General features: G+C 72.2%; 48 protein-coding genes (1 of these 48 running past the window's edge). 26 read left to right on the top strand and 22 right to left on the bottom strand.

Annotated features, from left to right (window positions below):
* The 8 genes from FLX08_RS04585 to FLX08_RS04550 all read left to right on the top strand — a co-directional run.
* Positions 1–184: the final stretch of an LLM class oxidoreductase gene (locus tag FLX08_RS04585; RefSeq protein ID WP_142616928.1), read on the top strand. 863 nt of this gene lie to the left of the window's left edge; the window shows 184 of its 1,047 coding nt (coding positions 864–1,047); the start codon falls outside the window, past its left edge; its stop codon occupies positions 182–184.
* Positions 181–1,410: an acyl-CoA dehydrogenase family protein gene (locus tag FLX08_RS04580; RefSeq protein ID WP_142616927.1), complete on the top strand. Its 1,230-nt coding sequence runs from the start codon at positions 181–183 to the stop codon at positions 1,408–1,410. Before FLX08_RS04585 ends, FLX08_RS04580 begins: the two co-directional genes overlap by 4 nt.
* A gap of 16 nt (positions 1,411–1,426) precedes the next feature.
* The gene (locus FLX08_RS04575; RefSeq protein ID WP_142616926.1) at positions 1,427–2,479 is read left to right on the top strand and encodes an aldo/keto reductase; all 1,053 of its coding nucleotides are present in this window, start codon (positions 1,427–1,429) and stop codon (positions 2,477–2,479) included.
* Between the two features lie 50 nt (positions 2,480–2,529).
* The gene (locus FLX08_RS04570; protein ID WP_142616925.1) at positions 2,530–3,561 is read left to right on the top strand and encodes an aldo/keto reductase; all 1,032 of its coding nucleotides are present in this window, start codon (positions 2,530–2,532) and stop codon (positions 3,559–3,561) included.
* 1 nt (position 3,562) lies between these two features.
* A complete protein-coding gene (locus tag FLX08_RS04565) occupies positions 3,563–4,711 on the top strand; it encodes an LLM class flavin-dependent oxidoreductase (protein ID WP_142616924.1) in 1,149 nt (382 codons plus the stop codon).
* Entirely contained in the window at positions 4,708–6,042 is a 1,335-nt protein-coding gene (locus tag FLX08_RS04560) for an NtaA/DmoA family FMN-dependent monooxygenase (protein ID WP_142616923.1), read from the top strand. The genes FLX08_RS04565 and FLX08_RS04560 overlap by 4 nt, the downstream gene beginning before the upstream one ends.
* Complete coding sequence (locus tag FLX08_RS04555) at positions 5,972–6,220, top strand: hypothetical protein (RefSeq protein ID WP_142616922.1); 249 nt, start codon at positions 5,972–5,974, stop codon at positions 6,218–6,220. Before FLX08_RS04560 ends, FLX08_RS04555 begins: the two co-directional genes overlap by 71 nt.
* A 234-nt stretch (positions 6,221–6,454) precedes the next feature.
* Positions 6,455–8,086: a WS/DGAT/MGAT family O-acyltransferase gene (locus FLX08_RS04550; RefSeq protein WP_142616921.1), complete on the top strand. Its 1,632-nt coding sequence runs from the start codon at positions 6,455–6,457 to the stop codon at positions 8,084–8,086.
* A gap of 21 nt (positions 8,087–8,107) precedes the next feature.
* Here the strand turns inward: FLX08_RS04550 and FLX08_RS04545 are convergent, their stop codons facing one another.
* From FLX08_RS04545 to FLX08_RS04480, 14 genes are all read right to left on the bottom strand, one after another.
* Complete coding sequence (locus tag FLX08_RS04545) at positions 8,108–8,707, bottom strand: TetR/AcrR family transcriptional regulator (protein WP_142616920.1); 600 nt, start codon at positions 8,705–8,707, stop codon at positions 8,108–8,110.
* Between the two features lie 207 nt (positions 8,708–8,914).
* Positions 8,915–10,525 (bottom strand): solute symporter family protein, encoded by a 1,611-nt coding sequence (locus FLX08_RS04540; RefSeq protein ID WP_142616919.1) that lies wholly within the window; start codon positions 10,523–10,525, stop codon positions 8,915–8,917.
* Positions 10,522–10,866: a DUF485 domain-containing protein gene (locus FLX08_RS04535; RefSeq protein ID WP_208761259.1), complete on the bottom strand. Its 345-nt coding sequence runs from the start codon at positions 10,864–10,866 to the stop codon at positions 10,522–10,524. The genes FLX08_RS04540 and FLX08_RS04535 overlap by 4 nt, the downstream gene beginning before the upstream one ends.
* A 200-nt stretch (positions 10,867–11,066) precedes the next feature.
* On the bottom strand, positions 11,067–12,542 hold the full coding sequence (locus tag FLX08_RS04530; protein ID WP_244312414.1) for a sodium/solute symporter: 1,476 nt from the start codon (positions 12,540–12,542) through the stop codon (positions 11,067–11,069).
* Between the two features lie 46 nt (positions 12,543–12,588).
* Entirely contained in the window at positions 12,589–13,023 is a 435-nt protein-coding gene (locus FLX08_RS04525; protein WP_244312413.1) for a hypothetical protein, read from the bottom strand.
* An 18-nt stretch (positions 13,024–13,041) separates the two neighbouring features.
* On the bottom strand, positions 13,042–13,791 hold the full coding sequence (locus tag FLX08_RS04520; protein WP_142616917.1) for a LytR/AlgR family response regulator transcription factor: 750 nt from the start codon (positions 13,789–13,791) through the stop codon (positions 13,042–13,044).
* 236 nt (positions 13,792–14,027) lie between these two features.
* Positions 14,028–15,206, bottom strand: coding sequence for a sensor histidine kinase (locus FLX08_RS04515; protein ID WP_142616916.1), 1,179 nt, complete (start codon positions 15,204–15,206; stop codon positions 14,028–14,030).
* A gap of 122 nt (positions 15,207–15,328) precedes the next feature.
* Complete coding sequence (locus tag FLX08_RS04510; protein WP_142616915.1) at positions 15,329–16,234, bottom strand: haloalkane dehalogenase; 906 nt, start codon at positions 16,232–16,234, stop codon at positions 15,329–15,331.
* Positions 16,235–16,260: 26 nt separating this feature from the next.
* Positions 16,261–16,695 carry an HIT family protein gene (locus FLX08_RS04505; protein ID WP_341874310.1) on the bottom strand — a complete coding sequence of 145 codons (435 nt, stop codon included), beginning with the start codon at positions 16,693–16,695 and terminating at the stop codon, positions 16,261–16,263.
* Entirely contained in the window at positions 16,692–17,852 is a 1,161-nt protein-coding gene (locus FLX08_RS04500) for an acyl-CoA dehydrogenase family protein (protein WP_142616914.1), read from the bottom strand. The genes FLX08_RS04505 and FLX08_RS04500 overlap by 4 nt, the downstream gene beginning before the upstream one ends.
* The gene (locus tag FLX08_RS04495) at positions 17,852–18,370 is read right to left on the bottom strand and encodes a MaoC family dehydratase (protein ID WP_142616913.1); all 519 of its coding nucleotides are present in this window, start codon (positions 18,368–18,370) and stop codon (positions 17,852–17,854) included. Before FLX08_RS04495 ends, FLX08_RS04500 begins: the two co-directional genes overlap by 1 nt.
* Before the next feature lie 148 nt (positions 18,371–18,518).
* Positions 18,519–19,520, bottom strand: a complete 1,002-nt coding sequence (locus FLX08_RS04490; protein ID WP_142616912.1) for a YihY/virulence factor BrkB family protein — start codon at positions 19,518–19,520, stop codon at positions 18,519–18,521.
* Complete coding sequence (locus tag FLX08_RS04485) at positions 19,517–20,548, bottom strand: DUF3618 domain-containing protein (RefSeq protein ID WP_142616911.1); 1,032 nt, start codon at positions 20,546–20,548, stop codon at positions 19,517–19,519. The genes FLX08_RS04490 and FLX08_RS04485 overlap by 4 nt, the downstream gene beginning before the upstream one ends.
* Positions 20,545–20,943, bottom strand: coding sequence for a phage holin family protein (locus FLX08_RS04480; protein ID WP_142616910.1), 399 nt, complete (start codon positions 20,941–20,943; stop codon positions 20,545–20,547). The genes FLX08_RS04485 and FLX08_RS04480 overlap by 4 nt, the downstream gene beginning before the upstream one ends.
* Positions 20,944–21,369: 426 nt before the next feature.
* Between FLX08_RS04480 and FLX08_RS04475 the strand changes: the two genes are divergently transcribed.
* From FLX08_RS04475 to FLX08_RS04465, 3 genes are all read left to right on the top strand, one after another.
* The gene (locus FLX08_RS04475) at positions 21,370–23,793 is read left to right on the top strand and encodes a glycoside hydrolase family 48 protein (RefSeq protein ID WP_244312412.1); all 2,424 of its coding nucleotides are present in this window, start codon (positions 21,370–21,372) and stop codon (positions 23,791–23,793) included.
* 152 nt (positions 23,794–23,945) lie between these two features.
* The gene (locus FLX08_RS04470) at positions 23,946–26,366 is read left to right on the top strand and encodes a glycoside hydrolase family 9 protein (RefSeq protein WP_142616908.1); all 2,421 of its coding nucleotides are present in this window, start codon (positions 23,946–23,948) and stop codon (positions 26,364–26,366) included.
* Between the two features lie 100 nt (positions 26,367–26,466).
* On the top strand, positions 26,467–26,868 hold the full coding sequence (locus tag FLX08_RS04465; RefSeq protein WP_142616907.1) for a cellulose binding domain-containing protein: 402 nt from the start codon (positions 26,467–26,469) through the stop codon (positions 26,866–26,868).
* A gap of 174 nt (positions 26,869–27,042) precedes the next feature.
* Here the strand turns inward: FLX08_RS04465 and FLX08_RS04460 are convergent, their stop codons facing one another.
* The 4 genes from FLX08_RS04460 to FLX08_RS04445 form a co-directional block, all read right to left on the bottom strand.
* Positions 27,043–27,306, bottom strand: a complete 264-nt coding sequence (locus FLX08_RS04460) for a hypothetical protein (protein WP_142616906.1) — start codon at positions 27,304–27,306, stop codon at positions 27,043–27,045.
* 120 nt (positions 27,307–27,426) lie between these two features.
* A complete protein-coding gene (locus tag FLX08_RS42855; RefSeq protein WP_142616905.1) occupies positions 27,427–29,739 on the bottom strand; it encodes a bifunctional serine/threonine protein kinase/MFS transporter in 2,313 nt (770 codons plus the stop codon).
* Between the two features lie 60 nt (positions 29,740–29,799).
* Positions 29,800–31,272, bottom strand: coding sequence for a sensor histidine kinase (locus tag FLX08_RS04450; RefSeq protein WP_208761257.1), 1,473 nt, complete (start codon positions 31,270–31,272; stop codon positions 29,800–29,802).
* A 139-nt stretch (positions 31,273–31,411) separates the two neighbouring features.
* Positions 31,412–32,140, bottom strand: coding sequence for a response regulator transcription factor (locus tag FLX08_RS04445; RefSeq protein ID WP_142616903.1), 729 nt, complete (start codon positions 32,138–32,140; stop codon positions 31,412–31,414).
* 149 nt (positions 32,141–32,289) lie between these two features.
* Here FLX08_RS04445 and FLX08_RS04440 point away from each other — a divergent pair, with 149 nt between their 5' ends.
* The 4 genes from FLX08_RS04440 to FLX08_RS04425 all read left to right on the top strand — a co-directional run bounded on the left by FLX08_RS04440 (position 32,290) and on the right by FLX08_RS04425 (position 36,032).
* Positions 32,290–33,663: a ferredoxin reductase family protein gene (locus tag FLX08_RS04440; RefSeq protein ID WP_244312411.1), complete on the top strand. Its 1,374-nt coding sequence runs from the start codon at positions 32,290–32,292 to the stop codon at positions 33,661–33,663.
* A gap of 20 nt (positions 33,664–33,683) precedes the next feature.
* On the top strand, positions 33,684–34,274 hold the full coding sequence (locus tag FLX08_RS04435) for an FMN-binding protein (RefSeq protein ID WP_142616902.1): 591 nt from the start codon (positions 33,684–33,686) through the stop codon (positions 34,272–34,274).
* Positions 34,271–35,008, top strand: a complete 738-nt coding sequence (locus tag FLX08_RS04430) for an FAD:protein FMN transferase (protein ID WP_244312410.1) — start codon at positions 34,271–34,273, stop codon at positions 35,006–35,008. The genes FLX08_RS04435 and FLX08_RS04430 overlap by 4 nt, the downstream gene beginning before the upstream one ends.
* 187 nt (positions 35,009–35,195) lie before the next feature.
* On the top strand, positions 35,196–36,032 hold the full coding sequence (locus FLX08_RS04425) for a GNAT family N-acetyltransferase (protein WP_167530270.1): 837 nt from the start codon (positions 35,196–35,198) through the stop codon (positions 36,030–36,032).
* A 35-nt stretch (positions 36,033–36,067) separates the two neighbouring features.
* Here FLX08_RS04425 and FLX08_RS04420 read toward each other — a convergent pair whose 3' ends face one another.
* Complete coding sequence (locus FLX08_RS04420; RefSeq protein ID WP_142616901.1) at positions 36,068–37,219, bottom strand: FAD-dependent monooxygenase; 1,152 nt, start codon at positions 37,217–37,219, stop codon at positions 36,068–36,070.
* Between the two features lie 91 nt (positions 37,220–37,310).
* On the opposite strand from FLX08_RS04420, the gene FLX08_RS04415 reads away from it, so the two are divergent.
* The 3 genes from FLX08_RS04415 (at position 37,311) to FLX08_RS04405 (ending at position 41,993) form a co-directional block, all read left to right on the top strand.
* A complete protein-coding gene (locus tag FLX08_RS04415; protein ID WP_208761256.1) occupies positions 37,311–37,955 on the top strand; it encodes a TetR/AcrR family transcriptional regulator in 645 nt (214 codons plus the stop codon).
* A 117-nt stretch (positions 37,956–38,072) separates the two neighbouring features.
* Positions 38,073–41,108, top strand: coding sequence for a DEAD/DEAH box helicase (locus tag FLX08_RS04410; protein WP_142616899.1), 3,036 nt, complete (start codon positions 38,073–38,075; stop codon positions 41,106–41,108).
* Positions 41,109–41,993 carry an SWIM zinc finger family protein gene (locus tag FLX08_RS04405; protein WP_142616898.1) on the top strand — a complete coding sequence of 295 codons (885 nt, stop codon included), beginning with the start codon at positions 41,109–41,111 and terminating at the stop codon, positions 41,991–41,993.
* Between the two features lie 3 nt (positions 41,994–41,996).
* Here FLX08_RS04405 and FLX08_RS04400 read toward each other — a convergent pair whose 3' ends face one another.
* Both FLX08_RS04400 and FLX08_RS04395 read right to left on the bottom strand, forming a co-directional pair.
* On the bottom strand, positions 41,997–42,926 hold the full coding sequence (locus FLX08_RS04400; RefSeq protein WP_142616897.1) for a diacylglycerol/lipid kinase family protein: 930 nt from the start codon (positions 42,924–42,926) through the stop codon (positions 41,997–41,999).
* Between the two features lie 138 nt (positions 42,927–43,064).
* Positions 43,065–45,821, bottom strand: a complete 2,757-nt coding sequence (locus FLX08_RS04395; protein ID WP_142616896.1) for an immune inhibitor A domain-containing protein — start codon at positions 45,819–45,821, stop codon at positions 43,065–43,067.
* 197 nt (positions 45,822–46,018) lie between these two features.
* Here FLX08_RS04395 and FLX08_RS04390 point away from each other — a divergent pair, with 197 nt between their 5' ends.
* The 8 genes from FLX08_RS04390 (at position 46,019) to FLX08_RS04360 (ending at position 57,157) form a co-directional block, all read left to right on the top strand.
* Positions 46,019–47,359 carry an FAD-binding oxidoreductase gene (locus tag FLX08_RS04390; protein ID WP_244312409.1) on the top strand — a complete coding sequence of 447 codons (1,341 nt, stop codon included), beginning with the start codon at positions 46,019–46,021 and terminating at the stop codon, positions 47,357–47,359.
* Positions 47,360–47,409: 50 nt separating this feature from the next.
* Positions 47,410–49,347 (top strand): serine/threonine-protein kinase, encoded by a 1,938-nt coding sequence (locus FLX08_RS41190; protein ID WP_208761255.1) that lies wholly within the window; start codon positions 47,410–47,412, stop codon positions 49,345–49,347.
* A 126-nt stretch (positions 49,348–49,473) separates the two neighbouring features.
* The gene (locus FLX08_RS04380; protein ID WP_142616895.1) at positions 49,474–51,072 is read left to right on the top strand and encodes an acyl-CoA carboxylase subunit beta; all 1,599 of its coding nucleotides are present in this window, start codon (positions 49,474–49,476) and stop codon (positions 51,070–51,072) included.
* A 52-nt stretch (positions 51,073–51,124) separates the two neighbouring features.
* Positions 51,125–53,488 (top strand): ATP-binding protein, encoded by a 2,364-nt coding sequence (locus FLX08_RS04375; protein ID WP_142616894.1) that lies wholly within the window; start codon positions 51,125–51,127, stop codon positions 53,486–53,488.
* Positions 53,485–54,285: an enoyl-CoA hydratase-related protein gene (locus tag FLX08_RS04370; protein WP_208761254.1), complete on the top strand. Its 801-nt coding sequence runs from the start codon at positions 53,485–53,487 to the stop codon at positions 54,283–54,285. The genes FLX08_RS04375 and FLX08_RS04370 overlap by 4 nt, the downstream gene beginning before the upstream one ends.
* Positions 54,282–56,072, top strand: a complete 1,791-nt coding sequence (locus tag FLX08_RS04365) for an acyclic terpene utilization AtuA family protein (protein WP_142616893.1) — start codon at positions 54,282–54,284, stop codon at positions 56,070–56,072. The genes FLX08_RS04370 and FLX08_RS04365 overlap by 4 nt, the downstream gene beginning before the upstream one ends.
* 40 nt (positions 56,073–56,112) lie before the next feature.
* Positions 56,113–56,244 (top strand): hypothetical protein, encoded by a 132-nt coding sequence (locus FLX08_RS42850; RefSeq protein ID WP_280117088.1) that lies wholly within the window; start codon positions 56,113–56,115, stop codon positions 56,242–56,244.
* 67 nt (positions 56,245–56,311) lie between these two features.
* Complete coding sequence (locus FLX08_RS04360; protein ID WP_142616892.1) at positions 56,312–57,157, top strand: helix-turn-helix domain-containing protein; 846 nt, start codon at positions 56,312–56,314, stop codon at positions 57,155–57,157.
* A gap of 91 nt (positions 57,158–57,248) precedes the next feature.
* On the opposite strand, the gene FLX08_RS04355 is transcribed toward FLX08_RS04360, so the two are convergent.
* Positions 57,249–57,671 (bottom strand): ferritin-like domain-containing protein (locus FLX08_RS04355; protein ID WP_208761253.1); only part of this gene is annotated, 423 nt, incomplete at its 5' end.

Below are 57,671 nucleotides of genomic sequence, written 5' to 3'. Positions count from 1 at the left end.
GGCCCGCGAGCACCGGCTGGACGGGTTCGAGCTGGTGCCCACCGGGGGCGCCGACGCGGTGATCGCCGCGATCCGGGCGCTGACGCCCCTGCTGACGGACACCGCCGGTTCGCCTGCCTCTCCGCGCCCGCTCACGCTGCGGGCCGCGCTGAGCCTGCCCGATCCCGCGGCGGTGGCGGCGTGACCCCCGGGCCGCTCGCCGCGGGCCACGCCGCCGCAGACCACGCCGCCACCGGCTACACCGTGGACGGCATCCGCGCCGCGGTCTCCCCGATCCTGCGGCGCCTGCGCGCGGGTGCGCGCGAGCGCGAGCTCACCCGCCAGTACGCGTTCGACGACGTACGGGCGCTCGCCCGCGAGCGGATCACGCTGATCGGCGTCGCCGAGGAGGACGGCGGCGCGGGCGGGTCGGTGCGCGACGTGGCCGACCTCGTCATCGCCATCGCCCGCGCCGACTCCAACGTGGCCCAGGCGCTGCGCAGCAGCTTCCTCACCGCCAATCAGGTGGCGAGCCGGCCGGACCTGCCCAGCCGGGAGACGACCCTGCGGCGGCTGCGCGACGGCGACCTGTTCGCCGGCACCTCCAACGAGCGCACCGGCGGCGCCAGCGGGTCGGTCACCACCACCATCCGGCGTGACGGCGGCGGATACGTCATCAACGGCGAGAAGTACTACTCGACGGGCGGCCTGTACGCCTCGTGGTTCTCCGGCCTGGCCAAGGACGAGTCGGGCACCGTGCTGGGCTTCACCCTTCCGGTGGACCGCGAGGGCGTGGAGCGGCTCGACGACTTCGACGCGGTCGGCCAGCGGCTGACCGCGAGCGGCACCACCCGCCTGGTGAACGTGCGGGCGTACGAGGACGAGGTCGTGGTCCGCGACAACAGCCTGCTCGACAACCCGTGGCTGGGCGCGTTCGCCCAGCTCTACCTGGCCGCGGTCGAGGCGGGCATCGCCGCCGCGGCACTCGACGACGCGGTCTGGTTCGTCCGGGAGAAGGCCCGGCCCATCAAACACAGCACGGCGGCCAGGAGCGTCGACGACCCCTACGTGCGTCAGACCGTCGGCGAGATCGCCGCCCGGGCCCAGGCGGCCCGTTCCGCGGTGCTGTTCGCGGCCGAGGTCGTGCACGGGGTGCGCGGCCTGACCGGTTCCCGGGCGCGTGCGGCGGGCGCGGAGGCCGCCGTCACCGTGGCGCAGACCGGTGTGATCGCCATCGAGTCCGCCCTGCGGGCCGCCGAACTGCTCTTCGACGTCGCGGGCGGCTCGATCACCAACCGCGACCTCGGCTTCGACCGCCACTGGCGCAACGCCCGCACGGTCGCCAACCACAACCCCCGCCAGTGGAAGGCGGCCGTGGCGGGCGCCTACCACCTGACCGGAGAGGAACCGCCGACGAGCGGGCTCTTCTGAACACCGAGAGGACACCATGACCGACAAGGCCACCCGGACGCTCGGACGCACCGGCGTCCTGGTCAGCCCGCTCACGCTCGGCACGATGAACTTCGGCCGGTGGCAGGAGGAGGCCGAGAGCACGAGAATCATCCGGGCCGCCCTCGACGCCGGAATCACTGCCGTCGACACCGCCGACGTCTACGCCCAGGGCGTGTCGGAGGAGATCGTCGGCAAGGCCGTCAAGGGCCGCCGCGACGAGGTCTTCCTCGCCACCAAGTTCCACGGGCAGATCGGGGACGACCCCCGGCACGCGGGCAACTCGCGCCGCTGGATCGTCCGCGCGGTGGAGGACAGCCTGCGCCGGCTCGGCACCGACCACATCGACCTCTACCAGGCGCACCGGCCCGACCCGCGCACCGACCTGCTGGAGACGCTGCGCACGCTCGACGACCTGGTCCGCCAGGGCAAGATCCTCTACTACGGCACCTCGGTCTTCCCCGCGCACCGGCTCGTCGAGGCGCAGTGGCTGGCCGACCGGCACGGGCTCGTCGCCCCGCACACCGAGCAGTCGCCGTACTCGCTGCTCGTCCGCGGCGCCGAGCGCGAGGTCTTCCCCGTCGCGCGCACGTACGGCATCGGGGTTCTGACGTACGGCCCGCTGGCCGCGGGCTGGCTGTCGGGCAAGTATCGCGTCGGCGGCGAGCAGCCGGAGTCGGCGCGCGCCGGCCTCATCCCCGGCAGGTTCGACGTCACCCTCGAACGCAACCGGCGCAAGCTCGCCGCCGCCGACGCACTGGCCCGGCTCGCCGAGGACAGCGGCCTCACGCTGGTCGACCTGGCCCTGGCGTTCGCGCTCAACCACCCCGCGGTGAGCAGTGTGATCATCGGCCCACGCACGATCGAGCATCTGGACGCCTACCTCAAGGCGGCCACCGTCGAGCTGAGCGAGGACGTCCTCGACCGGATCGACGAGATCGTCGCCCCGGGCACCCACTTCGTCGAGCGCGACACCGGCGGCGACACCCCGTCTCTGCAGCCGTCCGCGCTCCGCCGCGCCCGCGCGCACGGCACCACCGGCGACCACTGAGAAACCGGCGACCGGTGGAAAACCGGCGACCACTGAGAAAGGGCATCGACTTGAGCTACGGCGCTTACGACACGACCTACGCGGCGGCCGAGGACCGCTACGAGAAGGTGGAATACCGGCGTGCCGGGAACTCCGGTCTCGACCTGCCGGCCATCTCCTTCGGCCTGTGGCAGAACTTCGGTCTCGACCGCCCGTACGAGACCCAGCGCGAGATCGTGCTGCACGCCTTCGACCTGGGCATCACCCATTTCGACAACGCCGACAGGTACGGCCCGCCGCACCGGGCCGCGCAGAAGTTCTTCGGGACGCTGCTCAGGCGGGAGCTCGCGCCGTACCGGGACGAGCTGGTCCTTTCGACCAAGGCCGGCAACCCGATCGGCCCCAGCCCCTACCTGAAGGGCGGCTCGCGCAAGTCGCTGCTCACATCGCTTGAGCACAGCCTGCGCGACCTGGGGACCGACCACGTCGACATCTTCTACAGCCACAGCCCCGACCCGGCGACGCCGCTGGAGGAGACCGTCGGCGCCCTCGTCAGCGCCGTGCAGCAGGGCAAGGCGCTCTACGTGGGCATCTCGAACTACGCCCCGGAGCGGGCTCGCGAGGCCGCCGAGCTGCTGCGCCGGGCGGGGGTGCCGCTGCTGGTCCACCAGCCGCGCTACTCGATCTTCGACCGCCGCCCCGAGCTCAACGGCCTGCTCAAGCTGGCCGCCGAGGACGGGTTCGGTCTCGTCGTCTACTCGCCCCTGGCCCAGGGGCTGCTCACGGACAAGTACCTCGCCGGCATCCCCGCGGACGCGCGAGCCGGCAACAGCGCGTTCCTGTCGCCCGACGTCATCGACGGCACCTACCGGCGGCGGGCCGCCGCGCTCGACGACATCGCCAGGAAGCGCGGTCAGTCGCTCGCGCAGCTCGCGCTGCAGTGGGTGCTGCGGCAGCCGCAGGTGACCTCGGCGCTCATCGGAGCCAGCTCGACCGCGCAGCTCGACCACAACGTCAAGGCGCTCGGCTTCCCGCCGCTCACCGAGGAGGAGCTGGCGCTGCTCGACGAGCACGGCGTGCACGGAACAGGACTGAGGCTCTGACATGGGCGACCTCACCACGACGATCGGGGCCGGCGTCGACGACGGCCGGCCCTTCCGCCTGGGCTTCCTGCTGCACCTCGACGGCGACCTGCCGCCGGGCCGGGCCTACCGTGAGGCGATCGACCTGTTCGTGGCCGCCGAGGAACTGGGCTACGACTCGGGATGGGTCATCCAGCGGCACTTCCGCCAGGGCAACGAGCACGTTTCCGCCCCCCTGGTCGTGCTCGCCGCGATCGCCGAGCACACCACGCGCATCCGGCTGGGCACCGGCGTGCTGGTGCTCCCGCTGGAGGACCCTCTCAAGACCGCCGAGGACGCGGCGACGCTCGACGAACTCAGCGGCGGCCGTCTCGAACTGGGCGTGGGTTCGGGTCCCTTCCCGGGCGCCTGGGAGGCGTTCGGGAAAGATCTGGCCGACCGGCACCGGCTCTTCGACGCCTCGGTGGCGCGGCTGCACGAGGTGCTGGAGGGAACGACGCTCAACAGCCTCGGCGAGGTGCTCCACCCGCCCGCGGCCGGACTGCGGCGGCGGCTGTGGCAGGCCACCACCGGTGATCCCGGACTGGCGCACGCGGCGGCGGCCGCCGCCGGACGCGCCGGTGACGGGCTGCAGCTCTCCCGCGCCACCGCCTGGCGCGGCGGCACCGTACGCGAGGCGCAGCGGCAGCAGGCCGAGTGGATCGCGGCCTACCGCGCGGCCCACGAGGAGGCCCAGGAGGAGGGCCAGGAGGAGGGCCACGAGGAGGCCCACGAGGAGGCATGGCCCGAGCCCGGCCGCGCGCCCCGGGTGCAGGTCTCCAGGGCCGTCTATCCCCACCCCGACCGGGCGGAGGCCGTACGCCTGGTCACGCCCGGCGTCCGGCGCTGGCAGAGCTGGCTGTCCTCCCGCCGCGAGGTCGCGGCTCTCGGCGTCGAGGAGTATCTGGAGGCCGACCACGCCCTGCTCGGCCCGCCGCAGGCGCTCGCCGCCGAGCTGGCCGCCGATCCGGCATTGCGCCGGATCACCGACCTGCTGGTGAACTTCGTCCCCGGCGTGCCCGAGTTCGGCGAACACCTCCGGCTGCTCACCTCCGCCGCGCGAGAGCTGGCGCCCCTGCTCGGCTGGCGTCCCGCGCGGCAACCCGTCACGGTCCCGGGCGGCACGCGATGAGCGGGTTCCATCTCGCCCTGTCGCTGATGACGCCCGGCCACTTCCGGCACGCCTGGCGGCTGCCGCACGCCGACCCGCTGGCCCACCTGGACATCGGCCACTTCCAGCGGCTGGCGCGGATCGCCGAGGAGGCGAAGATCGACGCGGTCTTCCTCGGCGACGCCCCCGCGCTGGGCGGCGAGATCGAGGAGGCGCCCGGCACCGGGCTCGACCCGCTCGTGCTGCTGGGCAACCTGGCGGCGATCACCACGAACCTCGGGGTGATCGCCACCAGTTCGACGACGTACAACTCGCCGTACAACCTGGCCCGGCGGTTCCAGACGCTCGACCACGTGACCAGGGGCCGCGCGGCCGTCAACGTCGTCACCACCGGCACGCCGGCCGCGGCGGCGAACTTCGGCCTGGCCGAGCATCCCGGCAAGGAGACCCGCTACCGCCGGGCGCACGAGTTCCTCGATGTGGTCACCCGGCTGTGGGACGGCTGGGAGCCGGACGCGATCGTCGCCGACAAGCAGAGCGGCCGCTACGCCGATCCCTCCCGCGTCCACCGGCTCGACCACGAGGGCGAGTTCTTCTCGGTGGCCGGGCCGCTCCCGGTCGGACCGGGGCCGCAGGGCCGTCCGGTCATCGTCCAGGCGGGCGGCTCCGAAGGCGGGCTCGCCCTGGCCGGCCGCTTCGCGGACGTCGTGTTCACCGTGGCGCAGACCCGGGCCAAGGCCGTCGCGTTCCGCGACGACATCCGCCGCCGCGCTGCCGCGGCCGGCCGCCACCCCGACGACGTGAAGGTGTCTCTCGGCGTGGTGGTGCTCGTCGGGGCGACCGAGGAGGAGGCCCGGCGCCGGGAGCGCGAACTGTACGCCACGCTGCCGGTCGAGCGGCTGACGAGGGTGCTGCTGCGGAACCTTGGCCTGCCTGAGGACGGGTGCGGTCCCGACGACCCGATCGCCGCCGGCGACCTGCCCGCCGCCGTTCCCGGCGACGCCTTCTCCGCGGGCTTCGGCGCCTCCACTCGGGCGCTGCTCGCGGAGGGCCCGCGCACACCCCGTGAGCTGGTCCAGCGCAGCGCCGGCGGATCGGGGCACCGGCTGCTCGCGGGGTCGGCCGAGCAGGTCGCCGACGACCTGCAGGCGTGGTTCGAGGCGGGTGCGGCGGACGGCTTCACGGTCATGCCGGCCGACACCGCCGTCGACCTGGAGAACTTCGCCAGGCTCGTGGTGCCGATCCTCCAGGAGCGCGGGCTGTTCCAGCGGGAGTACGGCCATGCCACGCTCCGCGGCCGCCTCGGGCTGCGCCTGCCGCACCGGCGGCGCGCCGTGGCGGCCACTGGGTGAGGGCAGGTTTGCGCGGGCGATCAGAAGAGGACTACTCGACCACCACGGCGAGCACTACCGGATCGAGGCGGGCGGGCTGGCGGAGCGGATCGCTCCGGTGCCCGGCGTCTACTTCGGCGGCGCGTCCTCCGCCGGCGAGCACGTCGTCCCCCGCCTCCGATCCCTCGTGGCGGCCTGACCCTCGCGGACTGCGGGGGCCGACCGTCTCCCACAGGTCAGGGATTCGGCTGGACATTCCCCGGCGGTACGCGGGAGACACGCGGTGGAAACACCCCGCGGCGATGATGGTCACGGTGCGCGTGCGGGCGATCATCCTGCGCCGGGGAAACCGGCTCCGGTCCCGGTGAATCCCCGGATGCCGGCGAACGGCCCCGCGGCGGCCCGGGCGGCGTGAGCGGGGAGGATGGCTGAGATGCGCCAGTTGACGGCACTCGACGCGCAGTTCCTGAGCGTGGAGTCGGCGACGACCGCGACCCACGTGGCGGGCGTCGCCATACTCGACCCGTCGACCTCGCCCTCCGGCGCTGTGACCAGGGAGGCGCTGCTCGCCCTGCTGCGCGAGCGACTGCACCTCGCCCCGCCGCTGCGGATGCGGCTGGCCGACGTGCCCTTCGGGCTCGACCGGCCGTACTGGCTGGACGACCCGCACGTGGACCTCGACGCGCACGTGCACGAGACCACGCTCCCGGCGCCCGGCGGGGAACGGGAACTGGCGGCCTATGTGGCGAGCGTGCACGCGCGGCGGCTCGACCGCCGGCGGCCGCTGTGGGAGGCGCACCTCATCCACGGCCTGGAGGGCGGCCGGTGCGCGCTCTACACGAAGGTGCACCACTGCGCGATCGACGGCGTGTCGGGCTCGGAGATCCTGACCGCGTTGCTCGACCCGTCACCGGAGCCGCGCCGGGTGGAGACGCCCCCGGCCCCGGCGCCGTCACAGGCGCCCGGGATGCTCGCGATGCTCGCCGGCGCGATCACCCGGTCGATCGTCCAGCCGGTGGAGACGCTGTGCTCGCTCGCCCGCGCCGCCGCCGACCTGGACGCGATCCCGGTGGTGGCGGCGCTGCCCGACGCCCGGCGCCTGGCCCAGGCCGCCCGCGTGATCGCCGGAGACGCGCGCCCACTGCCTCAGACGCCGCCGCTGGTCGCGCCGCGCACGCCGTTCAACGGCCCGATCTCCGGGGAGCGGGAGGTCGCCCTCGGTTCCGTGCCGCTGGCGGAGGTCAAGAAGGTGGCCAGGGCCTTCGGCATGGGCCCGAACGATGTGGTGATGACGCTGTGCGCGTCGGCGCTGCGGCGCTGGCTGCTCGCCCACGACGCGCTGCCCGACCGGCCGCTGGTGGCCGCCGTGCCGGTGGCGTTGCGCTCCCGGCGGTCGGCGGGCGCGGGCGAGCCGTCCCCGGACTCGGCGGGCGTCGGCAACCGGATCTCCGCGATGATCACGCCGCTGGCCACGGACGTCGCCTCTCCCGCGGAACGCCTGACGGCCGTGCGCTCGGCGCTGGCCGCCGCCAAGCGGCGCTTCGCCGTCTCCCACCGCACGTGGCTCGATGACGTGTGCGCGATGGTGCCGAACGCCTTCGCGGCGCTGGCCACGCCGGTGGTGTTCCGCCTCGCGGGGGTCGCGGGGGCGGGCGTCAACCTCATCGTGTCGAACGTGCCGGGGCCCCGCATGCCGTTGTATCTGTGCGGCGCCCGGATGCTCGCCTACCACCCGCTGTCGGTGGTCACCGACGCCACCGGGGGGATCAGCATCACCTGCGCGTCGTACGACGGGCGGCTGGACTTCGGCGTCGTCGCCTGCCCGGCGCGGTTGCCCGACGTCTGGAGCATGATCGGTCACCTGCGCGAGGCGATGGACGAGCTCCTGGCCCTGCTCGAGGACTCCGCCGAGGACTCCACCGGCGACTTCACCGGCGACTCCGCCGACGGCCCGGCCCCGCACGGCGACGCTCCCGCCGTACGGCCCCCGAATGAGCCGGATGAGCGGGAGGAGCCGGATGAGCGGGAGGAGCCGGATGAGCGGGAGGAGATGGTGCCCGCCTGACCTTCGGGGTTGCGTCCCTGGTCAGTGCAGGGCGCCCGCGATCAGCTCGGCGACCGCGTCGGGGTCGATGTGATGGCCGGTGAGCAGGCAGATGCTCTCCTGGTAGAGCAGGACGGCGGCGAAGGTCGCGGCGGCGGCCTCCAGCCGGGCCGCGTCACCCCGCCCGCCCGGCAGGGCGAGCTCCAGGGCGAACCTGGCCCTGCGGATGATCTCGGTGTTCAGGCGGCTCAGACGCTCCCGTACGGACAGGTGCGTGTCGGCCTCCCGGAACAGGATGCGCCGCATCGCGGGGGACGCGCGCAGCGGCAGCCTGCGGGCGAGCCGCGACAGCGCGCCGGCCGCGTCGCCGGGCACCGCCTCCACCTCCTCCTCGATCACCACGGTGCGCTCGTCCACCAGCGAGATCAGCACGTCGATCTTGCGGGGGAAGTAGTGGAAGACCAGGCCCTTGGGCACGCCGGCGAGTTCGGCGATGCGCGCGGTGGGCGTGGCCTCGTAGCCGCCGCCCGCGAACAGTTCCTCGGCGGCGTCGAGGATGCGGGTGCGGGCGTCGCCGTCGGCCGGCTGCTTCCTTCTCCGCGAGCGGGACCACGCCTTGGCGGTCTGGAGAGGGCTGTCCACGGACCGAACCTTAACCACAGTGGGTGCCCCAACACCATGACGCGAGGGACAGGGCAGGCATACGCCCGGCCGCGGGCCCCGCCCGACTGGCACAGCGCCTGCGCCGAATGGGCACAGCGCCCGCGGCCGGGCGCACCGGGGTCGCCGGCCCTCGGCGGCGGTGGGAGGCGGCGCCTGGGGCCGGCGACGTGTGGCCTCAAACCGGTGTCAGTGGCTCGTGGCCTTCTCGGAGCCGAGGCCGGTGAGCGAGCGGACCTCGATCTCGGCGTACTTCGAGCCGTTGTACTCCTTGCTCAGGATCGTGCCGAGGTAGCCGCACAGGAAGCCGATCGGGATCGAGAAGATGCCCGGGTTCGACAGCGGGATCAGGTGGAAGTCCATTTCGGGACGCATCGCCGTCGGCGAGCCGGAGACGACCGGCGAGAAGATCACCAGCACCACGGCGGAGATGAGGCCGCCGTAGATGGCCGAGACCGCGCCCGCCGTGTTGAACCTCTTCCAGAACAGGCTGTAGAGGATCGCCGGAAGGTTGCCCGACGCGGCGACCGCGAAGGCCAGCGACACGAGGAAGGCCACGTTGAGCGACTGGGCGAAGATGCTCAGCGCGATCGCGATCGCGCCGATCACGAACGCGGCGATCCTGGCGACCACGACCTCCTGACGCTCGGTGGCGTCGCCCCGCTTGAACACGTGCGCGTACAGGTCGTGGGCGAAGCTGGAGGAGGACGCGAGGGTCAGGCCCGCGACGACCGCGAGGATCGTGGCGAACGCGACCGCCGCGATGACCGCCAGCAGGACGGTGCCGCCGACGTCGCCGAAGATGTCCTGGCCCACCTTCTGAGCCAGCAGCGGGGCCGCGGTGTTGCCGGCCTTGTCGGCCTCGGCGATCGTCTTCGAGCCCACCAGGGCCGCGGCGCCGAAGCCGAGCACCAGGGTCAGCAGGTAGAACGCGCCGATGATGCCGATGCCCCACATGACCGACTTGCGGGCGTCCCTGGCGGTCGGCACGGTGTAGAAGCGGATGAGGACGTGCGGCAGGCCGGCGGTGCCGAGCACCAGGGCCAGGCCGAGGCTGATCAGGTCGATCTTGCCCCAGACGCCCTGGGCCTCGGTGCCGTACTTGAGACCGGGCTTGAGGAAGGCGTCGCCCTTGCCGCTCGCGTTGGCGGCGTCGCCGAGCAGGCCGGACAGGTTGAAGCCGAACTTGCCGAGCACCAGCAGGGTGATCAGCGCGGCGCCGACCATGAGCATGACGGCCTTGACGATCTGCACCCAGGTGGTGCCCTTCATGCCGCCGAACACGACATAGATGATCATCAGCAGGCCGACCGCGATGATCGTCCAGATCTTGCCGGCCTCGGAGTGGACCCCGAGCAGCAGGCCGACGAGCGCGCCCGCGCCGACCATCTGGGCGAGCAGGTAGAAGATGCTCACGACGATCGTGGACACGCCGGCCGCCGTACGGACCGGGCGCGGCGACATGCGGAACGCCAGCACGTCGGCCATCGTGTACTTGCCGGAGTTGCGCATCAGCTCGGCGACGAGCAGCAGCGCCACCAGCCAGGCGACGAGGAAGCCGATCGAGTAGAGGAAGCCGTCGTAGCCCGACAGCGCGATGATGCCGGCGATGCCGAGGAACGACGCGGCCGACATGTAGTCGCCGCCGATCGCCAGGCCGTTCTGCAGGCCGCTGAACGACCGGCCGCCGGCGTAGAAGTCCGCCGCGCTCTTGGTGTTGCGGCTGGCCCAGAACGTGATGGCGAGCGTGCCGGCAACGAAGATAACGAAAAGGATCGTGGACAGCGTCTCGTGACTCACTTGGCGCCCTCCCCGACCTCGTCGCGGGTCTCGGCCCCGCCGCGCAGCTCGTCGGCGATCGGGTCGAGCTTGGCCGCCGCGTGCCGCGAGTACGCCCACGCGATCAGGAACGTCGACACGAACTGCAGCACACCGAAGACGAGGGCGACGTTGATGTTGCCGAACAACTTGGCGCCCATGAAGTCCCGGGCGAAGCCCGACAGCACCACGTAGAGCAGGTACCACACCAGGAAGGCGACGGTCATGGGGAAGGCCCAGGACCGGTAGCGGCGGCGCAGCTCCTGGAACTGCTCACCCGCCTGTATACGTTCATAGACCGATGGATCGTGCTGGACGGTCACAAGATCTCCTTCGACAGTGATCTGGATCACTTCAACGTAGGAGTGCGCCCTGTGCGGCGACGAGTCCCGGGGGCCGCCGAGTCGCCCAGCCGTAGCGCCCGCTCGTTCACATGGCGCATCCGTGCGACGAATGGTCGGTTGCTCGCGCCGAGCGGTCACCCATGCGTTCCATGAAACGCGGCCGCAGTGAAACTGCCGGGCTACATGAAGCGCGGACGCCAGTCGCCCCGGTCGACGTTCAACGTCTCCGGCGTGTGCAGGCGGACCATCGTGCGCGCCACGCCGCGCGGCACCCGCGACGGCGTCAGCAGCGACACCACCACCATGACCGTGAACGACACGGGCACCGTCCAGGCCGCCGGCTCCGCGAGCAGAGACCCCTCCCAGCCGCTGTGCGGGCCGCCGATGATCGTGATCACGACCGCCGTGCAGGCCAGCCCTCCTCCGGCCAGCAGGCCGGCCATCGCCCCCGCCGTCGTCAGCCTGCGCCACCAGATGCCGAGCACCAGCAGCGGGCAGAACGACGAGGCGGCCACGGCGAACGCCAGCCCCACCACGGTCGCCACCGGCAGCGACCGGGCCACGCCCGCCAGCGCGAACGGCACGAGCACCGCGAGCACGGTCGCGACCCGGAACGCCCGCACCCCGCCGCGCAGGATGTCCTGAGCGATCACCCCCGCGACCGACACCGTCAGCCCTGACGACGTCGACAGGAACGCCGCGAACGCCCCCGCGGTCACCAGCGCGGTCAGGAACTCGCCCACCGGCCCGCCGACCAGCCGGCCCGGCAGGGCGATGACCACGGTGTCGCTCTGCGGCATGCCGTAGACGTGGCCGAGGTAGCCGTACACCGCGGGCATCAGATAGAAGGCGCCGAGCAGCGTCAGCACGACGAGCGTGGTGCGGCGGGCGGCCCGCCCGTCCGGGTTGGTGTAGAAGCGGACGAGCACGTGGGGCAGCCCCATCGTCCCGAGGAACGTCGCCAGGATCAGCGAGTACGTCTCGTAGACCGGATGCTCCTGGCCGTGCAGCGGCAGCACCCACTCGTCCCCGGGAGCGAGCCCCGGTCGTCCGTCGGACCACCAGGCCATCAGCATGAACACCAGCGGCACCGCCAGCGCGGTCAGCTTCAGCCAGTATTGGAACGCCTGGACGAACGTGATCGACCGCATGCCGCCCGACAGCACGTTCGTCGCGACCACCGCCGCCACCAGCAGGCTCCCCGTCCACGGCGGCGCCCCCGTGATCGTACGGAAGACCAGCCCGGCGCTCTGGAACTGCGGCATGAGGTAGAGCCAGCCGATCAGCACGACGAGCACGCTCGACAGCCGCCGCACCGCCATCGACTCCAGCCGCGCCTCGGCGAAGTCGGGCAGCGTGTAGGCCCCCGACCGCCGCAGCGGCGCCGACACCAGCACCAGCAGCACGAGATAGCCGCCGGTCCAGCCGACCGGCAGCCACAGCATGTCCGCGCCGAAGGTGAGGATCAGCCCCGCGACGCCGAGGAAGGAGGCCGCCGACAGATACTCCCCGCCGATAGCCGAGGCGTTCCACAGGGGCGAGACCGTGCGGGAGGCGACGTAGAAGTCCGACGTGGTGCGGGACACCCGGATGCCGAACGCGCCGATGAGCACGGTCGCCAGCATCACCAGCACGACCGCGACGATCTGGTTCACCGGCGCGCCGTTCTCGCCGGCGCTCCCCAAGGCCGGCGCACGGTCGTCATCGGCGCTCCACGAGGTCGGCGAAGTCGCGTTCGTTGCGTTCGGCCTGCCGCACGTACAACCAGGCGCCCCCGACGAGCGCCGGATAGATCAGCCCCGCGAGCACGACCCACGGCAGCGGCAGCCCGAGCAGCTCGGCCGCGCGCAGCTCCGGGGCCAGCAGGAACAGCAGCGGCAGCCCGCCCACGACGCAGGCGAGCAGGCTGCACACGAACAACGCCAGGCGAAACTGGGTGCGCACCAGGGAGCCCATGTAGACCTCGCCGAGGCGGGTCTGCTCGTCGATCTCCCGGGTGAGCGGGTGCCGTGGCCTGGGCGCCGCCGCCGTGCGCGGGCTGGTGACCACCACCCTGCGGGGCTTCCCGCTCGCCGCCGCGCCCTCGCCCTGTCCGCGCGTTCCGGTCGCCGCCGCCCTGCGTGGCTTGCCGGTCATCGTGCCCTCACCGCCCGCTCACCGGCCCTGGCCCCGGCGGGCCCGGCGGACGAGCAGGTCGCGCAGCTCACGGGTGTGGCGGCGGCTCACCGGGATCTCGGTCTCCCCCACCCGCACCACGCACTTGCCCGAGTCGATGTGCAGCTCGTCGATGTGTTTGACCGCGACGAGATGGCTGCGGTGGACGCGCAGGAACCCCGCCGACGCCCAGCGCTCCTCCAGCGTGGCCAGCGGGATGCGGACCAGGTGGCTGCCGGTCGCCGTGTGCAACCGGGCGTAGTCGCCCTGCGCCTCGACGTACCGCACCTCGGTGCTGGCCACGAACCGGGTGACGCCGCCCAGCTCGACCGGGATCGTGTCCGCCTGCGGCCCCTCCCCCGGCTCGCCCCGGCTGCCGCACACCCGGCGGATCGCCTCGGCGAGCCGCTCCGGTCGTACGGGCTTGAGCAGGTAGTCCTCGGCCTTCAGCTCGAAGGCGTCCACGGCGTGGTCCTCGTACGCCGTCACGAAAACGATCTTCGGTGGGCGGGTGAACTGGGTCAGCAGCCGGCCCAGCACCACCCCGTCGAGCCCGCGCATGCGGATGTCGAGGAAGACCGCGTCGATCGGCCTGCCGTCCGCGATGGCGCGGTCGAGCAGCCGGAGCGCGGCGGCCCCGTCGCGGGCGGTGAGCACGTCACCGATACGGGGGTCGGCGCGCAGCAGGTAGGCGACGTCCTCCAGCGCGGGCTGCTCGTCATCCACCGCCAGAACCCGCAGACCGCTCACGATCACCCCTTTCACCGACCGATCCCCTAGAGAGTGATGACCGAAACGTGTGGAAGTCAACGCCTCCCCATCACGACCGCATCACGGCTGGGATCGCGGCGGCCCAGGGTCAGCCCGGACGGCGACGCAGCAGCGCCCCGGGGGCGAGCGTCACCCGGAACGGCTCGTCGAGCGTCACCGGCTCGCCCGTCCGCACCACATGACGGCGGCAGGTCTACGAGGGGCACGACACTCTGTCAGGTCTGGACGCCGGGGTGATATTTGGGGACGCGTACGGCGACCTTGGTGCCGGCGCCCTCGCCGGTCTCCACCACGAGGCCGTACTCGTCGCCGTAGACCTGGCGCAGCCGCTCGTCCACGTTGGCCACGCCGATGCCGCCCGCGCCCGAGCGGTCCTCCCCGGCGAGCACGCGGCGCAGCCTGTCGGGGTCCATGCCGACGCCGTCGTCCTCCACGGTGATCACGCACTCCGCGCCCGCGTCCTCGGCGACGATCGTGATGCGGCCCACGCCCGGCTTGGCCTCCAGGCCGTGCCGCACGGCGTTCTCCACCAGCGGCTGCAGGCACAGGAACGGCACGGCGACGGGCAGCACCTCGGGCGCGATGCGCAAGGTGACCTGGAGCTGGTCGCCGAACCTGGCCCGTTCGAGCGTGAGGTAGCGGTCGATCGAGCGCAGTTCCTCCGCCAGGGTCGTGAAGTCGCCGTGCCGCCGGAAGGAGTAGCGGGTGAAGTCGGCGAACTCCAGCAGCAGTTCCCTGGCCCGCTCGGGGTCGGTGCGGACGAACGACGCGATGGTGGTCAGCGAGTTGTAGATGAAATGCGGCGAGATCTGCGCCCGCAGCGCCCGGACCTCGGCCTCCATCAGCATCGTGCGGGACCGGTCGAGCTCGGCCAGCTCAAGCTGGGAGTCGACCCACCGCGCGACCTCCTGCGCCGCCCGCACCAGCCCCGCCGAGGCGTGGTCGCCGTACGCCGCGAGCGAGCCGACGACCCGGTCGTCGGTGGTGAGCGGGACGACCACGGCGTGCCTGATCGGGCACTCGGGCCGCAGGCAGTCGAGCGCGAGCACCTGGGTGCGGCCGTCCTTCAGCGTCTCCGCGGCGTGCTCGAACGCCTCGGCCGCGTGGTGGTCGCCCACGCCGTCGTAGACGAGCAGTTCCTCGCCGTTGGTGACGGCGATGGCCGGCGAGCCGAGCAGCTCGCGCAGGTGCCGCGACGCCTTGAGCGCCCCCGCCTGGGTCAGCCCGGCGCGCAGCGGCGGCGCGGCCAGCGAGGCGGTGTGCAGCGTCTCGAACGTCGCCCGCTCGGCGGGGCTGCTGCCGAGGTCGCGCCGCCCGCGCAGCACCCGCCACAGCACGACCGCCGGCACGGCGACGAGGACGGCGACGACGAGCACGGTGACGACCGGTTCCACGCCGCCGCAGCCTACCCGGCATGCCCCGCCCGTCCGCTCGCGCGGCGGTGAACGGTCCCCATCGCGCGCCGGACAGCTCCGTCCGCCGCTCGCCGGGCCTCTCGCCGGGCCTCTCGCCGGGCCTACCGTGCGGCCGTCGCGTGGACGAAGGCGGCGACGGCCTCGCCCAGCTCGCGGCCCGCGTCCTCCTGCAGGAAGTGACCGGCGGCGGCGATGACGGGGTGGTCGAGCCCGGCCGCGCCGCGCATCGACTTCTTCAGGATCGGCGCCATTCCGCCGGTGATGGGGTCGCGGTCGGAGAACGCGACGAGGAACGGCAGGTCGAGGGTGACCAGGGTCTGCCAGGCGGCGCGGTTGGCGGGGGCGGCCGGGTCGCCGGGGGTGATCGGCACCAGGCCCGGCATCGCCCGCGGCCCCGCCTTGAACTCCTCGGAGGGGAACGGCGCGTCGTAGGCCCACCGTACGGGCTCGGGCAGCTCGGTGACGCACCCCGACTGGATGAACCGGGCGATGTCGAGCACGGGCGCCCTCTCGACGGCCTCCCGGAAGCGGTGCCACACCTCGGGCATCGGGATGTCACCGGTCGGCAGGCCGGTGTTGGCGGCGACGACCCGGGCGAAGCGGTCCGGGTGCTCGGCGACGAGCCGCAGCCCGATCAGCCCGCCCCAGTCCTGGCCGACCAGCGTCACACCACGCAGGTCGAGCGCGTCGAAGGCGAGCGACCGCACCCACTCCACGTGCCGGGCGTACGTGTGGTCCTCCGGCCGGGTCGGCTTGTCCGACCGGCCGAAGCCGATGAGGTCGGGGGCTACGGCCCGGCAGCCCGCCTCGGCCAGCACGGCCATCACGTGCCGGTAGAGGAACGACCAGCTCGGCTCCCCGTGCAGCAGCAGCACCGGCGGCCCGTCCGCCGGGCCCGCCTCGACGTACGCCATCCGGGCGCCGCCGGTCACCTCGGCGTAGCGGGGTTCGTAGGGGAAGCCGGGCAGGTCCGCGAAGCGTTCGCCGGGGGTGCGGAGGAAGTCCATAATGGGGGCACCTTTACGTTGTAGATTCACATATCAGGGGATTCGTCCAGCGCGGCGCGGATGCGGGCCGCGTAGTCCTCGATCTCGGCGTCGTCGTCGTATTTGACCCGGGGCCAGAAGAAGCCGCGCAGGCCGTCCTTGCGGTTGCGCGGCACAACGTGGACGTGCAGGTGGGGCACGCTCTGGCTGATCCGGTTGTTCATCGCGACGAACGTGCCGGCCGCTCCCGTGCCCGCCTCGACCGCCCGCGCGACGGCCTGGACGCGGGTGAAGAACGGCCCGACATCCTCGGCCGGAAGGTCCGCCAGGGTCTCGACGTGCTCGCGCGGCACGACGAGCACGTGCCCCTTGAACACCGGCCGGGTGTCGAGGAAGGCCACCGCGACCTCGTCGTCCAGCACCACGTGGGCGGGCCGTTCCCCCGCCACGATCTCGCAGAACACGCAGCCGTCCACGGTCACCAGCCGAGCGTGGCGTCGCCCTCGATGAGGGCCCTGGCGATGATCAGCCGCTGCACGTCGTTGGTGCCCTCCCCGATCGCCATCAGCGGCGCGTCCCGATAGAGGCGCTCGACCACGAACTCCTGCGAGTAGCCGTAGCCGCCGTGGACCCGCATCGCCTCCATCGTCGCCCTGAGCGCCACCTCGGAGGCGAAGTATTTCGCCATCGCGGCCTCACTGCGCACCGGCCCGGCCTCCGACCGCACGGCGGCCCAGTACGTCATGAGCCTGGCCGCCTGGATCTCGGTCGCCATGTCGGCCAGCTTGAGCTGGATCGCCTGGAAATCGGCGATCGGCTGCCCGAACGCGTGCCGTTCGCGGGAGTAGCCCAGGGCCGCCTCGTAGGCGCACTGCGCGACGCCGACCGCGCGGGCGGCGATGTTGAGACGGCCGAGTTCGAGCGCCGACAGCACCTGCTGCATGCCACGCCCCTCGGTGCCGCCGAGCAGCCGCGACGCCGGCACGCGCACGCCGTCGAGGACGACCTCGCACGTCTCGGTGCCCTTGTAGCCCAGCTTGGGCAGGTCGCGGCTCACGGTCAGGCCCTCGCTGCCGGCGTCCACGAGCAGCACCGACATCCCCCGATGGGCGGGCGTCTCGATCGAGGTCTTCACCAGCACGGGCAGCGGGTCGGCGTGCCGCGCGTTGGTGATCCACGTCTTGGTCCCCGTGACGACATAGTCGTCGCCGTCGCGGACCGCCCGGGTGGCGATGCCCTGCAGGTCGGTGCCCGCGCCCGGCTCGGTCAGCGCGATCCCCGTACGGCGGGCGCCACCGGCCAGGTCGGGCAGGTAGTGGCGGCGCTGCTCGTCCGTGCCGTATTCGGCGATCATCCAGGTCGACAGGGAGTGGGAGCCGAGGATCCCCGCCACGCCCATCCAGCCCCGGGCGATCTCCTCGAAGACGAGGGCGAACGACACCCGGTCGAGGTCGAGCCCGCCGTACTCCTCCGGGACGGTCATGCCGAACAGACCCAGTTGCGCGAACCGCTGGACGATCTCCTCCGGATAGCGCCCGGTGCGCTCCCACTCGGAGGCGACGGGGACGATCTCCTTGTCAACGAACTCCCGCAGCGTCCGCCGGAACAGCCGCTGCTCCTCGTTCAGCTCGAAGTCCACTACGCCTCCATCGGGCCGGTCTTGGCACGCGGGAAATACCCCTTGTCGTGAGGTGCGTCGCGCTTGTAGACCATCACCGCGCGCCGCCACGACATCACCTCGTCGCCGTCCTGGTTCAGGCCCCGGGTGCGGCAGGTGACGATGCCGGCGTACGGCCGGGACCTCGACTCGCGCTTGTCCACCACGATCGACTCGGCGTACAGGGTGTCGCCCACGAAGACCGGATGGATCAGCCGGATCTCGTCCCAGCCGAGGTTCATCATCGCCGTCTGGCTGACGTCGATGACCGACAGCCCGAGCACGATCGCCACCGAGAGCCCCGAGTTAACGATGATCTTCCCGACCGGAGCCCGGGCGGCGAAGTGCGCGTTGAAGTGGTTCTGGTTGGTGTTCATCGTCAGCAGCGTGAACCAGGTGTTGTCGGCCTCGCTGATCGTCCGGCCGAGCGGGTGCTGGTAGACGTCGCCGACCACGAAGTCCTCGTAGTAGCGCCCGATGCGGGCTTCATGGACCGTCACACCAGAATACTATTCTGGATCAGCTCAGCGCGGGGTGAGCCCGGGCCCGCGACGCCCGCCGCGACGCCGCCCGGCATGAGGAAGGCCCGGCGCCGGGCCTTTCCTTCCTGTCTTCGCCGATGCCCCCCGCCGGGGACGGAGTGCGGCCTTATGGCGCGCCGGCCCGGCGCGCTTCGCGCCGCGTCCCGGGCGCCTCGCTCAGGCCCTCCTCGGGCTCGGGGTTCTTCGGGGGGTCGCGGGGGTCGACGTACGGCTCGGCGGGGGATTCGCCCGCGGCGATCCTGCGACCACGCTGGAGCTCGGCGTCGAGCTCCGCGCCGCTGAGGATGACGATGTTCGACAGCCACAGCCAGACGAGGAAGACGACCACGGCCGCGAGCGTGCCGTACGTCTTGTTGTAGGAGCCGAACCGCGCGACGTACAGCCCGAAGCCCGCCGACACCACGACCCAGGCCACGACGGCGAACAGGCTGCCGGGGCTGAGCCACCGCACGCCGGGCTGGCGGACGTTGGGCGCGGCGTAATAGAGCAAGGTGATCATGCCCGCCACGAGCACCACGATGATCGGCCACTTCACGATGCCCCAGACGGTGACCGCGGCGGGCCCGAGACCGAGCAGGTTCCCCGCGATCTCGGCGAGGCGGCCGGTGAAGGTGACGGCGAGCACGGAGGCCGCCATCAGGATCATCAGCAGGAGTGTCAGCCCCACCCGGAGCGGGGTCACCTTCCAGAACGGACGGCCCTCGCGGATGTCGAAGATCGCGTTGCTCGCCCGGATGAACGCCCCGATGTAGCCGGAGGCCGCCCACAGCGCGAGCAGCAGACCCGTGATCGCGAACACCCCGGCCGTGCCCTGGTGCTGCCGGACGTTGGCGAGGCCGGTCTGCAGCATCTGCTGGACCGGCCCCGGCGTCAGCGACCTGATGTTCCCGAGCAGCGGGCCGGTGGCGCTCTGCCCCAGCAGGCCGAGGATCGACACCAGCACGATGAGCCCGGGGAAGATCGAGAGGACGGCGTAGTACGTCAGCGAGGCCGCCCAGTCGAGGACGTTGTCCTCCTTGAACTCCTTGGCCGTGCGCCTGACCACTCCGATCCAGTCGCGGCGCGACAGCCTCTCCAACGGCCCCCGCTCGTCCTCGGGACCGGTCATCGATGCGCGAACCTCCGCATGAGCGAGCGACGCGTCCGCGGAAACATCGGGCGACCGCCGAACATGCGGGACCGGCCGAGCATGCCGAGTATGCCCGTTCCGCCGCGCCTGCTCTTCCGGCCGAACACGCCCGCCCCGCCGAGCGTCCCCTTGCGGCCGAACATGCTCATGCCGCCGGGCGTCCTCCTCCCGCCGAACATGCTCATGCCGCCGAACGTCCTCTTCCCGCCGAGCGCGCCTTTGCCGCCGAGCGGGCCCATGCCGCCGGCCCTGCTCCCGGCGCCGAACATGCGCGCACCGCGCTTGGCGCCGAACATGCTCGTGGCGCCGGCCCTGCTCTTCGCGCCGGACACTCCGGAGCCGAACGGCCGCGCTCCGCCGCGGGCCATCCCGGTCCTGCCGGAGGCGCCGAACATCCCCCTGCCCCTGCGGGCCCCGCCGAGGCCGCGCATCCGCGGCATGCCCGCCGTGCCGGAGACGCCCGGCCTCTTCTGGAACATGCCGGACACGCCGGGCCTCGCCGTCCGACCCTGGCTCCGGGAGATCCGGCGCAGCACCAGCAGCGCGGTGGCCGCGGCTCCGGCGCCGGCGACCAGGCCGGGACGACGCTTCGCCTGCTCCCCGGCCCTGCCCGCGGCTCCGCGCAGCGGCTCCGGCGTGACCTCGCGCACGCGCCCGGTGACACCGGCCACCCTGGCCCGCGCGGCCGCGGTGGTCGCGTGCACGCGCTCCTGCGCCCGTGCCTTCACGTCGGCCTTGGCGGCCAGCGCCTCGATCGTGTCGCCGAGGTCGTCGCGGGTCCGCTCGATCTCCTGACGGACCTCGGCGATCTCGTCGTGACCCTTCCTCTCCTCGCCCGCGCCCCGGGTCTCGGTGTCCCGGGCCGCGGCGACGGGCCCGGGGCCGGGCTGCGACTGCCGTACGGCGTTCAGCGACTCCGGGTCGGTGACCGGCTCGGACACGTCCTGTCTGTGCACACCCACGGTCCCGGCCTTCGGCCGGGCCGCTTTGGGGTCGGTCTCGGTCATCTGCGCACGCTCCCCTTCATGACGTCGATGTCCACTTTGAGGCTGCGCATCGCCTCTTCGGGAGTGGGCGGCGTCGCGCGGGACACCTGCTCCTTGCCCACCAGGGCGAGCAGTCCGGCGAGCGCCAGCAACGCGGCGCCGATGATCAGGGCGCTCGCCCAGGCCGGCAGCACGAGCGCGAGGGCCAGGATCGCCGTGGCCACGAGGGCGCCTCCGCCGTAGAACGCGATGAGACCCGCGGCGCCGAGCAGGCCCGCGCCCATTCCCGCGCGTTTGCCCTTGCGAGTCATCTCCAGCCGCGCCAGGCGCAGTTCGTCGCGGATCAGCCGGGAGACGTCCTCGGACAGCCGGCGGACGAGTTCGCCGGTGGACAGCGACTCCTTCTGGATGGTCATGGCCTGCCTCCCTTCCAGGGTTGGGAAGCGCCTACCCGCAGCCGAGGGCCCTAACCACGGGCCCCGGCGGGGTGAACGGCCAGGCTGTTACAGATGAAAGTTTCAGTTATGAAATAGCGCCACATGAGCCAGAGGCTGGCAAAAGGCCAGCAAGGGGCCTCGGCTCACCGCCTGCTCGGGCCACCGCGTGAGGCGATTGCAACCCGTGATTGACATACCGGGGGCCCAATCGACAATCCTGATGTGGGAGCGCTCCCATCGTATCGGTTCAGATCCACCCTTGCCCGCATCGGTCACGAAATCCGCTACCTGGCATTTCGTCACCCGATGCTCCCACCCCCAACCCACTTTGGAGACCCTCCTCAAATGCGAACGAGAGCTCTGAGTACGGGAGCGCTCCCACGATCGCGGAGACGGATCGCCCTTGTGGCGGCCGCCGCCGTGTCCGGCGGCCTCCTCGTCGGGCTGGCGCAGACCCCTGCGTCCGCCGCCGTGTCCTGCGACGTGCAGTACGCGCTCAACTCCTGGGGTTCCGGATCGGGCGGTTTCACGGCCAGCCTCGACATCAAGAACCTGGGCGACCCGGTCAGCAACTGGACGCTGCGGTTCGACTTCCCCAACGGGCAGCGGCTGTCGAACGGCTGGTCGGCGAACTGGAGCCAGAGCGGCTCCACCGTCACGGCCACGAGCATGTCGTGGAACGGGAACCTCGGCACCGGCGCGACGACCAACATCGGGTTCCAGGGAACGTGGTCCGGCAGCAACAACAAGCCCGCCTCGTTCTCCATCAACGGTGTGACCTGCGGCGCGACCGTCAGCCCGTCCCCGTCCCCGTCCCCGTCCCCGACGCGCTCGCCCTCCCCGAGCCCGTCCCCGACGCGCTCGCCCTCCCCGAGCCCGTCGCCGACCCTCTCGCCCTCGCCCTCGCCGAGCCCGTCGACCAGCCCCACCCCGGGTACGGACAACGAGTACATCAAGAACTTCATGACGATGTACAACAAGATCCACGACCCGGCCAACGGCTACTTCTCGCCCGAAGGCGTGCCTTACCACTCGGTCGAGACGCTGCTCGTGGAGGCTCCCGACCAGGGTCACGAGACGACGTCCGAGGCGTTCAGCTACTACCTGTGGCTGGAGGCGATGTACGGCAAGATCACCGGTGACTGGACGAAGTTCAACACCGCGTGGACGACGATGGAGAAGTACATCATCCCGTCGCACGCCGACCAGCCCACCAACGACAAGTACGACGCCAGCAAGCCGGCGACGTACGCGGGTGAGTGGAACGACATCAGCCAGTACCCGTCCCGGCTCGACAGCGGCGTCAGCGTCGGCACCGACCCGATCGCGAACGAGCTGAAGAGCGCGTACGGCACCTCCGACATCTACGGCATGCACTGGCTGCTGGACGTCGACAACACCTACGGCTTCGGCCGCTGCGGCGACGGCACCACCAAGCCCGCGTACATCAACACCTACCAGCGCGGCCCCGAGGAGTCGGTCTTCGAGACCATTCCGCAGCCGTCGTGCGACACCTTCAAGTTCGGCGGTCCGAACGGGTTCCTCGACCTGTTCACGGGTGACGCGTCGTACGCGAAGCAGTGGAAGTACACCAACGCGCCGGACGCCGACGCCCGCGCCGTCCAGGCCGCCTACTGGGCGCTGACCTGGGCGACCGAGCAGGGCAAGCAGTCGCAGATCTCCACCGCGGTGTCCAACGCCGCCAAGATGGGCGACTACCTGCGCTACGCGATGTACGACAAGTACTTCAAGCAGCCGAACTGCACCAGCACCTCCTGCCCGGCGGGCACCGGCAAGAACGCGTCGAACTACCTGCTGTCCTGGTACTACGCCTGGGGCGGCGCGTACGACACGTCGGCCGGATGGGCCTGGCGCATCGGCTCCAGCCACAACCACGGCGGCTACCAGAACCCGATGGCGGCCTGGGCGCTGTCGAACGTCAACGCGCTGAAGCCGAAGGGCTCCACCGCCGTCAGCGACTGGTCGACCAGCCTCACCCGCCAGCTGCAGTTCTACAAGTGGCTGCAGTCGGCCGAGGGCGGCATCGCCGGTGGCGCGACCAACAGCTGGGAGGGCCACTACGCCTCCCCGCCGTCGAGCCTGCCGAAGTTCTTCGGCATGGCCTATGACTGGCAGCCCGTCTACCACGACCCGCCGTCCAACCAGTGGTTCGGCTTCCAGGCGTGGTCGATGGAGCGCGTGGCCGAGCTCTACTACGCCACGGGCAACGCGGACGCCAAGACGATCCTCGACAAGTGGGTCGCCTGGGCGCTGTCGGGCACCACGGTCAACTCCGACGGCACCTTCCAGATCCCGTCGACGCTGCGGTGGACCGGCCAGCCGGACGCCAGCTTCAGCGGCTCGGGGATGCCGTCGGCCAACACCGGCCTGCACGTGACCATCCAGGACTACACCGACGACATCGGCGTGGCGGGTTCGTACGCCAAGACGCTGATGTTCTACGCGGCCAAGTCGGGCAACGCCCAGGCCAAGAGCACGGCCAAGGCCCTGCTCGACGGCATCTGGAAGAACAACCAGGACGCCAAGGGTGTGTCGGTCGCGGAGACCAAGGCCGACTACAACCGCCTGGACGACCCGATCTACGTCCCGTCCGGCTGGAGCGGCAAGATGCCGAACGGCGACCCGATCAACAGCAACTCGACCTTCATCTCCATCCGGTCCTGGTACAAGAACGACCCGGACTGGTCGAAGGTCCAGTCGTACCTGAACGGTGGATCGGCTCCGGTCTTCCACTACCACCGCTTCTGGGCGCAGACCGATGTGGCCACCGCGCTCGGACAGTACGGCCTGCTCTTCCCCAACGGCTGAGCACGCCCCGTAAGCCGGGGTGCGGTGTCGCCTGACCCTTCACCGCACCCCAAGGAAGTGTCCCTCCGGGACACGACCGAGTAAGCCGGGGCGCGGCGGCGCCTGACCCGCCGCCGCGCCCCCGACCCCCCACCTCTGTGAGGCTCATCCCCATGCGGCGTACGTTCCCTGCACTTGCGGCGCTGATCATCTCCACCGCGGTCGTCCCGGCCGCCGTTCCCCAGTCGGCTTCCGCGGCCCCGGCGTTCAACTACGGCGAGGCGCTGCAGAAGTCGCTCTTCTTCTACGAGGCCCAGCAGTCCGGCACGCTGCCGTCCACCAACCGCGTCACCTGGCGCGGCGACTCGGCGCTCAACGACGGCAAGGACGTCGGTCTCGACCTGACCGGCGGCTGGTATGACGCGGGCGACCACGTCAAGTTCGGCCTGCCGATGGCGTTCAGCGCGACGATGCTCGCGTGGGGCGCGGTGGACTACCGCGACGCCTACGCCTCGTCCGGGCAGCTCACCTACCTGATGAACAGCCTGCGCTTCGTCAACGACTACTTCGTCAAGGCGCACCCCTCCTCCAACGTCCTCTACGGCCAGGTCGGCAGCGGCAACCCCGACCACGCCTGGTGGGGCGCGGCCGAGGTGCTGCCGATGAGCCGGCCCTCGTACAAGATCGACGCCTCGTGCGGCGGATCCGACCTGGCCGGTGAGACGGCGGCCGCGATGGCGGCCTCCTCCATCGTGTTCCGGCCCACCGACCCGTCGTACGCCGACAAGCTCCTCAGCCACGCCAAGCAGCTCTACGCGTTCGCCGACACCGTGCGGGGCAAGTACAGCGACTGCATCACCGACGCGGCCAACTTCTACAAGTCCTGGAGCGGCTACAACGACGAGCTGGTGTGGGGCGCCATCTGGCTCTACCGCGCCACCCAGGACTCCTCCTACCTCGCCAAGGCCGAGTCGTACTACGCCAACCTCGGCACCGAGCCGCAGTCGACCACCAAGTCGTACAAGTGGACGATCGCCTGGGACGACAAGTCGTACGGCTGCTACGCGCTGCTGGCCAAGCTGACCGGCAAGCAGCAGTACGCCGACGACGCGAACAGGTGGCTCGACTTCTGGACGGTCGGCGTCAACGGGCAGCGGGTGAACTACTCCCCCGGCGGCCAGGCCGTGCTCGACTCGTGGGGCTCGCTTCGCTACGCCGCCAACACCGCGTTCGTCGCGCTCTACTACAGCGACTGGCTCACCGACACCACGCGCAAGGCCCGCTACCACGACTTCGCCGTTCGGCAGATCAACTACGCGCTCGGCGACAACCCGCGCAAGGCGTCGTACGAGATCGGCTTCGGGAACAACCCGCCGCGCAACCCGCACCACCGCACCGCGCACGGGACCTGGACCAACAACCTGAACGGCGAGCCGGCGCAGAGCCGCCACATCCTGTACGGCGCGCTGGTGGGCGGCCCCAAGTCGGCCGACGACAGCTACACCGACAGCCGTGCCGACTACACGATGAACGAGGTCGCCACCGACTACAACGCCGGCTTCACCAGCGCGCTGGTGCGGCTCTACAAGGAGTACGGCGGCACCCCGCTGGCGAACTTCCCGGTCGCGGAGACCCCCGACGGCCCGGAGATCTACATCCAGGCGGCGCTCAACGCCAGTGGCCAGAACTTCACCGAGATCAAGACGCTGGTCTACAACCACTCGGCCTGGCCCGCCCGCGCCCTGACCGACGGCTCGTTCCGCTACTACTTCACCCTCGACGGCGACACCACGCCGAGCCAGATCACGCTGACGGCCAACTACAACCAGTGCAAGCCGCCGACCGGCCCGACGCAGTTCTCCGGCAGGGTCTACTACGTCACGATCGACTGCTCCGGACAGGTCATCGCGCCGCAGGGACAGTCGGAGTCGCGGCGTGAGGTGCAGTTCCGCATCGCCAGCTCCGGTTCGTGGGACCCGTCGAACGACTGGTCGTACACCGGGGTGTCCACCACCCCGTCCACGCCGGTGACGGTGCAGAACATGACGCTCTACTCGGGATCGACCAAGATCTGGGGCAACGCGCCCGGGGCCGAGCCGTCGCCGTCGCCCAGCCCCTCGGTATCGCCGTCCCCGTCGGCCAGCCCGTCGCCCAGCCCGTCGGCCTCGCCGTCGGTGTCGCCGTCGGTGTCGCCGTCACCCAGCCCGTCGCCCTCGCCGTCTCCGTCTCCGTCGCCGTCGCCGTCGCCCAGCCCGTCCGTCTCGCCGTCACCCAGCCCGTCGCCGGCGACCGGCAAGGCGTGCACCGCGACGTACACGCTCGTCAACTCGTGGCAGGGCGGCTTCCAGGCGGACGTCACCGTACGCAACTCCGGCGCCTCGGCCATCTCCGGCTGGACCGTGACCTGGTCGTTCCCGAGCGGCCAGACCATCTCCCAGCTCTGGAGCGGCACCGTCAGCCAGAGCGGATCGAACGTCACGGTGAAGAACCTGTCGTGGAACGGCAACCTGGGCTCCGGCGCCGGCACGAGCTTCGGCTTCACCGGCAACGGCTCGGGCACCGCCCCGTCGACCGTCACCTGCACCCCCGCGTAGCCCGAGTTCCCGGGCTCGCCCCAGTCGCCCGCCTTCCCCAGACGGACCCCTCTCTGGGGGAGGCGGGCATCCACGTCAGCGCCGAGCAAGGGAGAGATCGATGATCAGAAGGACGATCGCCGCGACAGGCCTCATCCTGGCGACCGCGGGGATCACGGCCGCCCCCGCGTCCGCGGACTCGATCGGCTGCAAGGCGGTCTACACGGTCACCAGCGAATGGCCCGGAACGCGCGACGCCGTCTCGCTCGGGCAGGTCACGGTGACCAACACCGGCTCATGGGCGATCAAGGGCTGGCGTGTGTCGTGGCGCTACACCGACGGCAGCGTCATCACCCAGGTGTGGGGGGCCGTGCCCCTCCCGGTGGTCGGCATCGTCGGCTCGTACGCCTTCGGCAACGAGAGCTACAACGGCAACCTGCCGATCGGCGGCTCCACCGTCTTCGGCTTCGCCGCCCGCCTGGGCGGCGGCAAGGCCCCCGACGTGACCTGCACGCCCGTCTGACCGGCGGGCGTTCCTCACACGAAGGACCGGACCCTCCGGCCGGCGACCCTGAGCAGGCCGATCTCAAGCAGGCCGATCCATACGCGGACGATCCCCCGGGACACACTCCCGGGGGATCGTCTCGCGTTATATGGACCAGACGCGACCGGAGATGTCACGCCGTGACATGCCCGATCACCACGACTCCGGAGGCAGGTTCACGTCGCCGACACGGTCGTAGATGACGGTCTCGTCCTCCAGCCTGACGACCATGACACGGCGGGCGAGTCCCGCTCGCTCCAGCGCCTTCGCCGACTCGACGGCGTTCTTGGCGTAGTGGTAACGGTCACGGCTACCGGTGAACGGGCTCTCCCTGTCGCACCTGACCTCGTAGCGGTCATCGGGCCAGGGCTGACGAAGCCCGTCAGTCGTACTGCGCTCGGTAGCGGTCGCGGTCATTGCACACCTCTCATGTCGCGGAGGGACCTTCGCGAAGAAAGACCCCCCTGCCCCCCCGAGGCCTAAGTATTGCTCATATGCAACATTTGTTTCACTGCACCCCCTCAGATGGGAGTTAGGTCACACGCCCGTACGGCGGGCCGCGTGCGCCGGCAGGAACAGGGCGGGGACCGCCGTGAGCGCCACGGCCGCCAGGATCGCCCAGAACGCCGAAGAGAACGCCGAAGAGAACGCCGCGCCCATGTCCGGGACACCGGAGACGGCGGGCCACCCCAGCACCACGGCGATCAGCGCCGTCCCCACCGCACCGCCGGCCGGCACACCCATGGCGCCGGCCGTCGTCGCCGCCGGGGTCCGCGCCATCAACGTCGTTGCGACGAACGCCAGCCCGAGGCCGCGGACGAACAGCGCCGCGGCCTGCACCGGAGGATTCGTGTAGGCGGAAGTGAGCGCGAACGGGAGCGTGCCGCCCGCGACCAGGGCGAGACCGGCGAGGACCGACAGGCGGGAGTCGCGCAATGCGCCGACGAGCCTTCCGGCCAGGAGCACCACGACGAGCATGCCCGCCCCCTGCGCGGCGAACAGCCACCCGGCCTGCCCGGGCGACATGCCGTCGACGGTCTGGAAGTACAGCGGCACCACGAACGCCGCGGCGAAGAACGCGACGTGGTGGAGCAGCGACACGGCGGCCGAGGCGGTGAGCGCACGGTCGCGGAACAGGCGCCGGTCCACGAGCCTGGGCTGGGCGGACCGGGCCGCCCGCCCCGGGCCGAACCGCTCGGCGGCCCCCGTGTGGGGCGCGAAGGGCAGGAGCACGGCCGACAGGATGCTCGTCAGCAGCAGCAGGGGAACGGCGAGGAAGAAGATCCACCGCCAGGACAGCGCGTCGGCGACCGCGCCCGCGACGACGGGCCCGGCCATGAGGGCCGCCTGTACGGCCACCACGCTCAGGGCCGTCACCCGGCCGGGCCGCTCGCGGCCTGCGCCCTCGGTGACCTCACCGGCCGCCGCGACGTCGGCGGCACCGGCGACGAGGATGCGGCTCAGCGGGAAGACCATCCCGGCGCCGAGTCCCTGCATCACCCGGAAGGCGACGAGGGCGCCGAACGACCAGGCCAGCCCGCACAGGGCCGAGCCGGCCAGCGAAAGGGCGAGCGCGGCGATCCACACCACCGCCGCCCCGAACCGCCGGGCCAGCCACCCGGTGAGGGGGACGACCACCGTCGCGGCCAGCAGGTAGGCGATGATCACCCACTGCGCGTCCGTGTACGACGCTCCGAGCTCGCGCGAGATCACGGGCGCCGCGAGCCCCATCACGGTGCCGTCCAGCAGCACGGTGAACCCGCCCACCGCCAGCACGGCCGCGACGATCAGCGGCGGCGCTCCGCGCACCCGGGACGCGGCAGGCGCGTCGGCGGCGGCCGGGGGTGCGGAGGACAGCGGCAGCGTGCGCGGGGGCGGCGGGATGGCGCCGGGACCCGAGCCGGGATCGGCGGCAGAGTGGGCAGGACCGGGACCGGTGGCGGCGGCGCGGGCGCCTTCCGCGAGCAGGGGCGCGAGCAGGGTGCCGGCGGGGTGGCCGGCGGGGTGGCCGGCGGGGTGGCCGGCGGGGTGGCCGGCGCCGAGGAGGCGCAGCAGGATCTCCCGGGCGGCGGGGCGGCTGGCCGGGTCCTTGGCCAGGCAGGCGGTGATGATCTCGCGCAACGCGCCGGTCAGTCCACCGTCGAGGGGGCCCAGGTCGGGGTCGGCGTGCAGGATGCGGTTCATGACGGCGGGGATGGAGTCCTGCCCGAAGGGAGTGGCTCCGTTCGCGGCGTAGGCGATCGTGCAGGCCCAGGCGAACACGTCGGCGGCGGCGCCGACCGTCTGCCCGGCGATCTGCTCGGGCGCCATGTAGGCGGGGGTGCCCACGACAGCGCTCGACACGGTGCCGGTGGCGTCCAGCGCCCGCGCGATCCCGAAGTCGATCACTCGCGGCCCGTCCGTCCCCATGATGACGTTGCCGGGCTTGAAATCCCTGTGCACCACCCCGGCCTCGTGGATCGCCGCCAGTGCCGTCACCGTCGCGATCGCCAGCCGCTCCAGCGCACCGCCCGTCACCGGCCCGCCGGAGGCGATCACCTCGCTGAGCGACGGCCCCGCGACGAACTCCGACACGATGTAGGGCCGATCCCGCGCCACGTCGGCGTCCAGCACCCGCGCCGTGCAGAACGCCGCGACCCTGCGCGCGTGATCCAGCTCGGCCGCGAACCGCGCCCGCGCCCGGTCGTCCCCGATGAAGCGCGCGTGCAGCAGTTTCACCGCCACGGGCTCGCCGCTCGGGGCCAGGCCCTGATACACGGTCCCCTGGCCGCCCTCGCCGAGCAGGCCGGCCAGCCGGTAGAGGCCCACCTGCCGCGGATCGTCGGTGCGAAGCGCCCGTAACCCGGCCATGTCCCCCCTTCCTGCATCGGACGGGGCGACACTACCGGAAACGATCACCGTCGGTCAGGATCATTCGCAGAGCGCCTCGTCCGCCGCCACCGGCCCTGCGGGCAGCATGACGCGGAACGCCGTACGGCCGGGACGGCTCTCGACGTCGACGGTGCCGCCGTGGGCGGCCACCACCGCCCTGACGATCGCGAGTCCCAGGCCGCTGCCGCCCGAGGCCCGGGTGCGGGCCTTGTCGGCGCGGACGAACCGTTCGAAGATCTCGCCCTGCAGGTCCTCGGGAATGCCGGGGCCGTCGTCGGTCACGGTCAGCTCCGCCTTGTCCGGGCCGGGCACACGCAGGGCCACGGTCACCGTCGTGCCGGGCGGGGTGTGCGCGCTGGCGTTGCCCAGCAGGTTGGCCACCACCTGGTGGAGCCGGTCGGGGTCCCCGGGCACGGTGACCGGCTCCTCGGGCAGGTCGAGCCTCCAGCGGTGGCCGGGCCCGTAGGCGCGGGCGTCGCTGGTGGCGTCGATCACCAGGCGGGTCAGGTCGGCCTCCTCGCGCGCCAGCGGGCGGCCGGCGTCGAGCCGGGTCAGCAGCAACAGGTCGTCCACGAGCGTGCCCATGCGGGCCGACTCGGCGTCGATGCGCTCCAGGGCGTGCCGTACGCCGTCGGGGACGGCCTCCTCGTCGCGCCGGGCGAGCTGGACGTGGGCGCGGACGGCGGCGAGCGGGGTGCGCAGTTCGTGGCTGGCGTCGGCGGCGAAGGTGCGCATCCGCTGCTCGCTGGCGTGGCGGTGGGCGAGGGCCCGTCCCACGTGGCCGAGCATGCGGTTGAACGCCTCCCCCACCTGGCCGATCTCGGTGCGGGGGTCCTCGTCGGGCACTCCCTCGGGCAACGCCACCTCTCCGTCGGCGAGCGGCAGGCGGGCCACGCGCCGGGCCGTGGCGGCGACCCGGTCCAGCGGGCGCAGCGACAGCCGCACCCAGACGGCCCCGGCGATCCCCGTCACGAGCACGACGACGGCGAACACCCCGATCTCGGCGATCTGCAGGCGCTGGACGGTGGCCCGCACGTCCTTCAGCGGCAGGCCGGTGATGAGCAGCTCCCCGCCGGGGTCGCCGACGCCCATCACCCGGTAGTCGCCGAGGCCGTCCGAAGACAGCTCCACCGTGTGCCCGAGCCCGTCGGACGGGACGGCGGCCAGCGCCTTCCGGTCCGCCGCCGACAGCACCGGGTCGGCCCGGCCCACGACAGCGGGCGTCTCCACCCGGCCGTCCTGCACGAGCACGCCCAGGGTGCCGGGCGCCTGCCCGCGCGAGTCCCCGCGCCCGCCGTACGGATCGCGCGGATACTCGTGCTCGCGCTGCTCGTGCTCCTCGTGGGCCAGGCTCTCCGCGAACCGCCCGGCCGTCATGGACAGCTGCTGGTCCAGCCGTTCGATCATGAACCGTTCGAGCAGGAGAGACGAGGCCGCCCCGGCCGCCGCGCAGGCGAGCACGAGCAGCACCAGCGTGCCCACCACCAGGCGGGCCCGCAACGTCGTCGGCACCGGGCGAAGAAGGCGGCGCGTGCGCGACACTTCCCGGCGCGGCTCAGCCCGGGACGGCTCAGCCCGGCGCGGCTCAGCCCGGGACGGCTCAGCCCGGGACGGCTCGATCGGGCGCGGCGATCCGGTCACGGCGGCGCGATCACGGCCGCAGGACGTATCCCACGCCCCGCACCGTGTGGATCAGCGGCCTGCGGCCGACGTCGATCTTCTTGCGCAGATAGCTGATGTACAGCTCGACCACGTGCGCCTGCCCGCCGAAGTCGTACGACCAGACCCGGTCGAGGATCTGGGCCTTGCTCAGCACGCGCCGGGGGTTGCGCATCAGGAAGCGCAGCAGCTCGAACTCGGTCGGCGTGAGCTCGACCAGCTCCCCGTCCCGGGTCACCTCGCGGGCGTCCTCGTCCATCGTCAGTTCGCCCACCGTCAGCCGGTCGCCCTCGGCGCTGCGCGCCATGCCGGCGCGGCGCAGCAGCCCCCGCAGCCGGGCGAGCACCTCCTCCAGGCTGAACGGTTTGGTCACGTAGTCGTCCCCGCCCGCCGTGATGCCCGCGATACGGTCCTCCACCGCGTCGCGCGCGGTGAGGAACAGCACGCACACGTCCGGGGCCTCGGCGCGCAGGCGGCGCAGCACCTCCAGCCCGTCGAAGTCGGGCAGCATCACGTCCAGCACCACCGCGTCGGGCTGGAACTCCCGCGCCTCCCGCACGGCCGACGTCCCGTCGCCCGCCGTGCGCACCTCCCACCCCTCGTACTTCAGCACCGCGGCGAGGACCTCGGCGAGGTCCGGTTCGTCGTCGACCACGAGGACACGTACGGAGTTCCCGTCGGGGCGGACCAGGCCGGGCTTGTCGTTCGAAGTCTTCCGCATGATGCTTACAGGGTCCTCCCCGCTCACCAGGGCTACCCTGTGAGCCACCTCTGAAAATCCTATGAAGAGTCCGCAAATGCCCCGGTTCATAGGAAAACGAGAGGTTTCGTTGGCACGGTGTGTCGCGTGATGACGACGAGGAGACACCCGTGACCACCACATTCCCGGGGAGGGCGGTGACGGCCAGGCACGCGCATCGGCGGCGACGGAGCGTGCGCGCCCGCCCCGAGGCCGTCCTGGCGCTCATCGCCGCGGGCGTGGTCGCGGTCGTCGGCATGTGGTGGGCGAACACGCCTGTCGTGGTGGGACTCGACGGCTGGCTGACGAACGCGGGGCGCGTCACCGGGCTGCTCGCCGGATACGCGATCGCCGTGCTGCTGGCGCTGATGGCCCGGGTTCCCGCGCTGGAGCGCGGTGCCGGCTCAGACCGGCTCGCCCGGTGGCACTCGATGGGCGGCCGCTACGTCGTGGGCCTGGCGGTGGCGCACATGCTGCTGACGATCTGGGGCTACGCGCTGACCGACCGCACCGGCGTGGTCGGCGAGACGGTGACGCTGAACCTCACCTATCCCGACGTGCTGAACGCCACCGTCGCGCTGCTGCTCCTGGTGGGCGTCGGCGTCGTCTCCGCCCGCAGGATCCGTCCGAAGCTGCGCTACGAGACGTGGTTCCACCTGCACTTCTACACCTACCTGGCCGCCTGGCTGGCCTTCGGGCACCAGCTCGCCACGGGCGCGGAGTTCGCGGTGGCCCCGGTCGCCCGCGCCTCCTGGCACGCCCTCTATTGGGGCGTCGCGGCGCTGATCGCGTGGTATCGCTTCCTCACGCCCGTACGGCTGGCCGTACGGCACCGCCTGAGAGTCTCCCGGGTGGTGCCGGAGGCTCCGGGGGTCGTCTCCGTGTACGTGACCGGGCGGCGCCTCGACCGGCTGCGGGCCGAGCCCGGCCAGTTCTTCCGCTGGCGGTTCCTGACCAGGGACCTGTGGTGGTCCCCCAACCCCTACTCGCTGTCCGCCCCGCCCGGCGCGGGCGAGATGCGGATCACGGTGAAGGACCTGGGCGACCAGAGCCGCCGTCTCGCCGGCCTGCGGCCCGGCACCCGGGTGCTCGCCGAGGGGCCGTACGGCGCGTTCACCGCCGGCGGGCGCCGGGCGCGCAAGGTGCTGCTCGTCGCGGGCGGCGTCGGCATCACGCCGCTGCGCGCGCTGTTCGAGTCGGTGCCGGCCGCCCCCGGCGACCTGACCCTCCTCTACCGTGCGCGCGACGAACGGCACCTGGTGTTCCGCGCCGAGCTCGAGGAGATCGCCACGGCGCGCGGCGCGACCCTGCACTACTGCGTCGGCCCCCGGGCCCTGATCGGCGACCCTTTCACACCCGCGACGCTCGCCGGGCTGGTGCCCGATCTGACCGATCACGAGGCGTACGTCTGCGGGCCTGCCGAGATGACGAACACCGTCACCGCCGCCCTGCGGGCCGCCGGAGTGCCGAAGCGCCGCATCCACCACGAATCGTTCGAGTTCTGATCGTCCTTGATGGGAGTTCCATGCGCAGAGCCATTCTGGCCGTGCTCGCCACCGCCGTCGGTCTCGTGCTGCTGCTGTCCTTCAAACCGCACGAGGTGACCTCGCTGGCCGAGCGTCCGGCCGCCGTCACCGAGGGCGGTGACGCGGATGACGGCGACCGTGCCCAAAACGGTGCCCAAAACGGGGCCCAAAACGGGGCCCAAAACGGTGTCCAGGGCGACGGGCAGGACGACAGGGAGGACGACGGGGACCGTTTCGGCGAGGGCTCCCCGGACACCTCGGGTTCCGGGTCGGCGTGGACCGGGCAGGGCGCCGCCGCGGGTGCCACCAGCGGTGAGAAGACCGTCACCGGCGACCCCGCCGACACCCGCTGGGGCCCGGTGCAGGTGCAGATCGTGATCTCCGGGGGGAGGCTGGCCGGGATCAAGGTGCCGGTGGCCCCCGCCAACAACCGCCGCGACATAGCGATCAACACCGAGGCGCTGCCGATCCTGAACGAGGAGGCGCTGTCGGCGCGATCCGCCCAGATCGACACGGTCTCCGGCGCCACCTACACCAGCGAGGGCTACATCCGCTCCCTGCAGAGCGCGCTCGACAAGGCCGGCCTGTGACCCGCCACGTCGAGCACGTGATGGGCACCGTCTTCTCCTTCGACGTACGTCACCGCGGCGGACGCCACGACGACGCCGAGACGTACGTGGCGGAGGCGGTGGCCTGGCTGCACCACGTCGACGCGGTCTTCTCGACCTACAAGCCGGACAGCCCGGTCAGCAGGCTGGGCAGGGGTGAGATCGCCCTGGCCGACTGTCCGCCGGAGGTGGCCGGCATCCTCCGCATGTGCGCGTCGGTGACCGACCGGTCCCGCGGATACTTCACCGCCTACCCCGGGGGCCGGCTCGACCCTTCGGGCATCGTCAAGGGATGGGCGGTCGAACGGGCCTCCGCCATGCTGCGCGACGCGGGCGCGCCGGACCACTGCGTGAACGGCGGCGGCGACGTGCGGCTGTCCGGCGCGCCGGACCCCGGCCGTTCCTGGCGGGTCGGCATCGCCCACCCGCTCCGGCCTGGAGACCTGGCCGCCGTGGTGACGGGCGACGACCTCGCCGTGGCCACCTCGGGCACCGCGGAGCGCGGGGCGCACGTCATCGACCCCCACACCGGCAGGCCCGCCGCCGAGCTGGCCTCGGTGACGGTGATCGGGCCGGACCTCGCCCTGGCCGACGCGTACGCCACGGGCGCCCTCGCCATGGGCGGCGCCGCGCGGGAGTGGGTGGAGGAGCTGGACGGCTACGAGGCCTTCGCCGTCACCGCCACCGGCACCACGTGGCGGACGTCCGGCCTCTGAGGGGACGACGCGACGGGCCTCCGGCCGCCGGCTCCCCGGTTCCGTCAGGCGGTGTTCGACGGCCGTGACGGACCGGCGAGGTCCACGGTGCAGCCCGTGGGGGGCGCGGCCGGCGCCTTCGAGTCCGTCGTACCACCCGCGGGCCGCCCTCGGGCAGGCACGAGGCTTCCAGACAGAGGTGACACCCATGACGAACGTGTCAGACGGACCCGGCGAACCGCTCGCGGCGGCCGCGTCCCCGGGCAGCCGTGCCCCGCGCGCCCTGCGGCACCCCGGGAGCATGGCCCGCGTGACCGCCAACTTCCGCCAGTACCTCACCGGCTGGGGCATGGCGGACCGCGGTGAGGGTGACCTCGACTACTTCCGCAGCGGGCTGGCTCAGCCACAGTTCAACGGCGTGGTCCGGGTCCGCTCCCTGGACGCGGTCGAGCGGATCTCCGCCACCGCCCGAGACCGGCTCGCGGGAGTGCCGTGGTGGTGGTGGGTCGGCCCGGACAGCCCCGCGGGCACGGCGTACGCCCTGACCACGCACGGAGCACAGGAACTGACAACGCTCCCCGTGATGGTCAGATCGCTCGACCAGGCTGTGGATCCGATGGATCCGCCGGCCGGCCTGCGGAACGAGGCGGTGACCGATCACGACCGGCTGCCGGAACTGGTACGCACCTACAGCGCTTCCATGGGCGTCGCACCGGACCTCGAACCCGACATCGTGCGGATCGAATCGCAACGCCGGGACAACGCGGACATCGTCCGCCTGGCGGCGGTTCTCGACGACCGTGTGGCCGGGACGGCCACAGTGATCGCAGTCCACGACGTGGCCGGGATCTTCCTCGTCCATGTCGCGGACACGCATCGCCGGCGCGGCATCGGCACAGCACTGACCGCGGCAGCGCTCCGCGTGGGACGCGACCGCGGTGCGCGGCTGGCGGCACTCGCCGCGAGCCCGGCCGGTGAGCCGCTGTACCGGCGATTCGGGTTCGTCGAAGTCGCGCGGTATCGCCTCTTCGCCTTCCCCGCCTAGCGACGTTCGAGTTGTGCCAGGGGCCACGCCCCCGCTCACCAGGCGAGGGCGTGCTTGAGCCGCGTGGCGGCGGCCACGGCAGGCCACAGGCGGGTGGCCAGGTTCCTGGCGAGGATGCCGCCTCGCGTCGCGGGCACCAGGAGTGCCGACGCCTGCGCGACGCCGCGCTGCTTGGGCTCCACCAGGCGCCGGTGCGCCGCCTCGTACGCGCGGAAGGCCGCCGCGGGGTCGCCGGAGTGGACGGCCAGCGCCTCGGCGAGGGTGAACGCCCCCGCCATGGCCAGGGTGGAACCATCCCCGAACAGCGAGACGCAGGACGCGGCGTCGCCGAGGAGCGCGACACGGCCCTTCCACCAGCGGGGCAGGCGCACCTGACTGACGGAGTCGAAGTAGAGGTCGTCGGCGGCGCGTACGTGGCCGAGCAGCTCCGGCGCCCGCCAGGCCACGCCGGCGAAGGCGTCGATCAGCATCCACTTGTGCTGGTCGGTGTCGCGGTGGTCGAAGCCGGGCTCCTCGGGGCTGCGGTAGAGGAAGAACGCGCCCCCGGGCCGGGGATTGACGGCGACCGCCTTGCCGGGCGTGTTGTGCATGAGGATGTCCCGGCCGGCCCCGGCGGCCCCTTCGGGCAGCGGCGTCGTCGCGACGTACAGGCCCATGTGCCGCACGAGCCCGCTCTGCGGCGTCCCCGTCTCCCGGCCGAACGCGAGGCGCCGCGTCACCGAATGGAGGCCGTCGGCCCCGATCACCAGGTCGAAGCGGCGGGGGGCGGCCCGCTCGAAGGTGACGTCCGCCCCGTGCTCGTCCTGGGCGAGCGCCGTGATGGAGTCGTCGAAGAGGAACTCGGCGCGGTCGCGGCTCGCCTCGTAGAGGATCGACGCGAGGTCGCCGCGCGGCACCTCGACCTCGTCCGGCCGCTGCACGGCGCGCATGTCCATCCGGCCGACCCGCCTGCCCGCCGCGTCGACGAAGCCGACCCCCGTGGTGCCGGTGGCGGCCCGGCGCAGCCGGGGCATTAGCCCCATCCGTTCCGCGACGGGGACGGCCGGCCCTCGGACGTCCACCGGGTTGCCGCTGGACCGGAGCCGTCCCCCGCGTTCCACCACCGTGACCCGGAATCCATGCCCGGCCAGCCAGTAGGCCAGCGTCGGCCCCGCGATCCCGGCCCCCGAGATCAGCACTGTGCTCATGACGCACCCCATAACCGGAGGAATTTCCTCCATATAAGCGACGGTATCCTAAGCGGAGGAAAATCGTCCAGATCCTTCTGATGAGGTGGCCGTGGAGAAGGGGCTGCGCGCCGACGCGCGCCGCAACCGGGACCTGATCATCGCCGCGGCCCAGGAGCTGTTCCTGGAAGAGGGCATCGACGTGCCGCTGGAGGAGGTCGCCCGCCGCGCCGGCGTCGGCGTCGGCACGCTCTACCGCCGCTTCCCCGACCGGGACGCGCTGCTCCGGGCGGTGGGCGAGGAGAGCCTCCGCCGCCTGGTGGACCTGGCGGAGACGTCGTGGCACGAGGAGCCGGACGCCTGGCACGCGCTGTGCCGTTTCCTGCGCGGCTCGGTCGCCCTGCGGCTGGGCGTGCTGCCGGCGAAGCTCCAGCCGCATCTGCACCAGCAACTGCGCACCGGCCCCGGCCTGAATGCGATGCGGCAGCGGGTGATCGCCGGCGTCCTGCGCATGGTCGAGCAGGCGCAGGCGGACGGCGCGCTGCGCGCCGACATCGGTCCCGGCGACGTCGCTCTGCTGATGACCCTGAACGTGTACACGCCGCCGGGCATGCACAACGAGCAGGCCATGGAACGCGTGGTGGAGATCATGCTGAACGGCCTGCGCGCCGACGCGCGATCACCCCTCCCCGGAGCCCGGCTCGGCGAGGACGACCTGCGCCACTACATCGCCGTACGGCTCCCGCCCGCCGAGTGACGCCCCGGCGACGACGTTCTCCCGCAGGGGCTGTCGAAGAATCACCCGACCGGCGGCGGAGCGGCCGGGGAGCACCGCCGCCGCTGCTAGCGTTCCGAATTGGCGGGAGGAGACGGTGTGCTGGTGATCCACGCCGCCTGGGACGGCGGGAAACTCGTGCTCTGGGCGGAGCAGACGACCGGGGTGGAGCCTGTGGCCTCCCGCGCCGAGGCGCGTCCCCATCCCTTCGCCGTCCCGGCGAGCACCCTGGCGGCGGAGCTGCCGCGCTGGGGGGACGCCGCGGCCGAGGCGGCGGGCAAGGCCGTGTCCGGCGACGCCGTGCTGCTGCTGCCGAGTTCGGCGACCAGTCCCCTCCCTTCCCCGGAGACCGGCCTGCGGATCACCGCGCGCCGACCGAGGATCAGCCCGTGGCGGGTGCCCGCGCTGCTGGTCGAGCCGGGGCCCGCGCTGCGCCTGCTGACGGAGGCGTTCGAACCGCCGCCCGTCGCCGGGCCGTCCCTGCGCTATCTCGCGGTCGTCGCCGCCCATGCCCGTGACCTGGTGCGGCGTGGCCTGGTGCTGCCCCAGCTCGTCACCGAGGACGGCGGTTACGCGGCGCGCTGGCGGCCGGTGCTGACCGGCGCGCACGCCGACCGCTTCCGCGAGCTCGCCGCCGCCATGCCGCCGGTCTGCCGGGCCGTCGGGCACGAGCGGCCGTCCGCCCATGTGCTGACCGAGGCGCTGGCGGGCCTGGCCGACGCCGCCGTACGGCAGGCGCTGCCGGAACGCCTGCTCGGCGGGCACCGTCCCGGGCTGCGCAGCCCCCTGGCCGACCGGTGGACGGTGGCGCTCACCGGAGACACGGCGGCCCTCCCCGGCGCCCGTGAGGAAGAGGCGGAGGCGCTGGCCCGGCCGCTGGAGGACTGGTTCAAGGCGGCCCACCAGCTCGACGGCCCGGTCAGGGTGTGCTTCCGCCTCGTCGAGCCCCTCCTCGCCGAGGACCAGCCGGATCACGAGACGACCGCCGGCGGCGGGGCGTGGCGGGTCGAGTTCGCTCTCCAGTCGGCCGAGGACCCGAGCCTCTACGTGCCCGCTCCCCTCGTCTGGGCGGGCGAGAGCATGCCCGGCCTGCCTGGACGGCCGGACGAGACGCTGCTCGCCGGGCTTGGCCGGGCGGCCCGTCTCTACCCGAGGATCGACGACGCGCTCCGCGATCCCCGGCCGGCGCACGTCGGCCTCGACGTGGAGGGGGCCTTCCACTTCCTCCGGCACGCCGCGCCCCTCCTGCAGTCGGCCGGCTTCGGCGTGCAACTGCCCGCGTGGGCGGGCCGCACCCGGCTCGGCCTGAAGCTCACCACGCGGTCCCGCTCCGGACCCGGCGCCGCCTCCGACCAGGGGTTCGGGCTGGCGCAGCTCGTGGACTTCCGGGCCGAGCTGGCCGTCGGCGACGAGACGATCAGCGAGGCGGAGCTGGCCGAGCTGGCGCGGCTCAAGGTGCCGCTGGTGCGGCTGCGCGGGCAGTGGGTCGAGCTGGACGCCCGGCAGCTCGGGGCCGCGCTCAAGGCGGTGGAGCGACGCGGCTCCGGTCAGATGACGATCGGCGAGGTCGTCCAGGAGCTGATCCACGGCGGGGACGACGACCTTCCGCTCGTTGAGGTGGACGCTGACGGCCTGCTCGGCGACCTGCTGTCGGGTGAGGCCGACCGCCGCCTCGAACCCGTCGCGACCCCGGCCGCCTTCCACGGCACACTCCGGCCCTATCAGGAACGCGGCCTGGCCTGGCTCAGCTTCATGTCCGAGATCGGGCTCGGCGCCATCCTCGCGGACGACATGGGCTTGGGTAAAACGGCCCAGACGCTATCGCTCCTGGTCAAGGAACGGGAGTCGGGCGAGCGGGCCGGGGCGACGCTGCTGGTGTGCCCGATGTCGCTGCTCAGCAACTGGCAGAAGGAGGCCGCCCGCTTCGCGCCCTCGCTGGACGTCTACCTCCATCACGGCGCGGGCCGCCTGCGTGGCGAGGAACTGGCCGAGCGGGCCGGCGCGGCCGACCTCGTCCTCACGACGTACGGCACGGCGTTACGCGACCGCGACGCCCTGGCCCGGTTCACCTGGGCCCGGGTCGTCTGCGACGAGGCCCAGGCCGTCAAGAACGCCGCCGCCCGGCAGGCCCAGGCGGTGCGCTCGCTGCCCGCGCGGACGCGGCTGGCGCTGACCGGCACCCCGGTCGAGAACCATCTGGCCGAGCTGTGGTCGATCATGGAGTTCTGCAACCCCGGCCTGCTCGGATCGGCGCGGGCCTTCCGCGACCGCTACCAGGAGCCGATCGAACGGCGGGGCGACGAGATGGCGACCGCCGCACTCAAGCGGGCGACCGGCCCGTTCGTGCTCCGGCGCCTCAAGACCGACAAGACGATCATCTCCGACCTCCCGGACAAGATGGAGATGAAGGTCTGGTGCACGCTCACGCCCGAGCAGGCGAGCCTCTACCAGGCGGTCGTCGAGGACATGATGGACAGGATCGCCGGCAGCGAGGGCATCGAGCGGCGCGGGAACGTCCTGGCCGCGATGACCAGGCTCAAGCAGGTGTGCAACCACCCCGCCCATCTGCTCAAGGACGGCTCCCGGCTGTCCGGCAGGTCGGGGAAGCTGGCCCGGCTGGAGGAGCTGGCCGAGGAGATCCTCAGCGAGGGCGACAAGGCACTCGTCTTCACGCAGTACGCCGAGTTCGGCTCGATGCTGCAGCCCTACCTGGCGGCGCGTCTCGACCGCCCGGTGCTGTGGCTGCACGGCGGGCTGCCGAAGAAGACGCGCGACGGGCTGGTGGAGCGGTTCCAGACCGAGAACGAGCCGATGATCTTCCTGCTGTCGCTCAAGGCCGCCGGCACCGGCCTCAACCTCACCGCGGCCAACCACGTCGTGCACGTGGACCGGTGGTGGAACCCCGCCGTGGAGGACCAGGCGACCGACCGGGCGTTCCGCATCGGCCAGACCCGCAACGTGCAGGTCAGGAAGTTCGTCTGCGCAGGGACCCTGGAGGAGCGGATCGACGAGATGATCGAGCGCAAGAAGGCCCTGGCCCAGAGCGTCGTCGGGACGGGCGAGGACTGGATCGCCGCGCTGTCCACGGCGGAGCTGCGCGAGCTGTTCCGCCTGTCCCCCGAGGCGGTGAGCTGAATGCCGGTCGGGCGGGACGGCTGGTTCGAGGCCGCGCGGCCCATCAGGGTCGAGGGCGGCATCAAGGCCCGCTCGAAGCGGGGGACCATCGGCGAGCAGTGGTGGTCGCGCCGGTTCGTCGACATCCTGGAGCGCGTCTGCGACCCGGGCAGGCTGAGCCGGGGCCGCGCGTACGCGCGACGAGGCCAGGTGCTCGGCCTCGACCTCGGTCCTGGCCTGGTGAAGGCCCGGGTGCAGGGCTCGCGGCCGGACCCTTACGACGTGAGCGTGCGCGTCACGGCGTACGGCGAGCGGGAGTGGGCGGGGCTGGTCGATGCGCTGGCCGCGCAGGCCCTCCACCGGGCCAAGCTGCTGGCCGGGGAGATGCCGCACGAGATCGAGCAGGTCTTCGAGGCGTGCGGGCTGCCGTTGTTCCCCGGCGAGCGCGGCCTGGACATGGACTGCTCCTGCCCCGACTGGGGCTTTCCGTGCAAGCACCTGTCGGCGGTGCTCTACCTGCTGGCCGAGGCGTTCGACGACGATCCGTTCCTGGTGCTGGCCTGGCGGGGCATGGCCAGGGAGGCGCTGCTCGACGCCCTCCGCGCCACCGGCGGCGGGCGGAGTCCGGGCGAGCCGGAAGACAGCGAGACAGAGCCGGAAGGCGGCGGGACACCCGGGCTGCTCGGCGTGGCCGACGTCCCGTTCGCCGAGCGGATCGGCGACTTCTACGAGTCCGGCGCCTCGGCGGCCCGCCTCGGCCCGCCGGCCGATCCCGGGTCGCCTCCCGACCTGCTGCTGCGCGCGCTGGACCCGCCGCAGGTCAAGGCCAGGCACATCCCGCTGCTCGACCTGCTGCGACCCGCATACCGGACCCTCGCCGCCTGGGGAGACGAGGAGGCCGAGTAGGGATCAGGTGTCCTCGAAGCTCTGGGGGACCATCACGCGGACGCCGTTCGGGACGGTCGTGAGGATGAGCGGGGTGCGCAGCCGCACCTCGCCGTCGATGTCGGCCGCCATCGGCGGGTCGGTCTCCAGCAGTATCTCCTGGCCGGTCACGAACGGCCCGCCCGCGAGGCTGGTCCACTTGCCGGTGGTCGCCCGCACCAGGGTCTCCCCGAGCAGCCGCAGCCGCTTGCCGGAGCCGAGCTGGTAGGCCACCAGCTTGCGGTTGTCGATGCTGACGTCCCTGGCGATCTGCCAGCCGCCGTGGAAGCGGCCGTTGGCGATGTTGAGCTGGTGGGTCAGCAGTTCGTGGCGCTTGCCGTCCACGGTTAAGTACGCGCGGAAGGGCCGGTGCCGCGGCAGGATCGTCATCGCGGTCAGCGGGTAGGCCGCCCGGCCGAGCATCCGCTTGAGCCACGGCTTGACGGTGCCCGCCACCTCGACGGAGACGCCGAAGCTCGCGAGGTTGGCGAAGGGCCGGTCGCCGCAGATGCCGAGGTCGATGTCGGCCACCTTGCCCTCGGTGAACACGCCGATCGCCCCGGGCAGGTCGAGCGGCAGCCCCAGGCTGCGGGCGAAGTTGTTGGTGGTGCCGAGCGGCAGCACGCCGAGGGCGACGTCGCGGCCCGCCACGTGCCTGACCGAGCTGCTCAGCGTGCCGTCGCCGCCGCCGACCACGAGCAGGTCGGGGCCGGAGTCGAGCGCGCGGGTCATGATGTCGCGCAGCCGCGAGGGGTCGGTCACGGGGTGGACGCCGGTGAGCCGGAAGTCCCGCTCCTTCAGCAGCCGCAGCACCTCGGCGTAGTGGCGGCGGCCCCGCCGTGACTTGGTGTTCACCACGACCGCGGCCTTCCGCTCCCGGTGGATGGCCGCCGTGTGATCCGCCTTGCTCCGCACCCTCACATGCTAGGGGCCGCCGCGGCCGGGCGCGCGTGCCCGCAATAACCGTGCCCGGCATGAGTGTGCCCGGCATGAGTGTGCCCGGCGGCCGTCCGGAGCGGACGGCGGCCGGGCACGGGGACCACCTGGTGGTGGTTACTTCTTGGCCGGGGTCACCTGGATGATCGCGGCCAGGTTGGCCGGCAGCGGGCTGATCAGCTTGATCTGCACGCCGAGCTGCTTGCCCTCGTCGCCGGGGTTGCCGGAGCCGAGGATCGGTCCGCCGATGTCGGTGCCGTACAGCTCCTTCGCAGGGGTGCCGTCCGCGTGGACGATCCTGGTCGAGTACGGCTGGTTGTCCTTGGACGGGACGACCGCCGAGGAGTCACGCTGGCGGTAGTACAGGCTGCCGTCGTCGTGAATCTCCAGGCCGGGGTACCAGCCCTTGGCGTCCGTGAACGCCTTCACCGCGGCCTGCTTGCCGAACGAGGTGCAGTACTCGGTGAACGGCTCGCCCTCGACGCACTCCTTGAACGGGTAGGTGCCGGCGAAGTTGAACGCCGCGTTGGACGACTGCGGACGGGACGGCAGGTTCTTCAGCACGCTCGGGTCGTGCGCGGCCGCCGCACCCGTACGGCGCAGCGGGTCGAAGTGCGAGTCCACGATGAGCAGCTCGCCCTTCGGGCCCACCGACGGCAGGTCGAACGTGCGACCCGAGACGTCGTTGTTCGACACCGAGGTGTCGCGGTACCAGACGAGCAGGCCGGGGGCGTTGTACTTGACCTTCTCGACCTTCCAGGCGCCGTCATGCGACCAGGTCGTGTCGTAGGCGTACTCCAGGCCCTTGTCGAACCCGTCGAAGTTGCGCCACTCGGCGAGGTAGTACTGCGCCGCCTGCTCCTGGCCGGGGTGGATGACCCAGCCGGCGCCGCTGGTGTCGGTGAACGTGCCCGTGGTGGCCGTCCAGCCGTTGGCGCCGCCCTCGACGTCGTCGGTCCAGACCGCGGTGGCGCCGTTGTTCAGCGAGAAGTCGTCGTTGAACCAGCCGCGCTGCACGGACGCCGCGTCCGTGGCGTAGCGCAGGCGGATCTGGACGGACGTCCCCGCGAACGGGGCGAGGTCGACGTACAGGTGGTGCCAGCCGCCGCTCTCACCGGTGAGGCCGTACTTCTTGTTGCCGTAGTCCTTCAGGCGGCCGTTGGGGTCGGTGTAGTCGTCGCCGGTGGTGGCGAGGCTGCCGTCCTCGTTGTAGATCTTCTGCTCGGTCCAGGTGGCGCCGCCGTCGGTGGAGATCTCGAAGAAGCCGAAGTCCCAGTCGGCCTCGATGCCCCAGTCGCTCCACCACCAGAACTTCGCGTCCGCCCCGGCCGGGACGTCGACGGTCCTGCTCAGCTTGTTGTCGGCCCAGTCCTGGTCGCTGTTGGACCACCACAGGTTCGACCCGCTGTGCGGGGTGGACATGATGTTCTGCTTGTCCGGCAGGTTGATCCGGACGCCGTCCTCGGTGCCCTTCGGCGTGCGCGACGTCTGGCCGACCGTCACGAGCTGGTTCTTGCCGCCCGGCTCGATGACCTTCGGGTTGGCCCAGCCGAGCACCCACTTGTCCCACAGGCCCATGTGGGTGGGCAGGGACTGGAAGATCGGCCCGGAGTGCGAGCCGCTCGACATCAGGTCCCAGAAGTCGACGTCGGAGTCGCCCTGGCCGGTGGTGTCGTACAGGTCCGGCAGGCCGAGGTCGTGGCCGTACTCGTGGGCGAACACGCCCACCCCGGCGTCCTCGGGCTGGAGGATGTAGTTGGAGATCTTCACGTTCGTGCCCGGCACCGTGTAGCCGCCGGCCACGTCGCTGGAGTGGGCCCACAGGGAGAGCGTGCCCTCGGCGCCGCCGCCGCCCGACTTGTCCTCACCGGCGTGGATCAGCACGAGGTGGTCGACGACGCCGTCGGGCTCGTCGAAGTTGCCGTCGCCGTCGGCGTCGGAGGTGTCCTCGACGTCGTAGTCGGCCCACGGGAAGTTCGGGTTCGACTTCACGAGCGCGTCGACCGCGTCGACCGCGAGCTGGGCGGCGCCGCGTGGGTTGTCCGGGTGGCCGGTCATGTCCTGCGGGTAGGTGTGGCACTTGCCCGCGCCGTACCACGCCTCGGAGTGCGGCACCTTGAGCCAGCCGACGGCCTGACCGGTGACGGTGTAGGCCCCCTTCGACATCTCCTCGTACATGTTCTTCATGGTCGAGCCGGAGATGTCGATGCCCTTCTTGCCGTCCCGGGGGTCCTTCAGGTCCGGACGGACCCGGGTCGTGATCCCCTTGGAGGTGTAGAGCATGTTGTTGTAATGGGCCGTGTTGAAGTCGGCCACCCACATGGAGTTGTTGTCCTTGCCCCCGCCGCCGGCCGTGGCGGGGTTGGGGATCGTGTTGTGCAGCGGGCCGTTCAGCTTGGTGCCCGGCGGCTCGGTGATGCAGTCGTCGACGTCGTCGATCGTCCTCGGGTGCGACCAGCCGGAGAAGTCGTCGTTGGCCTGGTCGTTGAACTCGACCAGCAGCGTGAGGAGCTTGGCGGTCCGGGTCGTCTTCGCCTTCTTGTAGATGAAGTCGAAGGGGTTCTTCCCGGTCTTGATCGCCTGCTTCTCGTGCTTGGCCAGCACCCGCGCCGCGACCGGGTTGCCGCTCGCGAACTTGTGGTCGATCGCCCGCGCCAGCGCGGCGGTGCGCTTGGCGCCCTGGGACGGGACCTTCTCCTCGGTGGTGGTGAAGTCGCCCTGGACGCGCGGTGGCGCGTAGTTGATGTAGTGGTCCTTGGCGGAGGGCTGATAGCCCGCCGTGGGCGCCGCAGCCGCACCGGCCGCGGCCAGACCTCCTGCCGCCAGCCCGAGCGCGGGCACGATCGCGGCGAGACGCCGGATTCTTCTGGACAACGAGATCCCTTCCCGTCCGGGTTCCCCGGACACCCATGCGCAGCGCGCCGGGATGAGCGCGCATGCGGGACCTTAAACGAGGGGGTAAAGGGCGGGTAAAGAGCGATCCGGCATGGTTGTCAAAATGTGATCTGTACCGAAAACCGTTAATAATTCCGGATGGGACCTGATACCGAACTGTGCCGTAAAGTCCAGACGTGAACGAGCTGACCTCCGCGCTCGCCGCGGCGCTGCCGGACGGGCGAGTCCTCACCGATCCCGACGTCGTCGACTCGTACGCCAGGGACCGCACCTTCGTGCCGCCGGGCAGGCCGCTCGGCGTGGTGCTCGCGCAGTCGCGCGACGACGTCGTGGCCACGATGCGCTGGGCGACGCAGCATCGCGTGCCGGTGGTCCCGCGCGGCGCGGGCACCGGGCTCGCCGGCGGGGCGACGGCCGTCGACGGCTGCGTCGTCCTGTCCCTCGCCCGGATGACCGCGATCCGTGAGCTGTCGCCGCAGGACGAGATCGCGGTCGTGGAGCCCGGCGTCATCACCGCCGACCTCGACCGGGCGGCCCGCGAGCACGGCCTGATGTACGCCCCCGACCCCTCGTCGTACGAGATCTCGACGATCGGCGGCAACCTGGCGACCAACGCGGGCGGCCTGCGGTGCGTGAAGTATGGCGTGACCCGCGACTCGACGCTGGGGCTCGAGGTCGTCCTGGCGGACGGGCGGGTGCTGAACACCGGCCGCCGCACCATGAAGGGTGTGGCCGGATATGACCTGACCGGCCTGTTCGTCGGCTCGGAGGGCACGCTCGGCGTGATCACGGCCGCGACCGTGCGGCTGCGGCGGGCCCCGGGCGAGCTGGCCACGGTCGCCGCCGAGTTCACCTCGCTGCGCGACGCCGCCGCGGCCGTGTCGGCGATCGTCGCCGCGGGCTGCCAGCCGTCGATGCTCGAACTCATGGACCGCACGACGCTGCAGGCCATCGACGACTGGAAGAACATCGGGCTGGAGCCGTCCACCAGGGCGATGCTCATCGCCCAGGCCGAGGGCTCGGCGGACGAGATGGCCGCGCTCTGCGGCGCCGCGTCTTTCGTGGCGGTGTCGTCCACGCCGGAGGAGGCCGCCGAGCTGATCGGCGTCAGGCGCCTGGCCTACCAGGCCAAGGAGCGGCTGGGCCAGTGCCTCGTGGAGGACGTGTGCGTGCCCCGCTCGGTGCTCCCCGAGATGATCACCGCGATCGAGGAGGCCGCGGCCCGGCACGGCGTGCTGATCGCGACCGTCGCCCACGCGGGGGACGGCAACGTGCACCCGGTGTTCGTGTTCGACCGCGGCCTCGCCGAGCCGCCGGACGAGGTCTGGGCCGCGGCCGACGAGGTCTTCCGCGCCGCGCTCGACCTGGGCGGCACGCTCACCGGCGAACACGGCGTCGGCCTGCTGAAAAAGCGCTGGCTCGGCCTCGAAACCGGCCCGGTGGCCGCCGAACTGCACCGGGGCATCAAGCAGGTGTTCGACCCTCTGAACATCCTCAACCCCGGTAAGGCCATCTGACCACTGGTAGCGTTTGGTGCCATTGTCAGTTTGCGTGGTAATCGGGGGCGATGGTGGCGTTAGAGGCTGGGGATCCCGACCGCCTGGGCCCGTTCACGCTCGTCGACCGGCTCGGTGAAGGCGGCCAGGGAGTCGTCTTCCTCGGGCGCGGGCCGGCGGGCGAGCAGGTCGCGGTCAAGTTGCTGCACACCCGTCTGACGGCCGACCCGGAGGCGCGGGAGCGGTTCCTGCGCGAGGTCGCGCTGGCGCAGCGGGTCGCGCCCTTCTGCACGGCCCCCGTGCTGTACGCCGACCTCGCCGGCAATCAGCCGTTCATCGTCAGCGAGTTCGTGCCCGGGCCTTCGCTGCGGCAGCTCGTCGACCGGGAGGGGCCGCGCCGGGGCGCCGCGCTCGAACGGCTCGCCATCAGCACGGCGACGGCGCTGGCCGCCATCCACCGGGCGGGCATCACCCATCGCGACTTCAAGCCGGCCAACGTCCTGATGGGGCCCGAGGGCCCGGTCGTCATCGACTTCGGGGTCGCCAGGGCGCCCGACTCGCCCCAGTCCACCGCGACCGGCGCGTCCATCGGCACGCCCGCCTACCTGGCCCCCGAGGTGCTCTCCGGCGGCACCGCGGGCGCGTCCGCCGACATGTTCGCCTGGGGCGTCACGATGGTGTTCGCCGCCACCGGCAGGCCCGCCTTCGGCGCGGACTCGATCCCCTCGGTGATCACCCGGATCCTGAACGCCCAGCCCGACCTGGGCGACCTCGCGGCGCCGCTGCGGGACATCGTCGCCGCGTGCCTGTCGAAGGACCCCGCGCTGCGTCCCTCGGCCGAGGACGTGGTCGCGCGGCTCACCGGGCAGCCCACCGTGCCCGTACGGCACGCCGCCGCCCCGCAGGCGCCGGGACCGTACGCGACCGGGCCGCAGGCGCCCCCACCGGGACCGCAGGGCGCCGCACCCCACGCTCCCGTGCCGGGACCGCACGCACCGGGAACACAACCGGGACCACACGCACCGGGACCGCACGCACCGGGACCGCACGCGGCCGGACCTCATGCACCCGGACCTCAGGCACCCGGACCGCATGCACCCGGACCTCATGCACACGGGTCGCGGGGTGCCGGAGCGCCCGCGCCGCCCGGATCGCCCGCGCGGCGCGGGCCCGGCTCCGACGGGTCGCGACCACGGCGGCCGGTGCTGACGTGGACGGCGGCCGCGGTCGGGGTGTCGGCCCTCGCGGCGGCGGCCTTCCTCGTGCCGACGTGGGTGTCCGCCCAGCAGATCTCGTCCGAGGACGCCCTCGGCCCCACCCCCTCGCCCACCGTGACGGAGTCCCAGGACGTCGAGGTGCCCGTCCCGCAGCCGTCCGAGCCGGTCACCGAACCCACGCGGCCGAAGGACCGCAAGCCCTCGCCGACTCCCTCGGCACACCGGCAGAGCGTGGCACCGAAGCCGGGCGCCACCCCGGCGCGCACCCGCCAGGCGCGGCCGTCGCCCTCCCGCACGGCCCGGGCCCAGGTCAAGCCCAGCGACAAGGCCACCACGCCGACGCAGACCAACCCGCTGCCCGCCCAGACCACCCCCGCGCCGTCGAAGACCACCGCGGCGCCCAAACCCACCGCGACGAAGACCACCGCGGCGCCCAAGCCCACTGCGACGAAGACCGCGGCACCCAAGCCCAACCCGTACACCGCCGCGGGCGTGTGCGGGAGCGGCTACGGCGTCGTCGACTCGCACTCCTACGGCTCGGCGACGACATACCTGCTCTACAACGCGTCCAACGGCTACAACTGTGTGATCACGATGTCCAAGTACGTCGTGCCAGGGAAGATCAAGATGAGCGCGGTGCTCAAGGTCCAGGGCGGGTCGTCGAAGACCGACTCCGGCAGCTACACGACCTACGCCGGGCCGGTCCGCCTGCCGGCGAAGAGCAAGTGCGTCATCTGGGGCGGCGGCTACGGCAGCACCTCCTGGAGCAGCGCGTGGTCGCACTGTTCCTGATCCCGAAACCACATGGCCTGATCCCGAAGCCACCGGGGCCGGTCAGGAGGCCGGGCCCGGCTCGTTGACGTGACGGCGGCTCACCACGGAGGATCATCAGGTGACAGAACTCGGTTCGGTGGTGCGATGACGGTGCTCGTGAGCCGGCTGGACAGCTCCAGCGGCGAGTACGGCACGCGGCGCGAGGCCATGCTGGCGAAGCTCGCCGAGCTGGAGGCCGAGCACGCCAAGGCCGTCGCCGGAGGCGGGCCCAAATATGTCGAACGGCACCGGGAGCGCGGCAAGCTGCTCCCCCGCGAGCGCATCGAACTGCTCGTCGACCCCGACTCGCCGTTCCTGGAGCTGTCGCCGCTGGCGGCCTGGGGCACCGAGTATCCCGTCGGCGCGAGCGTCGTCACCGGCATCGGGGTGATCGAGGGCGTCGAGTGCGTCGTCACCGCCAACGACCCGACCGTGCGCGGCGGCGCGTCCAATCCCTGGACGCTGCGCAAGACCCTGCGGGCCGCCGAGATCGCGCTGCGCAACCGCATGCCGTACGTGAACCTGGTGGAGTCGGGCGGCGCGGACCTGCCGTCGCAGAAGGACATCTTCATCCCCGGCGGCCAGGTGTTCCGCGACCTGACCCGGCTGTCGGCCGAGGGGATCCCGACGATCACGCTGGTCTTCGGCAACGCCACGGCCGGTGGGGCGTACGTGCCGGGCCTGAGCGACCACGTCGTGATGGTGCGGGAGCGGGCCAAGGTGTTCCTCGGCGGCCCGCCGCTGGTGAAGATGGCCACCGGCGAGGAGTCCGACGACGAGTCGCTGGGCGGCGCGGAGATGCACGCGCGGACCTCCGGGCTGGCCGACCATCTCGCGGCCGACGAGTACGACGCGCTGCGCATCGGCCGTCGCATCGTGCGGCGGCTCGACTGGCGCAAGGCCGGGAACGTTCCCGCGTCCGGCTACGCGGATCCGCTGTACGACGAGGACGAGTTGCTGGGGATCGTGCCGGAGGACCTGAAGGTCCCCTTCGACCCCCGCGAGGTCCTGGCCCGGGTGGTGGACGGCAGCGACTTCGACGAGTTCAAGCCGCTCTACGGGCCGAGCCTGGTCACCGGGTGGGCGAGCGTCCACGGCCACCCGGTCGGGGTCCTCGCCAACGCCAGCGGCGTGCTGTTCGGGGCGGAGTCGCAGAAGGCGGCCCAGTTCATCCAGCTCGCCGACCAGACGCGTACGCCGCTGGTCTTCCTGCAGAACACCACGGGGTACATGGTCGGCAGGGACTACGAGCAGAGCGGCATCATCAAGCACGGCGCGCTGATGATCAACGCGGTGGCCAACTCGACCGTGCCGCACATCACGATCGTCATGGGCGCCTCCTACGGCGCGGGCAACTACGGCATGTGCGGGCGGGCCTACGACCCCCGCTTCCTGTTCAGCTGGCCGAGCGCGAAGTCGGCCGTCATGGGCCCGGCCCAGCTCGCGGGCGTCATGTCGATCGTGGGCCGGGCCGCCGCGCAGGCGCGGGGGCAGGCGTACGACGAGGAGGCCGACGCGGCGATGCGTGCCGCGGTCGAGGCGCAGATCGAGTCGGAGTCGGCGGCGTTCTTCCTGTCCGGCCGCCTGTACGACGACGGGGTCATCGACCCCCGCGACACCCGTACGGTGCTCGGGCTGTGCCTGTCGGCGGTGGCGGGAGCGCCGGACCCGGGCCGGGCCGGCTACGGCGTCTTCCGGATGTGACCGGCATGGTCAACGGCACGATGCTCATGAAGATCGACGGGGGTGAGGGGTCATGATCGGGCGACTGCTGGTCGCGAACCGCGGGGAGATCGCCCGCCGGGTCTTCCGCACCTGCCGCGAGCTGGGGATCGAGACCGTCGCCGTCTTCACCGACGCCGACGCGTCCGCCCCGCACACCGCCGAGGCCGACCAGGCCGTACGGCTGGGCGCCCCCCTGGCGTACCTCGACCCGGAGCGGATCGTCGAGGCGGCCCGCAGGTCGGGCGCCGACGCGATCCATCCCGGGTATGGCTTCCTGTCGGAGAACGCCGGTTTCGCCCGCGCCGTGCTGGACGCCGGGCTGACCTGGATCGGCCCCTCCCCCGAGGCCGTCGCCGCGATGGGCAAGAAGATCGAGGCGAAGGCGCTGATGGAGGAGGCCGGGGTGCCGGTCCTGCCGACCATTCCGCTCTCCCCGGACGCCCCCGTGAAGCTGACCGGTCCCGTGCTGGTCAAGGCGTCGGCGGGCGGCGGCGGGCGCGGCATGCGGGTGGTGCGCGATCCGGCCGATCTCGCCGGGGCCGTCGAGTCGGCCCGGAGGGAGGCGCTGTCGGCCTTCGGCGACGGCACGCTGTTCGCCGAGCCCCTGCTGGAGGGCGCCCGCCACATCGAGGTGCAGATCCTCGCCGACGCCCACGGCACGGTCTGGGCGCTCGGCGAGCGCGAGTGTTCGATCCAGCGCCGCCACCAGAAGGTGATCGAGGAGGCCCCCTCCCCCGCGGTCGGTCCCGAACTGCGCCGCGAGCTGAGCGACGCGGCGATCCGGGCCGCACGCGCGATCGGCTACCAGGGCGCCGGCACCGTCGAGTTCCTGCTGTCGGACGAGGGCTTCTTCTTCCTGGAGATGAACACCCGCCTCCAGGTGGAGCACCCGGTCACCGAGAGCGTCTACGGGGTCGACCTGGTGCGGCTGCAGATCGAGGTGGCCGAGGGCGCCCACCTCGCCGCACTGCCGCCGAGCCCGGTCGGTCACGCGATCGAGGCCCGCCTGTACGCGGAGGACTCCGCGGGCCGCCCGCAGAGCGGCGTGCTGCGCCGTTTCGAGATCCCCGGCGTGGACGGCGAGTTCGGGCACGGGGCACGGCTGCGGCTCGACTCGGGCGTGACGTCCGGCACCGAGGTGGGCGTCCACTACGACCCGATGCTCGCCAAGGTCGTCTCGTACGGCCGCGACCGGGCGGAGGCGGCCCGGCGGCTGGCGGACGCGCTCGCGCGGGCGCGGATCCACGGGCTGACGACCAACCGCGACCTGCTCGTGGGAGTGCTGCGGCACCCGGACTTCCTGTCCGGGGCGCTCGACACCGGTTTCCTCGGCCGGCATCCCGCACCGGCCCCGCTCGCCGGTCCCGAGGCCGTACGGCTGTCCGCGCTCGCGGCGGCGCTCGCCGGAGCGGCGGCCAACCGCGCCGCCGCCCGCCACCACGGCGTGCTGGGCGGTCTGCCGAGCGGCTGGCGCAACGTCCCCTCCCAGTCGCAGCGCGCGGCATTCGACGCCGAGGACGGCGGACGCGTGGAGGTCGCCTACCGGCTGACCAGGGACGGGCTGCGGGCCGAGGGATTCGACGACGTCACGCTCGTGGCGGCGGAACCCGGCCGGGTGGTGCTGGAGACGGCGGGCCTGCGGCGCACCTTCGAGGTGGCCGCCTACCCCGAGGCGCACCCCGGCGTGGTGCATGTCGACTCCCCGCTCGGTCCGGTGCGGCTCACCCCGGTCACGCGGCTGCCCGAGCCGGCCGCGAGCGTGACGCCGGGGGCGCTGCCCGCCCCGATGCCGGGTACGGTCCTGCGCGTCGAGGTCAAGCCCGGTGACGTGGTCGAGGCCGGGCAGCCGGTGGTCGTGCTGGAGGCGATGAAGATGGAGCACCTGATCGTGTCTCCCGCCTCGGGCACGGTGGCCGCGCTGCACGTGATGCCGGGCACGCAGGTCGAGGCGGGCGTGCCGCTCGCCGTGATCGAGCCGTCGCCGCCGCAGGAACCGGACGGCGGCGCACGGACGGAGGGTCCCCCGACAGCGCCGGCAGCGGAGACAGGGGTGGACACAGGAGCGGCGACCGGCCCGCTGATCGGTGCGGTGACCGACCCCGTGATGGGTGCGGGTCCGGATCCGGGTCTCGGCGAACGTTCCGGCGCGGAAGGCCTCCCGGAGACGCAGCCGGAGACGCAGCCGGGGACGCAGCCCGAGACGCAGCCGGAGACCGGCGCAGGGACCGGCCCGGAAACAGGCCCGGAAGCCGGCCCAGAAGGCGGCCCAGAAGGCGGTGCTGAGATGGGCGGCCAGATCAGCGGGCAGATCGGCGAACAGATCAGCGGCCCGCTCGGCAGTCCGATCGGCAGTCCGATCGGCGCGGATCGGGGCGGGGAGGCGACGCAGCCGTGAGCGAACCCCAGGACGTGCTGGTACGCCGCGAGCAGGCGGGCGGCGTGGCCACGATCACGCTCGACTCGCCGCACAACCGCAACGCCCTGTCGTCCCGGCTGCTGCGGCAGCTCGACGACGCCCTGTCCTGGGCGCTCGACGAGCCCGCCGTACGGGTCATCGTGCTGACCGGCACGGGACCGGTGTTCTGCGCGGGCGCCGACCTGAAGGAGCAGCGCGGCGGAGGGGCGCCGGTCACCGCGTCGTTCCCCGACGTCATGCTGCGGATCTGGGAGAGCCCGAAGCCCGTCGTGTGCCGCCTGAACGGCACGGCGCGAGCGGGCGGCCTCGGCCTGGTGGCGGCCTGCGACTTCGCCGTCGCCCCGGCGACCGCGTCGTTCGCCTTCACCGAGGTGCGGCTCGGGGTGGTCCCCGCCATGATCGCGGTCACCTGCCTGCGCCGCCTGGAGCCCCGGGCCGCTGCGGAGTATTTCCTCACGGGCGAGGTCTTCACCGCCGGACGCGCGGTGGAGATCGGCCTGCTGACCCGGGCCGTCCCGGAGGAGGACCTGGACGCGACCGTGGCCCACTACACCGGCATGCTGCTGCGCGGCGGCCCCGAGGCCCTGGCGATCACCAAGCGGCTCGTGCGGGAGGTGCCGCAACTGCCGGTCGAGGAGGGGTTCCGCGCGATGGCCGCGCTGTCCGCGGAGCGCTTCACCTCCGCGGAGGGGCAGGAGGGCATCCGGGCCTTCGCCGAGAAGCGGCCCGCCGCCTGGGTCCCCGCCGACGCTCCGGCCACGGAAGCCGGGCGATGACGGAACAGGCCGGGCGGCCGGGGCCGATCCGGATCGCGAACTGCGGCGGCTTCTACGGCGACCGGCTGTCGGCCGCCAAGGAGATGGTCGAGGGCGGGCCGATCGACGTTCTGACGGGCGACTGGCTGGCCGAGCTCACCATGTCGATCCTCGCCGGCAACCGGCTCAAGGGCCGCCCCGGCTACGCGCGTACGTTCCTGACCCAGATGGAGCAGGTCCTCGGCACCTGCCTCGACGGGGGCGTCAAAGTCGTCGCCAACGCGGGCGGCCTCGATCCGGCCGGATGCGCGGAGGCGGTCTCGGCCCTGGCCGACCGGCTCGGGCTGCGCGCGGCCGTCGCCCACGTCACCGGCGACGACCTCATGCCGCTCGCCGAACCGCCGGTCAACGCGGACACCGGCGAGACCCTTCGGGCGGCCCCGCTGACCGCCAACGCCTACCTCGGCGGCCGGCCGATCGCCGTGGCGCTGGAGCACGGCGCCGATGTCGTCATGACCGGGCGGGTCACCGACGCGGCGCTGGTCACCGGGCCCGGCATGTGGTGGTTCGGCTGGGACCCTGGCGACCTCGATGCGCTGGCCGGTTCCGTCGTCGCCGGGCACGTGATCGAGTGCGGCTGCCAGGCGACCGGCGGCAACTACGCCTTCTTCGAGGAGGTGCCGGACCTCGCCCACTGCGGCTTCCCGATCGCGGAGCTGTACGCCGACGGGTCGAGCGTGATCACCAAACACCCCGGCACCGGCGGGCTGGTCTCGACCGGGACCGTGACCGCGCAACTGCTGTACGAGATCGCCTCGCCCCGCTATCTCGGGCCCGACGTGACCGCGAGGTTCGACACCATCCTCCTGGAGCAGGAGGGCCCCGACCGGGTCAGGATCACGGGCGTGCGCGGCGAGCCCCCGCCGGACACGCTGAAGGTCGCCGTCACCTACCTCGGCGGCTACCGCAACACGATGACGCTCGTGCTGACCGGCCTCGACATCGCGGCCAAAGCCCGCATCGCGCAGGAGGCGATCTGGGCGCGCGTCCCCCGCGAGTCGTTCGAGCAGGTCCACGTGGAGCTGACCCGCCTCGGCGTTGGCGGCGAATCCGGTTCCCGGGGCAGCGGGCATGGGGAGGCGAGCCGCCGCGACGACGCAGGGACGGCGTTGCTGCGGATCACGGTCATGGACTCCGACCCGCGCAAGGCGGGGCGGGCGTTCTCCTCCGCCGTGGTGGAGACCGGCCTGGCGAGCTATCCCGGTTTCTACGGCCTGACGCCGCCCGGCGACGCCTCCCCCTACGGGGTCTACTGGCCCTCGTCGGTCGACGCGCGGGCCGTGCTCCCGGTGGTGACCGTGGACGGAGTCCGCGTCGAGGTGCCGCACACCCCGCCGTCCGGTCCGCTGCTGGGCGAGCAGGCGGGCGGGCCGCCCGCCGAGGCGCCCGGCGACGCGGTTCCGCCGTACGCCGGGGATCTCGAGGCCGGTGCGGTCATGCCGCTCGGCAGGGTCGCCGGCGCCCGCTCGGGCGACAAGGGCGGCGACGCCAACCTCGGCGTCTGGGTGCGCGACCCCGCACGCTATCCGTGGCTCGCGGCGTTCCTGACCGCGGAGCGGCTCAGGGAACTGCTGCCGGAGGTCGGCGACCTGCCGATCGAACGGTTCGCACTGCCGAACCTGAACGCGCTGAACTTCGTCGTCCACGGGCTCCTGGGCCGGGGCGTGGCCGCCAGCCCGCTCCTCGACGCCCAGGCGAAGGCGCTCGGCGAGCGTCTTCGCGCTGTATACGTGCCCATTCCCCCATGACTAGGATTGCGCCGATCGCCGTCAATCGGAAGAAAAGGACATGCGATTGCGCTTTCTCGGCTCCACCTCGGAGGCGGGGGCCTGCCCCTCCCTCTACGAGACCGACCGCGGCACGATAGTCGTCCAGGGCCTGGAGGTCGTGGACCGCGAGGCCCGCGCCGATCACGAGTGAGCGCTTCCCTCTGGCATGATCCGGCGTGCCGGGTCTACCTTGAACCGCACCACGGCCGGAGGTGGGCATGAGCGGTTTCCATCAGGCCCGCATGGACCTGGGAGCCCAGCTACGCCGGTTGCGGGAGAACGCCCGCCTGTCCGGAAAGGATCTCGCCGAGCGGCTGCGCTGGCAGCCGTCGAAGGTCTCGCGCATCGAGAACGCCCGCCAGACCGCCACCGAGGACGACGTGGCCGCATGGGGGAAGGCCGTGGAGGCCGACGCGGAGACCATCGACAACCTGATCCGGCAGGCCGCCGGCCTGCTGGAGCGGCACGACTCCTGGCGGCAGCGGAACAGGAACGGCCTCGCCGCGCTGCAGGAGGACGTCCGCGACCTGGAGGCGCGCACCCGGCTGTTCCGGGCCTTCGAGCCGGGCGTGGTGATCGGCCTGCTGCAGACCACCGAGTACGCCAGGCACGTCTTCGGCAAGGTCAGGCGGGTGTACGAGTACACCGACGACGTCGACGACGCGATCCGCGTCCGCATGCGGCGTCAGGAGATCCTGTACGACCCCGCACGGCGGTTCCGGTTCGTCATGCCCGAGGCGGTGCTGCGTTATCGGCTCGCGCCCTCCGACGTGATGCGCGGCCAGCTCGACCGGCTGATCGCGGTGACCACGCTGCCGAACGTGGAGTTCGGGCTGCTGCCGTTCGAGTCGCAGCTGCCGTCCGCGCTGATGAACTCGTTCTGGATCTACGACGAATGCCTGGTCGGGGTGGCGACCAGCACGAGGGACCTGCTGCTCCGCGACGTCGAGGACGTAGCCTTCTACACCCAGGCGTTCGAGGAGTTCTGCAAGGTGGCGGCCTTCCACGACGACGCGAGGGCCCTGATCGTGCGCGCCCTCGACGACTACGCCCGCCCGCGCTGACCTCGCCGCCCGTGCATCGGCGCCCGGATGCGGGAGGCCGCGGCCAGGCCCGAGCCGCGACGTCCCGCCTCACTCCGCGTGCCGCCGTCCGTCACTTCCCCAGGGCGGTCTGCAGGTCCATGACATGGTCCTGCGTCTGCTGCAGCAGCGGGCGCAGCGCTTCGGCCACGTCGCTCAGGCCGAGATCCTGCGCCTGCTCGACGCGCTCGCGGTAGCGGCGCAGCTGCTCCTGCTCCAGCTCCAGGTCGAGCCGGAGGGCGTCGGCGCCGTCGGTCGCCACCGGCACCTCGGGAACGCGGACGCTCGGGACGCCGCCGAGGAAGTCGATCTGCCCGGCCAGCGTGCTCGCGTGGTCGAGCTCCTGACCGAGGTGCTGCCTGAGCTCCTCGATGATCGACAGATACTCCGCCCCCTTGATGGTGGCCGTGTGCTGCACGTACTGCACGATCGAGCGATATTCGCTCTCCAGGTCCTCGTTGAGCAGGGCGATGAAGCCCTCCGTGTCCATGGGAGT

The organism is Microbispora hainanensis (assembly GCF_006874475.1).
Lineage (GTDB): Bacteria > Actinomycetota > Actinomycetes > Streptosporangiales > Streptosporangiaceae > Microbispora > Microbispora hainanensis.
This window is presented reverse-complemented; position numbering and strand designations above follow the sequence as displayed.

What these genes read in the sequence shown, in the direction of transcription:
- FLX08_RS04490 (WP_142616912.1), bottom strand. Translation starts at nt 19,520, where the DNA reads ATGACCGGTCCCGAGGACGAGCGGGGGCCGTTGGAGAGGCTGTCGCGC.
- FLX08_RS04485 (WP_142616911.1), bottom strand. Translation starts at nt 20,548, where the DNA reads ATGACCGAGACCGACCCCAAAGCGGCCCGGCCGAAGGCCGGGACCGTG.
- FLX08_RS04360 (WP_142616892.1), top strand. Translation starts at nt 56,312, where the DNA reads ATGAGCGGTTTCCATCAGGCCCGCATGGACCTGGGAGCCCAGCTACGC.
- FLX08_RS04460 (WP_142616906.1), bottom strand. Translation starts at nt 27,306, where the DNA reads ATGACCGCGACCGCTACCGAGCGCAGTACGACTGACGGGCTTCGTCAG.
- FLX08_RS04375 (WP_142616894.1), top strand. Translation starts at nt 51,125, where the DNA reads ATGATCGGGCGACTGCTGGTCGCGAACCGCGGGGAGATCGCCCGCCGG.
- FLX08_RS04555 (WP_142616922.1), top strand. Translation starts at nt 5,972, where the DNA reads ATGCCACGCTCCGCGGCCGCCTCGGGCTGCGCCTGCCGCACCGGCGGC.
- FLX08_RS04560 (WP_142616923.1), top strand. Translation starts at nt 4,708, where the DNA reads ATGAGCGGGTTCCATCTCGCCCTGTCGCTGATGACGCCCGGCCACTTC.
- FLX08_RS04565 (WP_142616924.1), top strand. Translation starts at nt 3,563, where the DNA reads ATGGGCGACCTCACCACGACGATCGGGGCCGGCGTCGACGACGGCCGG.
- FLX08_RS04470 (WP_142616908.1), top strand. Translation starts at nt 23,946, where the DNA reads ATGCGGCGTACGTTCCCTGCACTTGCGGCGCTGATCATCTCCACCGCG.
- FLX08_RS42855 (WP_142616905.1), bottom strand. Translation starts at nt 29,739, where the DNA reads ATGGCCGGGTTACGGGCGCTTCGCACCGACGATCCGCGGCAGGTGGGC.
- FLX08_RS04405 (WP_142616898.1), top strand. Translation starts at nt 41,109, where the DNA reads ATGCCGGTCGGGCGGGACGGCTGGTTCGAGGCCGCGCGGCCCATCAGG.
- FLX08_RS04525 (WP_244312413.1), bottom strand. Translation starts at nt 13,023, where the DNA reads ATGACCGGCAAGCCACGCAGGGCGGCGGCGACCGGAACGCGCGGACAG.
- FLX08_RS04425 (WP_167530270.1), top strand. Translation starts at nt 35,196, where the DNA reads ATGACGAACGTGTCAGACGGACCCGGCGAACCGCTCGCGGCGGCCGCG.
- FLX08_RS04380 (WP_142616895.1), top strand. Translation starts at nt 49,474, where the DNA reads ATGACGGTGCTCGTGAGCCGGCTGGACAGCTCCAGCGGCGAGTACGGC.
- FLX08_RS04575 (WP_142616926.1), top strand. Translation starts at nt 1,427, where the DNA reads ATGACCGACAAGGCCACCCGGACGCTCGGACGCACCGGCGTCCTGGTC.
- FLX08_RS41190 (WP_208761255.1), top strand. Translation starts at nt 47,410, where the DNA reads ATGGTGGCGTTAGAGGCTGGGGATCCCGACCGCCTGGGCCCGTTCACG.
- FLX08_RS04365 (WP_142616893.1), top strand. Translation starts at nt 54,282, where the DNA reads ATGACGGAACAGGCCGGGCGGCCGGGGCCGATCCGGATCGCGAACTGC.
- FLX08_RS04465 (WP_142616907.1), top strand. Translation starts at nt 26,467, where the DNA reads ATGATCAGAAGGACGATCGCCGCGACAGGCCTCATCCTGGCGACCGCG.
- FLX08_RS04550 (WP_142616921.1), top strand. Translation starts at nt 6,455, where the DNA reads ATGCGCCAGTTGACGGCACTCGACGCGCAGTTCCTGAGCGTGGAGTCG.
- FLX08_RS04420 (WP_142616901.1), bottom strand. Translation starts at nt 37,219, where the DNA reads ATGAGCACAGTGCTGATCTCGGGGGCCGGGATCGCGGGGCCGACGCTG.
- FLX08_RS04445 (WP_142616903.1), bottom strand. Translation starts at nt 32,140, where the DNA reads ATGCGGAAGACTTCGAACGACAAGCCCGGCCTGGTCCGCCCCGACGGG.
- FLX08_RS04435 (WP_142616902.1), top strand. Translation starts at nt 33,684, where the DNA reads ATGCGCAGAGCCATTCTGGCCGTGCTCGCCACCGCCGTCGGTCTCGTG.
- FLX08_RS42850 (WP_280117088.1), top strand. Translation starts at nt 56,113, where the DNA reads ATGCGATTGCGCTTTCTCGGCTCCACCTCGGAGGCGGGGGCCTGCCCC.
- FLX08_RS04480 (WP_142616910.1), bottom strand. Translation starts at nt 20,943, where the DNA reads ATGACCATCCAGAAGGAGTCGCTGTCCACCGGCGAACTCGTCCGCCGG.
- FLX08_RS04510 (WP_142616915.1), bottom strand. Translation starts at nt 16,234, where the DNA reads ATGGACTTCCTCCGCACCCCCGGCGAACGCTTCGCGGACCTGCCCGGC.